The organism is Rugosimonospora africana, from assembly GCF_016862975.1.
GTDB classification, from domain to species: Bacteria; Actinomycetota; Actinomycetes; order Mycobacteriales; family Micromonosporaceae; genus Rugosimonospora; species Rugosimonospora africana.
This window is the reverse complement of the sequence record NZ_BONZ01000002.1, coordinates 1-56,836: the sequence shown is the minus strand read 5'-3', so window position 1 is coordinate 56,836 and position 56,836 is coordinate 1. Positions and strand designations below refer to the sequence as shown.

The 56,836-nt window shown below is 71.3% G+C and carries 50 protein-coding genes and 1 pseudogene; 24 read left to right on the top strand and 27 right to left on the bottom strand.

The window, feature by feature from the left end; genetic code table 11:
• The first annotated feature begins 192 nt into the window (after positions 1-192).
• Positions 193-1,368 (top strand): calcium/proton exchanger, encoded by a 1,176-nt coding sequence (gene cax, locus Raf01_RS00815; protein WP_239133271.1) that lies wholly within the window; start codon positions 193-195, stop codon positions 1,366-1,368.
• Here cax and Raf01_RS00810 read toward each other — a convergent pair.
• A complete protein-coding gene (locus tag Raf01_RS00810; RefSeq protein WP_203915719.1) occupies positions 1,365-2,477 on the bottom strand; it encodes a GNAT family N-acetyltransferase in 1,113 nt (370 codons plus the stop codon). The two genes, cax and Raf01_RS00810, sit on opposite strands and share 4 nt — an antisense overlap.
• Positions 2,478-2,716: 239 nt before the next feature.
• Positions 2,717-3,841 (bottom strand): GNAT family N-acetyltransferase, encoded by a 1,125-nt coding sequence (locus tag Raf01_RS00805; RefSeq protein ID WP_239133270.1) that lies wholly within the window; start codon positions 3,839-3,841, stop codon positions 2,717-2,719.
• Positions 3,842-4,055: 214 nt separating this feature from the next.
• On the opposite strand from Raf01_RS00805, the pseudogene secA reads away from it, so the two are divergent.
• Both secA and Raf01_RS51225 read left to right on the top strand, forming a co-directional pair.
• Positions 4,056-6,525 (top strand): annotated as a pseudogene (gene secA, locus Raf01_RS00800) (preprotein translocase subunit SecA); the annotation flags it as partial.
• The gene (locus Raf01_RS51225; protein ID WP_444544539.1) at positions 6,498-6,917 is read left to right on the top strand and encodes an SEC-C metal-binding domain-containing protein; all 420 of its coding nucleotides are present in this window, start codon (positions 6,498-6,500) and stop codon (positions 6,915-6,917) included. The pseudogene secA and the gene Raf01_RS51225, both read left to right, overlap by 28 nt.
• Before the next feature lie 80 nt (positions 6,918-6,997).
• Here Raf01_RS51225 and Raf01_RS00795 read toward each other — a convergent pair whose 3' ends face one another.
• Positions 6,998-7,918, bottom strand: a complete 921-nt coding sequence (locus tag Raf01_RS00795; protein WP_203915717.1) for an Rv3235 family protein — start codon at positions 7,916-7,918, stop codon at positions 6,998-7,000.
• A gap of 194 nt (positions 7,919-8,112) precedes the next feature.
• Positions 8,113-8,355 carry a helix-turn-helix domain-containing protein gene (locus Raf01_RS00790; RefSeq protein ID WP_203915716.1) on the bottom strand — a complete coding sequence of 81 codons (243 nt, stop codon included), beginning with the start codon at positions 8,353-8,355 and terminating at the stop codon, positions 8,113-8,115.
• Between the two features lie 157 nt (positions 8,356-8,512).
• Here Raf01_RS00790 and Raf01_RS00785 point away from each other — a divergent pair, with 157 nt between their 5' ends.
• On the top strand, positions 8,513-9,049 hold the full coding sequence (locus tag Raf01_RS00785; protein WP_203915715.1) for a DUF6912 family protein: 537 nt from the start codon (positions 8,513-8,515) through the stop codon (positions 9,047-9,049).
• Positions 9,050-9,055: 6 nt separating this feature from the next.
• On the opposite strand, the gene Raf01_RS00780 is transcribed toward Raf01_RS00785, so the two are convergent.
• Complete coding sequence (locus Raf01_RS00780; RefSeq protein WP_203915714.1) at positions 9,056-10,237, bottom strand: hypothetical protein; 1,182 nt, start codon at positions 10,235-10,237, stop codon at positions 9,056-9,058.
• 157 nt (positions 10,238-10,394) lie between these two features.
• On the opposite strand from Raf01_RS00780, the gene pruA reads away from it, so the two are divergent.
• Entirely contained in the window at positions 10,395-12,023 is a 1,629-nt protein-coding gene (gene pruA, locus Raf01_RS00775; RefSeq protein ID WP_203915713.1) for an L-glutamate gamma-semialdehyde dehydrogenase, read from the top strand.
• A 21-nt stretch (positions 12,024-12,044) separates the two neighbouring features.
• Positions 12,045-12,212 (top strand): hypothetical protein, encoded by a 168-nt coding sequence (locus Raf01_RS00770; RefSeq protein ID WP_203915712.1) that lies wholly within the window; start codon positions 12,045-12,047, stop codon positions 12,210-12,212.
• 69 nt (positions 12,213-12,281) lie between these two features.
• Here Raf01_RS00770 and Raf01_RS00765 read toward each other — a convergent pair whose 3' ends face one another.
• The 3 genes from Raf01_RS00765 to Raf01_RS00755 form a co-directional block, all read right to left on the bottom strand.
• Complete coding sequence (locus Raf01_RS00765) at positions 12,282-12,593, bottom strand: UBP-type zinc finger domain-containing protein (protein WP_203915711.1); 312 nt, start codon at positions 12,591-12,593, stop codon at positions 12,282-12,284.
• A 203-nt stretch (positions 12,594-12,796) separates the two neighbouring features.
• Positions 12,797-13,003, bottom strand: coding sequence for a DUF6104 family protein (locus Raf01_RS00760; protein ID WP_203915710.1), 207 nt, complete (start codon positions 13,001-13,003; stop codon positions 12,797-12,799).
• Between the two features lie 72 nt (positions 13,004-13,075).
• A complete protein-coding gene (locus tag Raf01_RS00755) occupies positions 13,076-16,861 on the bottom strand; it encodes a multifunctional oxoglutarate decarboxylase/oxoglutarate dehydrogenase thiamine pyrophosphate-binding subunit/dihydrolipoyllysine-residue succinyltransferase subunit (protein WP_203915709.1) in 3,786 nt (1,261 codons plus the stop codon).
• A 445-nt stretch (positions 16,862-17,306) separates the two neighbouring features.
• Between Raf01_RS00755 and Raf01_RS00750 the strand changes: the two genes are divergently transcribed.
• The 7 genes from Raf01_RS00750 to Raf01_RS00720 all read left to right on the top strand — a co-directional run bounded on the left by Raf01_RS00750 (position 17,307) and on the right by Raf01_RS00720 (position 25,264).
• Positions 17,307-18,053, top strand: coding sequence for a GNAT family N-acetyltransferase (locus tag Raf01_RS00750; protein ID WP_203915708.1), 747 nt, complete (start codon positions 17,307-17,309; stop codon positions 18,051-18,053).
• On the top strand, positions 18,050-19,009 hold the full coding sequence (locus Raf01_RS00745; protein ID WP_203915707.1) for a lysophospholipid acyltransferase family protein: 960 nt from the start codon (positions 18,050-18,052) through the stop codon (positions 19,007-19,009). Before Raf01_RS00750 ends, Raf01_RS00745 begins: the two co-directional genes overlap by 4 nt.
• A gap of 282 nt (positions 19,010-19,291) precedes the next feature.
• Positions 19,292-20,170: a DUF4097 family beta strand repeat-containing protein gene (locus tag Raf01_RS00740; protein WP_203915706.1), complete on the top strand. Its 879-nt coding sequence runs from the start codon at positions 19,292-19,294 to the stop codon at positions 20,168-20,170.
• Complete coding sequence (locus tag Raf01_RS00735) at positions 20,167-20,916, top strand: PadR family transcriptional regulator (RefSeq protein ID WP_203915705.1); 750 nt, start codon at positions 20,167-20,169, stop codon at positions 20,914-20,916. The genes Raf01_RS00740 and Raf01_RS00735 overlap by 4 nt, the downstream gene beginning before the upstream one ends.
• A gap of 227 nt (positions 20,917-21,143) precedes the next feature.
• Entirely contained in the window at positions 21,144-21,884 is a 741-nt protein-coding gene (locus tag Raf01_RS00730) for a response regulator transcription factor (RefSeq protein WP_203915704.1), read from the top strand.
• An 8-nt stretch (positions 21,885-21,892) separates the two neighbouring features.
• Complete coding sequence (locus tag Raf01_RS00725; RefSeq protein ID WP_203915703.1) at positions 21,893-23,470, top strand: sensor histidine kinase; 1,578 nt, start codon at positions 21,893-21,895, stop codon at positions 23,468-23,470.
• Between the two features lie 66 nt (positions 23,471-23,536).
• Positions 23,537-25,264: a S1C family serine protease gene (locus tag Raf01_RS00720; protein WP_203915702.1), complete on the top strand. Its 1,728-nt coding sequence runs from the start codon at positions 23,537-23,539 to the stop codon at positions 25,262-25,264.
• Between the two features lie 184 nt (positions 25,265-25,448).
• On the opposite strand, the gene glpK is transcribed toward Raf01_RS00720, so the two are convergent.
• From glpK to Raf01_RS00705, 3 genes are all read right to left on the bottom strand, one after another.
• Positions 25,449-26,933, bottom strand: a complete 1,485-nt coding sequence (glpK, locus tag Raf01_RS00715) for a glycerol kinase GlpK (RefSeq protein ID WP_203915701.1) — start codon at positions 26,931-26,933, stop codon at positions 25,449-25,451.
• Between the two features lie 112 nt (positions 26,934-27,045).
• On the bottom strand, positions 27,046-27,666 hold the full coding sequence (pcp, locus tag Raf01_RS00710; RefSeq protein ID WP_203915700.1) for a pyroglutamyl-peptidase I: 621 nt from the start codon (positions 27,664-27,666) through the stop codon (positions 27,046-27,048).
• A 99-nt stretch (positions 27,667-27,765) separates the two neighbouring features.
• Positions 27,766-28,269 carry a nitrate reductase molybdenum cofactor assembly chaperone gene (locus tag Raf01_RS00705; protein ID WP_203915699.1) on the bottom strand — a complete coding sequence of 168 codons (504 nt, stop codon included), beginning with the start codon at positions 28,267-28,269 and terminating at the stop codon, positions 27,766-27,768.
• A 118-nt stretch (positions 28,270-28,387) separates the two neighbouring features.
• Here Raf01_RS00705 and Raf01_RS00700 point away from each other — a divergent pair, with 118 nt between their 5' ends.
• From Raf01_RS00700 to Raf01_RS00685, 4 genes are all read left to right on the top strand, one after another.
• Entirely contained in the window at positions 28,388-29,290 is a 903-nt protein-coding gene (locus Raf01_RS00700) for an ABC transporter ATP-binding protein (protein WP_203915698.1), read from the top strand.
• Positions 29,287-30,507, top strand: a complete 1,221-nt coding sequence (locus tag Raf01_RS00695; RefSeq protein WP_239133269.1) for an ABC transporter permease — start codon at positions 29,287-29,289, stop codon at positions 30,505-30,507. Before Raf01_RS00700 ends, Raf01_RS00695 begins: the two co-directional genes overlap by 4 nt.
• 119 nt (positions 30,508-30,626) lie before the next feature.
• A complete protein-coding gene (locus Raf01_RS00690) occupies positions 30,627-31,460 on the top strand; it encodes a patatin-like phospholipase family protein (protein ID WP_203915697.1) in 834 nt (277 codons plus the stop codon).
• Positions 31,457-32,485: a 1-acyl-sn-glycerol-3-phosphate acyltransferase gene (locus tag Raf01_RS00685; RefSeq protein WP_203915696.1), complete on the top strand. Its 1,029-nt coding sequence runs from the start codon at positions 31,457-31,459 to the stop codon at positions 32,483-32,485. The genes Raf01_RS00690 and Raf01_RS00685 overlap by 4 nt, the downstream gene beginning before the upstream one ends.
• Positions 32,486-32,708: 223 nt before the next feature.
• Here the strand turns inward: Raf01_RS00685 and Raf01_RS00680 are convergent, their stop codons facing one another.
• On the bottom strand, positions 32,709-34,319 hold the full coding sequence (locus tag Raf01_RS00680; RefSeq protein ID WP_203915695.1) for a CocE/NonD family hydrolase: 1,611 nt from the start codon (positions 34,317-34,319) through the stop codon (positions 32,709-32,711).
• A 40-nt stretch (positions 34,320-34,359) separates the two neighbouring features.
• Positions 34,360-35,271, bottom strand: a complete 912-nt coding sequence (locus Raf01_RS00675) for an AraC family transcriptional regulator (RefSeq protein ID WP_203915694.1) — start codon at positions 35,269-35,271, stop codon at positions 34,360-34,362.
• 61 nt (positions 35,272-35,332) lie between these two features.
• Here Raf01_RS00675 and Raf01_RS00670 point away from each other — a divergent pair, with 61 nt between their 5' ends.
• The gene (locus Raf01_RS00670) at positions 35,333-35,743 is read left to right on the top strand and encodes a DUF2000 domain-containing protein (protein ID WP_203915693.1); all 411 of its coding nucleotides are present in this window, start codon (positions 35,333-35,335) and stop codon (positions 35,741-35,743) included.
• Between the two features lie 45 nt (positions 35,744-35,788).
• On the opposite strand, the gene Raf01_RS00665 is transcribed toward Raf01_RS00670, so the two are convergent.
• Genes Raf01_RS00665 through Raf01_RS00655 form a run of 3 tightly spaced genes read right to left on the bottom strand, consistent with a single transcriptional unit; the run spans position 35,789 to position 37,815 of the window.
• Positions 35,789-36,151, bottom strand: a complete 363-nt coding sequence (locus tag Raf01_RS00665; protein ID WP_203915692.1) for an MmcQ/YjbR family DNA-binding protein — start codon at positions 36,149-36,151, stop codon at positions 35,789-35,791.
• Between the two features lie 18 nt (positions 36,152-36,169).
• Positions 36,170-36,757, bottom strand: coding sequence for a formylglycine-generating enzyme family protein (locus Raf01_RS00660; protein WP_203915691.1), 588 nt, complete (start codon positions 36,755-36,757; stop codon positions 36,170-36,172).
• Positions 36,758-36,798: 41 nt separating this feature from the next.
• Positions 36,799-37,815, bottom strand: coding sequence for a LacI family DNA-binding transcriptional regulator (locus Raf01_RS00655; protein WP_239133268.1), 1,017 nt, complete (start codon positions 37,813-37,815; stop codon positions 36,799-36,801).
• A gap of 63 nt (positions 37,816-37,878) precedes the next feature.
• Between Raf01_RS00655 and Raf01_RS49330 the strand changes: the two genes are divergently transcribed.
• The 3 genes from Raf01_RS49330 (at position 37,879) to Raf01_RS00640 (ending at position 39,731) form a co-directional block, all read left to right on the top strand.
• The gene (locus Raf01_RS49330) at positions 37,879-38,304 is read left to right on the top strand and encodes a DUF6412 domain-containing protein (protein WP_239133267.1); all 426 of its coding nucleotides are present in this window, start codon (positions 37,879-37,881) and stop codon (positions 38,302-38,304) included.
• 126 nt (positions 38,305-38,430) lie between these two features.
• The gene (gene yidC, locus Raf01_RS00645; protein WP_203915690.1) at positions 38,431-39,123 is read left to right on the top strand and encodes a membrane protein insertase YidC; all 693 of its coding nucleotides are present in this window, start codon (positions 38,431-38,433) and stop codon (positions 39,121-39,123) included.
• 167 nt (positions 39,124-39,290) lie between these two features.
• A complete protein-coding gene (locus tag Raf01_RS00640; protein ID WP_203915689.1) occupies positions 39,291-39,731 on the top strand; it encodes a hypothetical protein in 441 nt (146 codons plus the stop codon).
• On the opposite strand, the gene Raf01_RS00635 is transcribed toward Raf01_RS00640, so the two are convergent.
• The 4 genes from Raf01_RS00635 to Raf01_RS00620 are packed head-to-tail and all read right to left on the bottom strand — an operon-like array spanning position 39,703 to position 43,323.
• Complete coding sequence (locus Raf01_RS00635; protein ID WP_203915688.1) at positions 39,703-40,344, bottom strand: response regulator; 642 nt, start codon at positions 40,342-40,344, stop codon at positions 39,703-39,705. The two genes, Raf01_RS00640 and Raf01_RS00635, sit on opposite strands and share 29 nt — an antisense overlap.
• On the bottom strand, positions 40,341-41,612 hold the full coding sequence (locus Raf01_RS00630; RefSeq protein ID WP_203915687.1) for a sensor histidine kinase: 1,272 nt from the start codon (positions 41,610-41,612) through the stop codon (positions 40,341-40,343). The genes Raf01_RS00635 and Raf01_RS00630 overlap by 4 nt, the downstream gene beginning before the upstream one ends.
• A gap of 44 nt (positions 41,613-41,656) precedes the next feature.
• Positions 41,657-42,400 (bottom strand): ABC transporter permease, encoded by a 744-nt coding sequence (locus Raf01_RS00625; protein WP_203915686.1) that lies wholly within the window; start codon positions 42,398-42,400, stop codon positions 41,657-41,659.
• 20 nt (positions 42,401-42,420) lie between these two features.
• Positions 42,421-43,323, bottom strand: a complete 903-nt coding sequence (locus Raf01_RS00620) for an ABC transporter ATP-binding protein (RefSeq protein ID WP_308442623.1) — start codon at positions 43,321-43,323, stop codon at positions 42,421-42,423.
• A 504-nt stretch (positions 43,324-43,827) separates the two neighbouring features.
• Here Raf01_RS00620 and Raf01_RS00615 point away from each other — a divergent pair.
• The gene (locus Raf01_RS00615; protein ID WP_203915684.1) at positions 43,828-44,946 is read left to right on the top strand and encodes a CE1 family esterase; all 1,119 of its coding nucleotides are present in this window, start codon (positions 43,828-43,830) and stop codon (positions 44,944-44,946) included.
• A gap of 26 nt (positions 44,947-44,972) precedes the next feature.
• Here Raf01_RS00615 and Raf01_RS00610 read toward each other — a convergent pair whose 3' ends face one another.
• From Raf01_RS00610 to Raf01_RS00580, 7 genes are read right to left on the bottom strand one after another with little or no spacing between them, the layout of a single operon-like run.
• Positions 44,973-45,914, bottom strand: coding sequence for an FHA domain-containing protein (locus Raf01_RS00610; protein WP_203915683.1), 942 nt, complete (start codon positions 45,912-45,914; stop codon positions 44,973-44,975).
• 3 nt (positions 45,915-45,917) lie between these two features.
• The gene (locus Raf01_RS00605) at positions 45,918-47,216 is read right to left on the bottom strand and encodes a VWA domain-containing protein (RefSeq protein WP_203915682.1); all 1,299 of its coding nucleotides are present in this window, start codon (positions 47,214-47,216) and stop codon (positions 45,918-45,920) included.
• A complete protein-coding gene (locus Raf01_RS00600; protein WP_203915681.1) occupies positions 47,213-48,274 on the bottom strand; it encodes a PP2C family protein-serine/threonine phosphatase in 1,062 nt (353 codons plus the stop codon). Before Raf01_RS00600 ends, Raf01_RS00605 begins: the two co-directional genes overlap by 4 nt.
• The gene (locus Raf01_RS00595) at positions 48,274-50,604 is read right to left on the bottom strand and encodes a serine/threonine-protein kinase (protein ID WP_203915680.1); all 2,331 of its coding nucleotides are present in this window, start codon (positions 50,602-50,604) and stop codon (positions 48,274-48,276) included. The genes Raf01_RS00600 and Raf01_RS00595 overlap by 1 nt, the downstream gene beginning before the upstream one ends.
• Positions 50,604-51,806 carry a hypothetical protein gene (locus tag Raf01_RS00590; RefSeq protein ID WP_203915679.1) on the bottom strand — a complete coding sequence of 401 codons (1,203 nt, stop codon included), beginning with the start codon at positions 51,804-51,806 and terminating at the stop codon, positions 50,604-50,606. Before Raf01_RS00590 ends, Raf01_RS00595 begins: the two co-directional genes overlap by 1 nt.
• Positions 51,807-51,811: 5 nt before the next feature.
• Positions 51,812-52,795 (bottom strand): glutamate ABC transporter substrate-binding protein, encoded by a 984-nt coding sequence (locus tag Raf01_RS00585; RefSeq protein WP_203915678.1) that lies wholly within the window; start codon positions 52,793-52,795, stop codon positions 51,812-51,814.
• On the bottom strand, positions 52,792-54,129 hold the full coding sequence (locus Raf01_RS00580; RefSeq protein ID WP_203915677.1) for a GlnX family signal transduction membrane protein: 1,338 nt from the start codon (positions 54,127-54,129) through the stop codon (positions 52,792-52,794). Before Raf01_RS00580 ends, Raf01_RS00585 begins: the two co-directional genes overlap by 4 nt.
• A 189-nt stretch (positions 54,130-54,318) precedes the next feature.
• On the opposite strand from Raf01_RS00580, the gene sthA reads away from it, so the two are divergent.
• Positions 54,319-55,722, top strand: a complete 1,404-nt coding sequence (gene sthA, locus Raf01_RS00575) for a Si-specific NAD(P)(+) transhydrogenase (protein WP_203915676.1) — start codon at positions 54,319-54,321, stop codon at positions 55,720-55,722.
• A gap of 407 nt (positions 55,723-56,129) precedes the next feature.
• Positions 56,130-56,798 (top strand): hypothetical protein, encoded by a 669-nt coding sequence (locus Raf01_RS00570; RefSeq protein ID WP_203915675.1) that lies wholly within the window; start codon positions 56,130-56,132, stop codon positions 56,796-56,798.
• Positions 56,799-56,836: the final 38 nt, after the last annotated feature.

The following is a 56,836-nucleotide window of genomic DNA, read 5'->3' as shown; positions in this document are numbered from 1 at the left end:
GTGGGTACCCCGTCCCGGGAGGCGAGCCGGAGCGACAGGCCCCGCGGCACGGCCCGGCGCCACCTGGGTCGGGCGCCGCCCGAGTCCGGTGCCGCCGCTCCGGTTGCCGGTGCGGCCCGGCGCCGCCGTCCTCACCCGGGTCGCCGGTGCGGCGGTCCGGTGCGGCTTGTCCGGCTCTGCGATGATCCCTGAGTGCCTGACGCGCAGACCGACGTTTCATCGACGGACCATCGGCCGGCGGACGGAAGGACCCTGATCCGCTCGGATCTGGTGATCCTCATGGGAGCCGCGGCCGGGATCGTGGCGGCCGGCGTCACCCGGTACGCGCACGCCAACCAGGTCCTCGCGTTCGCCTGCTCGGGCATCGCGGTCGCGCTGCTGGCCGCCCTCGTGGCGCGCAGCGTCGAGCAGCTCGGCGACCGGTTCGGGCCGGGCGCCACCGGCGTGTTGCAGGGCGCGCTGGGCAACCTGCCCGAGCTGTTCATCTCGTTCTTCGCGCTGCGGGCGGGCCTCCGGCTGGTCGTCCAGTCGGCGATCATCGGCTCGATGCTGGCCAATCTGCTCCTGGTGCTCGGCGCCGCGTTCGTGGTCGGCGGGCTCAAGAACGGCCCCCAGAAGTTCGAACGGGCCCGCGCCAGGCAGACCTCCGTCCTGCTGGTGCTGGCCACGGCCGCGCTGGTGCTGCCCAGCATGGCCCAGCTCACCCACAGCCCGGCGGCGTCGCACGTGCGGGTGCTGTCCGACACGGTGGCGGTGGTCCTGCTGATCGTGTTCGTGCTGTCGCTGCCCGCCTCGCTGGCTCGTCAGGACAGCGGCGCCGCGTCAGCCAAGGCCGCCGCGTCAGCCAAGGCCGCCGGGTCCGCGAGAGCGCAGGGCACCAAGGGCGCGACGAACTCGGCCGAGCCGCCCCGGTGGCCGGTCTGGCTCGCGGTGGGCATGCTCGCGGCGGCGGCCGTGGCGTCCGCGATGGTCTCCGACTGGTTCGTCAACGCGCTCCAGCCCGCGATCACCAGCCTGCATCTCTCCCAGGCGTTCGCCGGTCTGGTGGTGGTGGCGATCGCCGGCAACGCCATCGAGAACGTGGTCGGCATCCAGTTGGCCTTCCGCAACCAGACGGACTACGCGCTGTCCGTCATCGTGAACAGCCCGCTCCAGGTCGCGTTGCTGCTCGCACCCGCGCTCGTACTGCTGAGCCTGACCACCGCCACCACGCTGACCCTGGTGTTCGCGCCGATGCTGGTCGCCGCGGTGGTGGTGACCGTCGTGCTGGTCACTCTGATCGTCTTCGACGGCGAGTCGAACTGGCTGGAGGGCGCGATCCTGATGGGTCTCTACGTGATCATCGCGGCGGTGTTCTGGTGGGGCTAGCCCGCCTGTTGAGCGATGTCCTCGGGGAGCAGCGCGTACAGGATGGTGTCGACCCGGGTACCGGCCGGACCCGGCAGCCGGGAGTGCTCGTACCCCTCGCGGCGGAACCCGGCCCGTTGCAGTACCCGCTGAGACCGGGTGTTGCCCGGCGCGGCGCCGGCGATCAGGCGGGTGACGCCCACCGCCTCGAACGCCCACGCGGCGACCAGCCCGGCGGCCCGGGACGCGAAACCGCGCCCGCGCCACGGCGGCAGCAGACTGTATCCGATCATGGCCTGGCCGGTCACCGGCTCGGCGTAGCGCAGCGTGATCTCCCCGGCGAACGCGCCGCTGGCCGCGTCCCGGATCGTCAGGTCGGCAGCGGTGCCGGCCAGCCACTCGGCCGGCGCCTCGGCGCAGCGGCGCTCGATCTGGTCCATCCTCGGCAACTGGGACGAGACCGTGGTCGCCACCACGTCGGGCAGGCTGCGCAGGGCGAACACGTTCGGCGCGTCTTGAATCCACAGTGGACGGAGTGAGACCACGCCGTCGGTCAGCTCGCCGGACGGCAGGTCGGGCAGGGTCCGCAGGCTGGGCCCCTCCGGGTCGGTGCGCAGCCGGGCCCACACGATCAGGTCGTACCGGCTGCCGTCCCGGTTGATGCCACCGCCCCGGCGCAGCCCCTCCCGCCGGTAACCGGCGTTGATCGCGACCCGCTGGCTGGGCCAGTTCTCCGGATGGGTGAGCAGTTCCACGCGGGTCAGGCCGCGGGCCGCGCCCCACTTCGTCAGCGCGATGGCGGTGGCGGTCGCGACGCCCCGTGCCCGGGCCCAGGGCGCCACCCAGTACCCGACCTCGCCGGAGCCCTCCTCCCAGCGCAGGTGGTGCAGGCCGGCGGCACCCAGCACCTCATCGGTACGGGGGTCGGCGATCACGTAGTCGACCCGGTCGGGGGCGCCGACGCGTACCCGGTCGATCCACCGCTGGACGTCCCGCGGGGTGCACGGGTCGGGTACCGCCGGGACGTACCGGGTGACCAGCGGGTCCACGCCGGCGTGCAGGCGGTCCCGGTCGGCCGGTCGGGGCGCGCGCAGGACGACCCCGTCGTCTTCTCCGATCGGCCGACTCATGCCCGCTCCTTCCCGCCTCCGGCGACCCGTGCCCGATCCGCCCGCCCCGGCTGTCCGCCGCCGGGAAACCGGGGCGGCACCGGCTCATCCGACCGGGCCGGGCCGTGGGGGCACGCCGCTGTGTGATCGTACGGGTACTGCCCGCCTCGCCGGTGCGATCGGCGTCGGTACCGTCGGTCCGAGCCGCGGTCGCGGGCGGCTACCCTGGCCGGGCGGCGATGGTGGTCGGGCACGGTGGGTCAGGCCGGATCGGTGGACAGCAGCGCGCCGACCCACGCGTCGCGGCGCTCGCCGCGCTGGGCGCAGCCCGCCCGCTGCACCCCTTCCACGCTGAAGCCGGCCTTCTCCGCGACCCGGCGCGACGCCTCGTTGCCGACGTGCGCGCGCCAGACGATCCGGGTCAGGCCGAGCGCCTCGAAGCCCCAGGCGCACAGCGACTTCAGCGTCCGGGTCGCGTGCCCGCGCCCCCGGGCCCACGGGGCGACCAGGAAACCGACCTCGGCGGCGGCCTCGTCGCCGGCGGTCAGGCGCAGGTCGATCGTGCCGACGTACTCGTTGCGCGCGTCCACCATCTGGTACACCGCCCCCTCCCCGGCGGCCCAGGTCAGCGGCGCGTGTCGCAGCGTGTAGAACTCCGCGTCGGCGCGGACGTACGGCACCGGAACCGTCGTCCAGCGTGCCGACTCCTGGTCCCGGCACGCCGCCGTGATCAGGTCGATGTCCGCCGCGCGCAGCGGCACCAGGCCCGGCAGGCGTGGCTGGGGCCGGGAGAACACGGCGGCCCGCCGCGCGGCCAGCGATCCGGGCGCGTACGCGGCCGGGGTCTGCGGGGTGACCTCGCCCGGCATCAGGGTGCCCCACCAGACGTCCGCCCACCCGGGCCCCTCGACGATCCGAGTGCGGCCGTGTACCCGTACCCCGGCGCGCAGCGCGACCAGCCGGGACGTGTGGTTGCCGACCAGGGCGCGCCAGCCGATCCGGTGGACGCCGGCCCGCTCGAACGCGAAAGCCGCCACCGCCCGGAGCGCGGTCGCGGCCACCCCCCGGCCCCGCGCCCACGGTGCCGTCCAGTACCCGATCTCGCCGGTACCGTCGCGGATCTCGGTCAGCCCGCAGGATCCGAGCAGTTCGCCGGACTTCGCGTCGAAAACGCCCAGCGGGGCGCCGGTTCCCTCGGTCCACGCCTTTGGCGACAATTCGGTAACGAAGCTGGTGGCGTGGCGGAGCAGGTACGGACTGGGCATTCGAGTCCATCGCTGAATATCGGAATCCTGGCAGGCGCGGTACACCGGGCCGGCATCGGCCGGCTGCCAGGGCCGGATCAGCACGTTCCCGGCGAGGATCTCCATCAACGGGCTCGGCACGATCATGAGGTTACGGACAGAACGCGAACCGTGCTACGGTCCGAATTTCATGATCAACGCAAAATTGAGGGTCCGTTTAGTCACGATCGCGGCTCCGGGTCCCAGCGCGGCTGACAGTTCGGCCCTCTGTCCGCCTACGATGGTTCGGCAGACTGTCTAGGGAGCGGAATCCGTGGCGTTCTTCGAGAAGATCCTCCGCGCCGGCGAGGGGCGGATGGTGCGCCGCCTGGCGGCCATCGCCAACGCCGTGAACTCGATTGAGGACAACTACGTCGATCTCACCGACGAGGAGTTGCGTGAGCTGACGGACCAGTACAAGCAGCGGTACAAGGATGGCGAGTCCCTGGACGACCTGCTGCCTGAGGCGTTCGCGACGGCCCGGGAAGCGGCCAGCCGGGTGCTCGGCCAGCGGGCGTACGACGTCCAGATCATGGGCGCCGCCGCGCTGCACTTCGGCAACATCGCCGAGATGAAGACGGGTGAGGGCAAGACCCTGACCTCGGTCTTCCCGGTCTATCTCAACGCGTTGTCCGGCGAAGGCGTGCACGTCGTCACGACGAACGACTACCTCGCACAGCGCGACGCCGAGTGGATGGGCCAGGTGCACCGGTTCCTCGGGCTGACGGTGGGCGTGATCCTGCCCAACCAGCCGAGCGCCGAGCACCAGGCGGCCTACGCCCAGGACGTCACCTACGGCACGAACAACGAGTTCGGCTTCGACTACCTGCGCGACAACATGAGCCTGTCCGCCGAGGACCTGGTGCAGCGAGGGCACAACTTCGCGATGGTGGACGAGGTCGACTCGATCCTGATCGACGAGGCCAGGACTCCGTTGATCATTTCCGGCCCGGCCGAGCAGTCGGCCCGGTGGTACCAGGAGTTCGCCCAGGTGGTCGGCCGGATGAACCGGGGCACCGAGGGTGAGGGCGACTACGAGGTCGACGAGTCCAAGCGCACGATCGCGGTCACCGAGGCCGGCGTGGCGAAGGTCGAGGACCGGCTGGGCATCGACAACCTGTACGAGTCGGTGAACACCCCGCTGGTCGGCTTCCTGAACAACGCGATCAAGGCCAAGGAACTGTACAAGCGCGACAAGGACTACATCGTCAGCGACGAAGGCGAAGTGCTGATCGTCGACGAGTTCACCGGTCGCATCCTGCACGGCCGCCGGTACAACGAGGGCATGCACCAGGCCATCGAGGCCAAGGAGCGCGTGGAGATCAAGCAGGAGAACCAGACCCTCGCGACGATCACCCTGCAGAACTACTTCCGGCTGTACAGCAAGCTGGCCGGCATGACCGGTACCGCCCAGACCGAGGCGGCCGAGTTCAACAAGGTCTACGACGTCGGCGTGGTGCCGATCCCGACCCACCGGCCGATGATCCGCGCCGACCGCCCGGACGTGATCTACAAGACCGAGAAGGCGAAGTTCGGCGCGGTCGTCGAGGACATCGCCGAGCGGCACGCGCAGGGCCAGCCGGTGCTGGTCGGCACGGTGTCCGTGGAAAACTCCGAGGTGCTCTCCCAGATGCTGCGCCGGCGCGGCATCCCACACAACGTGCTGAACGCGAAGTTCCACGCCAAGGAGGCGGAGATCATCGCGCAGGCCGGCCGGAAGGGCGCGGTCACCGTGTCCACCAACATGGCCGGTCGAGGCACCGACATCCTGCTCGGCGGCAACGCGGAGTTCCTGGCCGCGTCCGAGCTGCGCCAGCGGGGCGTGGACCAGGAGGAAAACCCGGAGGAATTCGCCTCGGCGTGGACCGACGCGCTGGCCAAGTGGGAGAAGCTGTGCAGCGAGGAGGCCGAGGAGGTCGTCGACGCGGGCGGGCTCTACGTGCTGGGGACAGAGCGGCACGAGTCCCGGCGCATCGACAACCAGTTGCGTGGACGCTCCGGCCGGCAGGGTGACCCGGGCGAGTCGCGGTTCTACCTGTCCCTCCAGGACGACCTGATGCGCCGGTTCCGTGCCGGTGCGGTCGAGGCGGTCATGGAGCGCTTCAACATCCCCGAGGATGTGCCGATCGAGTCCAAGATGGTCTCGAAGCAGATCAAGAGCGCGCAGACCCAGATCGAGGCGCAGAACGCGGAGATCCGGAAGAACGTCCTGAAGTACGACGAGGTACTCAACCGGCAGCGCACGGTGATCTACACCGAGCGTAAGCGGGTGCTCGACGGCGAAGACCTCCACGATCAGGTCACCAACATGATCGACGATGTGGTGCGGGCGTACGTCGCCGGCGCCACCAGCGAGGGGTACGCGGAGGACTGGGACCTCGACCAGCTGTGGTCCAGCCTCAAGCAGCTCTACCCGGTCGGGGTAACCGTCGAGGACATCGAGGAGGAGACGAACGCCGAGCGCGACCAGCTCGACTCGGAGTTCCTCCAGGCTCGGATGATCGAGGACGCTCAGGAGTCGTACGTCCACCGCGAGGAGGAGCTGGGCTCTGAGGCGATGCGGGAGCTGGAGCGTCAGGTCCTGCTCGCGGTCATCGACCGCAAGTGGCGCGAGCACCTCTACGAGATGGACTACCTCCAGGAAGGTGTCGGCCTGCGGGCCTACGCGCAGCGCGACCCGCTGGTCGAGTACCAGCGCGAGGGCTTCGACATGTTCAACCAGATGCTCGACGGCATCAAGGAGGAGGCTGTCGGCTTCCTGTTCAACCTGGACGTCCAGGTTGAACAGCAGCAGGCGCCGGCGCCGGTCGACGACACGACCGGCGGGCAGCCGGGGCCGGCCGTCCCGCTGCCGGGCTCCGAGGGGCAGGTCGAGATCAGGGCCAAGGGGCTGGGCGGTCAGCGGAACACTCCGCGGGCTCTCCAGTACTCGGCGCCCGCGGTCGACGGCGAGGCCGGCCGGGGTACCGCGGCCTTCGAGGACGCGCCCGCGCTCGGTATCGGCGAGGGCGGCAACCAGCCGCCGGCGCGCCGGCCCGGCCCGTCCTCGACCACCGCGACCGGGGGACGCCAGGCGTCCGCCGGGCAGGCGGTCGGAACCAGCCCGTCGCGTAACGCGCCCTGCCCCTGCGGCTCGGGCAAGAAGTACAAGCGCTGCCACGGCGCCCCTGCCGTCTGACCAGGAACGACCGGCGACGGCCGGCGGACCCTTGGGTTCGCCGGCCGTCGCCGTCTTCGAGGGTCTTTTCGTCGTACCGCTCACACCACCTCGACGTGGGTGCACAGCCAGGTGTCCTCGCGGTATTCCAGGCGTAGCGCGAGCGCCCAGGTGCGCCCGGCCCGGCTCAGGACGGCGACCGCCTCCACGGCCCCGTCGCGGGGCTCGGCGACGCGCGTGCGGCGCAGCCTGATCCGATCGGCGCTCGGCCCCGGGAGGGTGGCCCGCCCCGTGACGTCCGGCTGGCCCGGGAGGCCGGCCCGGACCGGGGCGCCGGCGTGCCGGCCGGCACCCGGCACGTCTGTCCGCACCGCGAACCCGGCTCGCCTCACTCCTCCCTCTGCGCCGGCCTGTCCGGTCCCGCCCGTCGTGCCGGCCTGTCTGGTCCCGCTGGCGTTGCCGGCTTGCCTGGTCCCGCCCGCGATGCCGGGCTGTCTGGTCCCGCCCGTGGCGCCGGCCTGTCTGGTCGCACCTGCGGCTTCACCGGGCGGCTGGTGCCCGGCCCGCGCCACCGGGCGGGCCAGCTGGTCGGCGACCGACTCGAACGCGCTGGGCACGGTAAACCGGCGGAGGTGCCCGACGGGCCGGAAGCCCTCCAGGACCTCCAGGCACAGCCCGACGTAGCGGTATGCGGCGTGCCGGCCGGTGACGGCCCGGGGCGGTGCCCCATCGGCCGGTGAGGCGGGCAGCGCGGCTGGCGGAGTGGGCAGCTCAGCGGGCTCGGTGTGGTCAAGGGCGCCGCTTCCCGCCTTCTCACCCGGATCTGGGTCGAGGCCGCGATCGGGGCCCCGACCATGACGGCAGCCGTGGTGCCAGCCGTCGCCGGCCGGCACCACCTCGTCGTCGTACGGCGGCTCGAAGGACGGTGCGGGCCGCAGCCTGACCAGCGGTACCGCCCCGACGGCGGTGCGGCGCGTGGCCTCCTGCGGCGGCCGGGTGCGGATGGCAAGCGACGTGGTCACGGGGCCTCCCGGGGGTCAGTCTCTCTCGATTCCTTCGTTTGCCTACGTTTGCCTTCAGTGATTTGTAGCTCAGTATGTTCTACCCCGTCAACGTCCGGCTGCCTTCAATTGGCGGTACGGGCCGGATCGCACACGACGGACGGCCGCCGATCCCCCTCGGGGTCGACGGCCGTCGGGTGCGGCGGGAGGGGCTCTCAGCTCGGCGGGTCGATGTCGTCCTCGCGCCCGACCAGCGGATTTTCTTTCACCCAGTCGGCCGTCTCCGCGTACTTCTGCGCGATGTAGTCCTCGAGCTTCGCCCGCTCGATGCGCCACTGACCCCGTCCGCCGATCTTGATCGCGGGCAGCTCGCCGCTGCGCACCATGTGGTAGACCTGCGACATCGACACGGAAAGCTCGTCCGCGACTTCTTGCATCTGCATGAACCGGCTGGGCATTGCCTCAGTTTGCCATCGATTGCCTGCACTGGTGCGAAACCGGCCGTCGGGTACCAGCGACGCGGCCCCGGCACGGCCGACCGGATAGCCTTCCCTCCGGGCCGCCCACGGTGTACTACGGGTGGCGACAACTGCTGATCGCGCGGGGGTGCGCACCGTGAAGGACAACCTGATCAGGATCTACCTGCCTGCGACTCTCCCCGACCTCACCGAGTTGCGGGAGCGGGGTCAGCTGTCCCTCGACAGCCTGGGTGGCGAGGCACACGCGGTCACCCCGAGCCTGCGCGAGTGGTACACGGAAGGCGACGAGGAGGAGCTGGAGTACGTCGCGTTCACCCGGGCCGCCCAGGCGGCGCTCCGGCTGCTACGTCCGGCTCCGACGGCTCCCCGGCGCCGGGTGGTGATCTCCGCCGACCTGTCCCCGACGGGTGTCGGCGCGGCCGACCCGGAGCTGGGCTCCAGCGTGATCCGGTTGACCGGCCCGGTGCCACTGGCCGCGATCGCCGCGATTCACGTCGACGACGCGCGGGCGGAGCCGGAGGTGGAGGCGGCCGTCAAGGTCGTCGAGGAGGCGCTGGCCGGGGACGCGGACGCCCAGTTCACCGTGGACGCCACCGAGGATCACGAGCTGGCCTGGTACGACGTCTCCGAGATCGACCACATCGTGGTGCCGCCCTCCGAAGGCGCTGCCTGACCGGGCCTAAGCCTCGTCGGCCGGCGCCGAGGTGCCGCGCGGCGCGGCGGCCAACTCCGCCGCGTCGTCGATCGCGTCAGGCTCGGCCTTCCGCGCCGCCGGTGCGGTCTTCCGGCCGCCGTGGCCGGTCGCGTCGCGGTCGGTCTTCGTGCCGGACGCGCCGCTCGTGGACGCAGTATGTGAGTCCGCTGCCGGTGCCGACCTGGTGTCCGTGCCGCTCCCGGCCGTACCCTCCGGTCGGGTCGCCGTACCGCGCCGGTTGGCGCCCCGCCTGCCGGCCGGTTCCGCCGGTACGGCGGTTGCCGGCCGTACCGTGACGCCGAACGCGATCAATGCGACGAACGCGCCGGTGAACAGGACGATCAGCCCGTGATTGAGGCGGGACCCGCTGGAGTACGCGATGGCCGCCTGGTCGATCGCGCTGTCGCTGCCGGCGGCGCCGAACAGCTGGCCGCCGCCCAGCCGGGTGACCACCTCGGCGAGCAGCAGGATGATCCCGGGCGTCGCGCCACCGGCCAGGTGCGCCAAGAAGCGGGGCCAGAACTGGAGGCCGGTGCCGGACCTGCGCAGGTACAGGAACGCCACGATGCCGGCCAGGACGCCGGCCAGCAGCGATTCGGTCGGCGTGAGCCGGTTCAGCGCGTCGGCGCGGGACTGCACCGAATTTCCCGCTCCGAACAGGTCGAGCAGCGCGTCCTGCTTGTAGTTGAGCACGAAGCCGAGGAGGAACGCGACGATGGTGGCGGCCAGCCCGGCCGAGATCATTTCCCGCGGACGGACGCTGCCGATGATGCCGCCGACCGCGCCCGCAGCCAGTACCGCCCAGGCGAGCACCATGATCGACGACCGGTGACCGTATCCGAGCAGGATCATGCCGCTGGCCAGACCGCCGATGACCAGGCCGGAGACCAGGGCGATGACGGACGCCGCCCAGCCACCCGGAGTGGACAGCCGGGGGCGCACCCAGCCGAGCGCGGTCACTCCGGCCGTGGCCCCGGCGAGCATGGTGGCGGCAACCACCCCGGGTAGCGCGAGCGCGGCGTCGAACACCGCGATGAGTTCGTCCTGCCCGGCTCCGACGATGCTCGCGTGCGCCGCCCACAGGTACGCGGCGAGCCAGATCAGGCCGAGTGTGAGCAGCACGACCGTGCTGCGCTGGCCGGCGGGATGCTCGGCGTCTTCAGGCATCTCGGCTCCCCTTGGTCAATGTCGCCGACGACTCAGGGTACGCGCGTGGGTAACCACGCCCGTCACGTGGCGCTGGCTGCCAGCGTCGGGAGCCAGGCGTGCCAATATGGGTGTGGCCTCGCCGATGCCGCCGAGATCCCACTCCGAGGAGCCCCCCATGGATGCCGTGACCGCCGTACCCGAGCCGCGTAACGAGCCGAACCGGACGTACGCCCCCGGAAGCCCCGAACGGGAGAGTCTGCGCACCCGTCTGGACGAGTTGGCCGGATCGCGGCTGGACCTGACGATGACCATCGACGGGCAGCAGCGCATGGCGCGCGGCGAGGCCATCCAAGTGGTGCAGCCGCACGTGCATCGGCATGTGCTGGGAGTCACCCACAACGCAACCAACGCGGACGCGGTGGACGCGGTGACGGCCGCGAAAAAAGCCGCCCCGATGTGGCGTGAATTGTCCTTCGATGACCGGGCCGCCATCTTCCTCCGCGCAGCCGATCTGATCGCCGGCCCGTGGCGCGACACGCTCAACGGCGCGACCATGCTGGGCCAGTCCAAGACCTCGTTCCAGGCCGAAATCGACGCGGCCTGCGAGCTGATCGACTTCCTCCGGTTCAACGTCGCTTTCGCCCGCCGCCTGCTCGCCGAGCAGCCGCTGTCCTCGCCCGGCGTGTGGAACCGGTTCGACCACCGGCCGCTGGAGGGCTTCGTCTACGCAATCACGCCGTTCAACTTCACCGCGATCGCCGGCAACCTGCCCACGTCCGTCGCGCTGCTCGGCAACACCGTGGTGTGGAAGCCGTCGCCGACCCAGCAGTTCGCGGCGCACTTCACCATGCGGGTACTGGAGGAGGCCGGCCTTCCGCCGGGTGTGATCAACATGGTGACCGGCGACGGGCTCGCGGTCTCCGAGGTCGTGCTCGCCGATCCGGATCTGGCCGGCATCCACTTCACCGGCTCCACCGCGACGTTCCAGACGCTGTGGCGCACGGTGGGGGAGAACATCGGGCGGTACCGCACGTACCCGCGCCTGGTCGGTGAGACCGGCGGCAAGGACTTCGTGATCGCGCACGCCTCGGCGGATCCGGCCACGTTGGGCACCGCACTGGTCCGGGGCGCCTTCGAGTACCAGGGCCAGAAGTGCTCCGCCGCGTCCCGCGCGTACCTGCCCCGGTCGCTGTGGGAGTCCGGACTGCGCGACCGGCTCGTGGCGGCGACGGAATCCCTGACGTACGGCGACGTCACCGACTTCACCAACTTCGGCGGCGCGGTCATCGACGCCCGGGCGTTCGCGAAGCACACCGCCGCGCTGGAAATGGTGAAGAACTCGGCCGCGTGCGCGGTCATCGCCGGCGGTACCGCCGACGACTCGGTGGGCTGGTTCGTGCGCCCCACGGTCGTCGAGTGCTCGGACCCGGGGCACGAGGTCTTCCGTACCGAGTACTTCGGTCCGATCCTCGCCGTCCACGTCTACGACGACGGGAACTTCGAGGACGTGGTACGGCAGGCGGAGTCGGCGGCACCGTACGCGCTCACCGGCTCGATCTTCGCCACCGATCGGCGGGTCATCGACTGGGCCGGCGATGTCCTGCGCTACGCCGCCGGGAACTTCTACATCAACGACAAGCCGACCGGCGCCGTGGTGGGGCAGCAGCCGTTCGGCGGCGCACGCGCCTCGGGCACCAACGACAAGGCGGGTTCCTGGCAGAACCTGATCCGCTGGATGTCGCCGCGCACCATCAAGGAGACGTTCGTGGCGCCGACCGACCACACCTACCCGCACCAGGGATGATCAACCGCTAAGGTCTACCGCATGACGGACAACCAGCAGATCGATCCCAGCGGTACCACCGCACAGTTCCGTGCGTACGCACAGGGTGAAAGCCAGGCGCCGGCCAAGCGTTCGCCCGCCCCGATCGTGGCTGGCATCGTGGTCGCGGTGGTGGTCGTCGCTCTGGTGGTCTGGTTGCTGGTGCGCTGACCTCGAACCGCTGAGCCCGGCCAGCCAGCCGGGCTCAGCGAGGACGGCGGGAAGTGTCCGGCTCCCGGCTCAGCTCACCGGATCGCTGGTCAGGCCGCGCTGGCCGGCCGGACGCGTGGCGGTACCGACGACCGCCTCGTCCGGGTAGCACCAGACCCAATCCTCGCCCGGCTCGTACGACGTGACGATCGGGTGCCCGGTCTCCTGGTAGTGAGCGGTGGCGTGCCGGCTCGGCGACGAATCGCAGCAGCCGACGTGCCCGCAGATCAGGCACTCGCGCAGGTGCACCCACCGGCCTCCGGCGGCCAGGCACTCCGCGCACCCGTCGGGCGGCTGCGGGCTGACCTCGTTGACCTCGGCCAGGTGTAAACAGCTACTCATCCGATCAGCGTAGTCACCTGATCGGCTGACCGGCCACGCGGAGCCAGCCGCTGTGCCCGCCCCCCACCGGAAAACGGCGCCTCCGCCACAGATCGGCGCTCCCCGGAAAACGGCGCCTCCGCCAAAAGTCGGCTCCGGCTGCGCTCAGACGATTGCCGACGCTGTCTGTGCTCGCCTCCGCAAAAAGTCGGCTCCGGCTGCGCTCAGACGTCAACATCCTCGTCGCCCGGCATGCTGTCGTCCTCGTCGTCGAGCCTGGCCAGCCAGGTGGCGAACCGCTCGATCGGCGTCTCGAAGTCCGGGTTGAGATCGACGAAGTCGCGCAGTCGCTGAGCCAGCCACTCGATCGAGACGGACTCTTCGCCTCGCCGTTCGGCCAGCTCTTCGATGCCGCGATCGGTGAAGTACATGGGTTCACGATATGGGCTCCGGGCGCTCCCCGTGAGGCGGGGGCGCCCGGAGCCCGTGGTCCAGCGGGTCGATCAGCGCTGCGGCAGGGCCGCCTCGATCAGCGCCGTCTGCTCGGCCTCGTGCAGCTTCGCCGAGCCGACCGCGGGGGCGGCGGCCGACGGCCGGGAGATCCGCCGCAGCGCCACCCCGTCGAGGTGCTCCAGCAGGTTGAGCGCGATGAACGACCAGGCACCCTGGTTGGCCGGCTCCTCCTGGACCCAGGAGAAGTCCGTGGCGTTGGAGTACTTCGCGATCACTGCCTTGATCTCGTCCACCGGCAGCGGGTAGAGCTGCTCCACCCGGACGATCGCCGTGTCGGTGATCTTGCGCTCGGCACGGGCCTGTACCAGGTCGTAGTAGACCTTGCCGGAGCAGAACAGCACCCGGGTGATCTCGGCCGGGTCCACGGTGTCCGCGATGACCGGTTGGAAGCCGCCGTCGGTGAAGTCCGAGACCGCCGAGACCGCCAGCCTGTGCCGCAGCAGCGACTTCGGCGTGAACACGACCAGCGGCTTCTTCTTCGGCGACAGCGCCTGGCGGCGCAGCAGGTGGAAGTGCTGAGCCGGGGTCGACGGCAGGACGACCCGGATGTTGTCCTCGGCGCACAGCTGGAGGTACCGCTCGATGCGCCCGGACGTGTGGTCCGGCCCCTGCCCCTCGTGGCCGTGCGGCAGCAACAGCGTCACCGCCGAGCGCTGACCCCACTTGACCTCGCCGGAGGAGATGAACTCGTCGACCACCGACTGCGCGCCGTTGGCGAAGTCGCCGAACTGCGCCTCCCAGGCCACGAACGCGTCCAGGTTCTCCACCGAGTACCCGTACTCGAAGCCCATCGCGGCGTACTCCGACAGCAGCGAGTCGTGGACGAAGAACCGGGCGTCGTCGTGCTTCACCGCGAACAGCGGCAGGTAGTCCGCGCCCGTCTCGGCGTCGACCACACTCGCGTGCCGCGAGACGAACGTGCCTCGCCGCGAGTCCTGCCCGGCCAGCCGGACGGTGACGCCCTGGTTGAGCAGCGAACCGAGCGCGATGATCTCGCCGAAGCCCCAGTCGATGTCGCCCTTGACGGCCATCTTCGCGCGCCGCTCAAGCAGTTGCACCACGCGCTTGTGCGGAGTGAATCCCGCCGGCAGGTTCACGTGCGCCTCGCCGATCCGCTTCACCAAGTCGGCGCTGATCGCGGTCTCCACCTCGGGTTCGGGCTCGGGTACCCGGTTGCGTACCGGCCGGCTCGTGGACGTGGCGTCCCGGGTCGCCTTGAACACCGTCTCCAACTGCTGCTGGAAGTCGCGCAGCGACTCCTCGGCATCGTCGAGGGTGATGTCGCCCCGGCCGATCAGCTCCTCGGTGTACAGCTTCCGGACCGAGCGCTTGGTGTCGATGATGTGGTACATCAGCGGGTTGGTCATCGACGGGTCGTCGCCCTCGTTGTGCCCGCGCCGCCGGTAGCAGACCAGGTCGATCACCACGTCCTTGTTGAACGCCTGGCGGTACTCGAAGGCCAGCCGGGCGACCCGCACGACGGCCTCGGGGTCGTCGCCGTTGACGTGGAAGATCGGGGCCTGGATCATCCGGGCCACGTCCGTGGAGTACAGGCTGGACCGTGAGTACTCCGGGGCAGTGGTGAAGCCGACCTGGTTGTTCACGACCACGTGCACGGTGCCGCCGGTGCGGTACCCGCGCAGCTGGGACAGGTTCAGCGTCTCCGCCACCACGCCCTGGCCGGCGAACGCGGCGTCGCCGTGCACCGCGACCGCGAGCACGGTGTAGCCCTCCAGCTTGAGGTCGATCCGGTCCTGCTTGGCCCGGACGATGCCCTCCAGCACCGGGTCGACCGCCTCCAGGTGGGACGGGTTGGCCACCACCGAGACGGTGATCGCGTGCTCCTGGTCGGGAGTGGTGAACTTGCCGGTCTGGCCGAGGTGGTACTTCACGTCGCCGGAGCCCTGAGCGGTCTTCGGGTCGAGGTGGCCCTCGAACTCCGAGAAGATCTTCTCGTACGGCTTACCGACGATGTTCGCCAGTACGTTGAGCCGGCCGCGGTGGGCCATGCCGATCACGACTTCGTCGAGCCCGCCGACGGCGGAGCGGGACAGGATCTCGTCCAGTAGCGGGATCAGGCTCTCCCCGCCCTCCAGCGAGAACCGGCGCTGGCCGACGAACTTGGTCTGCAGGAACGTCTCGAACGCCTCGGCGGCGTTCAGCCGGTTGAGGATGTACTTCTGCTCCTCGACGTCGGGCTTGGTGTATTTGCGCTCCACCCGCTCCTGGATCCAGTGGCGCTCCTCGGGGTCCATGATGTGCATGTACTCGACGCCGACCCGACGGCAGTACGAGTCGCGGAGCACACCGAGCACGTCGCGCAGCTTCATCTTCTGCTTGCTGGCGAACCCGCCGACCGGGAAGCTGCGGTCGAGGTCCCAGAGCGTCAGCCCGTGCTCGAGCACGTCGAGGTCGGGGTGGCGGCGGATGTGGAACTCCAGCGGATCGGTGTCGGCCATCATGTGGCCGCGCACCCGGTACGCGTGGATCAGCTCGATGATCCGGGCGGCCTTGTCGATCTGCCCCTCGGACGTGTGCGCCACGTCACGGACCCAGCGCACCGGCTCGTACGGGATGCGCAGCGCGGTGAACAGCTCGTCGTAGAAGCCGTGCTCACCGAGCAGCAGCTCGTGCATGACCTTGAGGAACTCGCCGGACTGCGCGCCCTGGATGATCCGGTGGTCGTACGTGCTGGTCAGCGTGATGATCTTGCTGACCGCGGAGTCGGCGAGCGCCTCGTCGGACATGCCCGAGTACTCAGCCGGGTACTCCATCGCGCCGACCCCGATGATCGTGCCCTGGCCGGCGACGAGCCGCGGCATCGAGTGCACCGTGCCGATCCCGCCCGGGTTGGTCAGGGAGATCGTGGTGCCGGCGTAGTCCTCCATGGTCAGTTCGTTCTTCCGGGCCCGGCGCACGATGTCCTCGTACGTCTGCCAGAACTGGCGGAAGTCCATGTCCTCGGCGGCCTTGATGCTCGGCACGACCAGGGTGCGGCTGCCGTCCGGGCGGGCCAGGTCGATCGCGATGCCCAGGTTGACGTGCGCGGGCGTCACCAGTGCCGGCTTGCCGTCGATCTCGGTGAACGAGTTGTTCATCTCCGGGTGCACGGCCAGCGCCTTGACCAGGGCGTACCCGATGAGGTGGGTGAAGCTGACCTTGCCACCCCGGCCCCGGGCCAGGTGGTTGTTGATCACGATGCGGTTGTCCGACAGCAGCTTCGCCGGGACGGCGCGCACGCTCGTCGCGGTCGGCACGGACAGCGACTGGTCCATGTTCTGCACGATGCGGGCGGCGACGCCGCGCAGCACGGTCGTCTTCGCGGCGGGCTCGGCGGTCCCGGCCGGCGCGGTGACGGGCTTCGCCGGTGCGGCGGGCCTGGCCGGGGTCGCCTTCGTGGCCGTGGGCTTGGCGGGGGTGACCGCGGGGGCCGCGGACTTGGCCGGGGCCGGCTTGGTCGCGGCGGGCTTGGCCGGGGCGGCCACCTTGGCGGCGGGCGCGGCCTGAGTCGGTGCGGTCTTCGCCGGCACGGTCTTCGCCGGCACGGCGCTACCGTTGGCGCCCGGGCCCGGCGGCGGAGCGGGTGGCTGTGTCGGTGGTGTGGTCGCGGCCGTCGACTGCTCGAGGGTGGGCTTGTAGTCGGCGAAGAAGTCGTGCCATGCCGGGTCTACGCTCGCCGGATCGGCGAGGTACCGCTGGTACATGTCCTCGACGATCCACTCATTCGGACCAAAATCCGCTAGCGGGTTGTCCTGCGATGCCTGTTGAGTCGACACTGCCGCTCTCTCGTTTCTTCACGAGTTTTGTCTAGTTAGACCTGAGTGTGTTCTCAGGCTACGCGGTCAAGCATGGGTCGCCTCCACCGGCTTCGTCCCGTGTGACACCTCACAGAAATCGATCAGTATGTGCCTGATCGGACGTTCGTGGCCGCACGCGCGACGAACGGACAGCCACGCCTGGCTGAATTGACGGCAACAATCGAGAAATGTCCCGACGGCGGGTCAGCCCGGTGCCGGTGCCGCCGGCGAGCACGGTCCACCCGATCAGCGCCGGCCGATCTGCCGGCTGGCTCGGTAGCGCCCCTGGGCCCGGGGCGAATCTGGCACCCTGAACGGCGGGAAGTGCGGCTGGTGGGCCGGACACAGCCGTTCACCAGGATTCCACGTCGGTGAGCGGTAGACGTTCATCGTTTCGGCAGGCCACGGCCTTACACAGAGCGGTATGACTGTACTTGCCGTCAGTACACCCGCCACCGGAGCGGCGCGGTACACACTGCGCATCGCGGACGGCGCCGCCGAGATCCGGGCCGCACAACGGCTGCGGTACGAGGTGTTCGCCGAGGAGTTGGGTGCGCGCCTGCACACCGGCACGCCCGGACTGGACGTGGACGAGTTCGACCGGTATTGCGACCACCTGATCGTGGTGGAAGACCTGACCGCGGCGGTGGTCGGCACGTACCGGATGCTGCCCCCCGGGCGGACCGGGCGGCGGTACTCCGACGGAGAGTTCGAGTTGTCCGCGCAGGCCGTGCTCGCCGACGACCTGGTCGAGACCGGGCGCTCCTGCGTCCGTCGAGACCACCGGGACGGCGCGGTGATCAATCTGATGTGGGCCGGCATCGCCCGGTACATGCACCTGACCGGGCACCGCTGGCTGGCCGGGTGCGCCTCGGTCGGTCTGGAGGACGGCGGGGCGATCGCGTCCGGGGTGTGGGACCTGGCCCAACGCCGGCACCTGGCGCCCGAGCAGTACCGGGTCACGCCGCGCCAGCCCTGGGCAGCCGGGCCGGCGCCGACCGGCCGGGTCGCGGTACCGCCGCTCCTGCGCGGGTACCTGCGGCTGGGCGCCTGGGTGTGCGGAGCCCCGGCGTACGACCCGGACTTCGACTGCGCCGACTTCTACGTGTTGCTGGGCCTCGACCGGGTGGATCCGCGCTACCTGCGGCACTTCCTCGGGGACCTGCCGTGAACGAGCCGAACGAACTCTGGCAACCCACCTCGGCGTGCGGCCCCGACTGCCTGGCCGACGATGAGCCGTTCCAGGTGGCGAGCCGGATCCGGGGCGGGCAGCGACTGGTCGCCGCCGCGGGTGTCATGCTCGTGGCCGTCGCGCTGCTGCCTTTGCTGCCGCTGTTTCCCGAGCGGCGCCGGGCGAGGTTCATCCGCTGGTGCGCACGCAACGTGCTTCACGCGTTCGGAATCCGGGTGACCCTGCACGGTCACCTGCCGGCCCGGCGGGCGGTGGCCATGGGTGCGTGCGGCACTCTGGTCGTCGCGAACCACGTCTCCTGGCTGGACATCGTGGTGCTGCTGGCCACCGAACGGACCCGGCTGGTCGCGAAGACCGAGGTGGGCGACTGGCCGGTGATCGGCCGGATCGCCCGGTACGCCGGCACCATCTTCGTGGATCGGTCCCGCCCCCGGACGCTGCCGGTGGTGGTCGCCGAAGTCCGGACCGCGCTCGCGGCCGGCGACGTGGTCGTGGTGTTCCCGGAGGGGACGACGTCCTGCGGTCGCTCGATAGGCCGGTTCCGGCCGGCGTTCTTCCAGGCGGCGGTCGAGGCCGGTGCGGCGGTCGTCCCGGTGACGCTGCGCTTCCGGCTCGCCGGGGCCGGGCGGACCTCGGCGGCGGCGTTCATCGGTGACGAGACGCTGCTCGTCTCGCTGCGCCGGATCCTGCGCCTGCCCGGGCTGATCATCGAGCTCTCCTGCGGCGCGATGATCCATCCGGCGTCCGGCGCCACCCGCCGCAGCCTGGCGAGGGTGGCGGCCAGGGCGGTCGGAGCGTCCGGCCCGATCGCGGACCGGGAAGCGCGGCGCGCGCCGGCTCCGGTCGTAGATCCGGCCGCCTCGCTGGTACCGCTGTGGAATGAACCGGTGGACGGCGGCTCCCGTAGTCCCGTCGGGCTGCCCAGGGCAGCGTGATCGGCCGGAAGCTGTTGCCGCATCTTTACGCGAGAGAACTGAAACGCAAGCGTTTTTCGCACTAGCTTCACTCATATAGCCGCATCCTCCATGTCGGCGGCAAAGCGAGGGTCGGTCCGGAGCCCATGGCTGGGGCATCGGGCCGGCCCTCGTCGCCGTACCCGGACGGGCCGGACGCCGCGGGTGCCATGGCTGGGCAGTCGAGATACATCGCGATATGCTCTCAAGATGTAACGCGACACGCCGGCGGTAGGCTGAGCGTTCTCATCAGAGGGGTGTGCGGTGGCTACTTGGACGATCACCGAGCCGCGGCGGCTCGACATCACCGACGACGTCGTCCGGCTCGACGTCTCTCTGGTCGCCGGCCGGCTCAGCGTCGTGGGCACCGACGGGCCGGCCCGGGTCGAGATCAGCACGCCCGGCGGGCTGCGGCTGACCGTCTCCGCCGACGGCGGGCTGCTGTCCGTCCGGCATCACGTCCCGCGTACCTGGCCCGGGGTCCTTCAGCCGCTCTGGTGGTGGATCAACGCCCGTAAGTTCGCGGCCGACGTGTCGATCGCCGTGCCGTACCAGACCGCGGCCGCGCTCAAACTCGGCTCGGGCTCGGTGATCGTGTCGACCCTGCACGCCGACCTGAACGTGGACTGCGCCAGCGGCCGCACCACGCTGCTCGGCGTCGATGGGCGGATCAAGGCGACCGTGGTGTCCGGCCCGATCGAGGCGCTGGGGTGCGCGGGGGAGATCGCGTTGGACACCGTGTCCGGAGAGATCACGCTGGCGGACACGGCGGCCAGGCGCCTGTCCGCGAAGACGATCTCCGGCGCGCTGACCGCGGACCTGGACAACCCGCCACACGACAGCCAGATCACCCTTGAGACGATGTCCGGGGAGATCACCATCCGGGTCCGTGAAGACAGCGATCTCGGTGTCGAACTGGCCGCGGTGCACGGCCGGGTCACGAGCGCGTTCCCGGATCTGCAGGTCAAGGGCGAGTGGGGCACATCGGTGAAGGGAACGATCGGCGCGGGTACCGGGCGGCTGCGAGCCAACGCCATCGGCGGCAACATCTCTCTGCTGTGCCGGCCGGTGGACGAGGACTTCGGCCAGGCCGGTCCAGAGTCGGAGGACACCGGCCCAGGCCCGGTGGAGGCGTCGAAATGACGGCCGTCTTCAGCCACGGCCGGCTCCGGCTGTACCTGCTGAAGCTGCTCGCCGAGGGGCCGAAGCACGGGTACGAGCTGATCCGGCTGTTGGAGAACCGGTTTCTCGGGCTGTACGCGCCGTCGGCCGGCACGATCTACCCCCGCCTCGCGCGTCTGGAGGCCGAGGGGCTGGTGACCCACACCCAGGCCGGTGGCCGCAAGGTCTACGAGATCACCGATGACGGCCGTACGGAGCTGACTCAGCGGGCCGGCGAGCTGGCCGAGTTGGAGACCGAGATCCATGCCTCTGTGGCCGACCTGACCACCCTCGCCACAGAGATCGAGCAGCACGTCAGCGGCTCGGTACGGGACCTCAAGCGGGAACTCCGGGACGCGACCCGGCAGATCCGCACCGGTCGGCACTGGACGGACGGCCGACCGTGGCAGCGTGGCGCCCGTGGCGGGACGGACCCCGGCACTTCCCCGGCCGACGCGACGCGGACGGCGCCGGTCGACTCCACCGGTACGGCGGAAGGCGCGCGCGCCGACCAGACGACGCGGGGCGATCACACGGGCGCCGAGTCGCCCGACACCGCCGGGACGAACGGGTCGGCGGCGGGCGATCTGGAGCGCGCGGTCGAACAGCTGACGTCGGAGGTACGCCGGATGACTCGGCAGGGCGCGGCCGGCGACGCCCAACTGCGCGCCGCGGCGGCGGTCGTCAGCAGCGCCCTGACCGAACTGCGGCGCCTGCTGCGGGGATGAGAGGTTCGCCGGCGTTGGCGGGGCGCGACCGTGCTCGCCTCCGCCACAGATCGGCTCCGGCTGCGCTCGGTCGTGGCCGCGCGGGACCGTGCTCGCCTCCGCCACAGATCGGCTCCGGCTGCGCTCGGTCGGGGCCGTTTGCGCGATTGGCGGCGGATCCCTGATTCTCAGGCAATTCCCAGGCAGACTTCAGTGATGGCACAGCATTGGGGACCACGATGAAGCGCATGGGGGTACGTGACGGCGTTGCACAATCCGGGGGTGCGACGCTGTCCGGTGCGGCGCAGGCTGAGGCGAGACTGCTCGTGGTAGAGGATGATCCAAACATCCTCGAGCTGCTCTCCGCCAGCCTGCGCTTCGCCGGATTCAGCGTTTCCACGGCGACCAACGGGTCCGCCGCGGTGAGTGCCGCGCGTGAAGAGCGCCCCGACCTGATCGTCCTCGATGTGATGCTGCCCGATCTCGACGGCTTCGAGGTGATCCGGAAGCTTCGGGACAGTGGCACCCGCAGCCCGGTGGTCTTCCTGACCGCGCGGGACACCACCGACGACAAGATCCGTGGGCTCACCCTGGGCGGCGACGACTACGTCACCAAGCCGTTCAGCCTGGAGGAGTTGACCGCGCGGATCCGGGCGGTACTGCGGCGAACCAGCGGCGCCGCGGCGTCGGCCCGGCTCACCTTCGCCGACCTGGAACTGGACGAGGAAGCACACGAGGTGTGGCGCAACGGCGAGCGGATCTCGCTGTCGCCGACCGAGTTCAAGCTGCTGCGGTACCTGATGGCCAATGCCGGCCGGGTGTTGTCGAAGGGCCAGATCCTCGACCACGTCTGGAGCTACGACTTCCGCGGCGACGACAGTATCGTCGAGTCCTACATCTCATACCTGCGGCGCAAGGTCGACTTCACTGAACCGCGCTTGATTCACACCCTGCGTGGTGTCGGCTACGTGCTGCGCCTACCCTCCTAGCGAATCCCATGATCCACCCATTCAGTCGCACACCGTTGCGGCTTAAGCTCGTTGCCGCCGTGATGGCCCTGGTCACCGCGACCCTGCTGGTGATCGGCGTGTCCAGCGCCCTCGCGCTGCGCCAGTACCTGGTCGGGCGGCTCGACAGCGACGTGCGGACCGTCGCCCGCGACTCCAACGCGCTGTCCATCGAGAACTACGAGCACCCGGCCACCCAGTCGAAGGTGGCGCTGCCGTCGATGTTCTTCGCCGAGCTGGTCGGCCCGACCGGGCTGTTCCAGCCGATCTACGACACGTCGCACTACAAGCCCGAGGACCTGCCGGTCGTGCCGCAGGATGCGAGTACGGCGGCCGAACGGCTCGACACGGTCTACACCGTGCCCTCGGCGGATGGTGGGGGCCGCTGGCGGATCCTGGTCACGCAGCTCGTCTCGCAGCCCGGCGACTACCTGATGATCGCGGCCGACATGTCCGACGTGGACAGCGCGCTGTCCCGGCTGATCGTCGCCGAGTTGCTGGTCGGCGCGGGAATGCTCATCCTGCTGGCGGTCGCGGGTACGGCGATGGTGCAGGCCAGCCTCAGGCCACTGCGGTCCATCGAGCACACCGCCGCCGCGATTGCCGGTGGCGATCTGACCCAGCGGATACCCGAGTTCGAACCCGGGCACGAGGAACCGCGTACCGAGGTCGGTCACCTCGCCCGTTCGCTGAACACCATGCTCGGCCAGGTCGAGGCCGCGTTCACCGCACAGACGGCATCGGAGGCGGCGGCGCGGTCGGCCGAGTCCGCCGCACGCGACGCGGCCGAGGCGGCCCGGCTCTCGGAGAGCCGGGCGCGGCGCTCGGAGGAGCGGATGCGGCAGTTCGTCGCGGACGCCTCACACGAGCTGCGTACCCCGCTGACCACGATCCGCGGGTTCGCCGAGCTGTACCGGCAGGGTGCGGCCCGAGCGCCGGAAGAGGCCGAGCGGCTGATCCGCCGGATCGAGGGCGAGGCGGCCCGGATGGGGCTGCTGGTCGAGGACCTCCTGCTACTGGCCCGGCTCGACATGGAACGGCCACTGGTACCCGGTGACCTGGAGCTTCGGGTGATCGCGAACGACGCGGTCATCGCGGCCCAGGCCGTCTCTCCGGACCGGCAGATCACGCTGGAGATCGCGGACGATACCGGCCCGCTGACGGTCAGCGGCGACGAGTCCCGGCTTCGCCAGGTCATGGGGAACCTGATGACCAACGCCCTGGTGCACACCCCGCCCGGTACCCCGGTGTGGCTGCGCCTGCGTCGCGAGGCGGAACAGGCGGTGGTGGAGATTGCCGATGCCGGCCCGGGCCTGGCTCCGGAGCAGATCGAGCACGTCTTCGAGCGTTTCTATCGGGCCGATACCGCCCGTACCCGTCGGGACGGCGGTTCCGCCGCGGCGACCAGCGGTACCGGCCTGGGCCTGGCGATCGTCGCGGCGCTGGTCGCCGCGCACCGCGGCAGCGTCGAGGTGGAGAGCCAGCCGGGCCAGGGCGCGACCTTCCGGGTACGGCTCCCATTGGTGCAGTCCAGGGACATCGAGCACGTCGGGGCCGAGAACGAGTAATGATTCACAGCCAACTTCCAGCCCGAACCCAGGACTGACGCAGTCGGGCAGTGCAGTCTTGGACCCATGAGCGAGAGCGACACGAACCCGCAGCGCTTCCCGGAACCGGACGATAGGTATCAACGGCCGACGAGCGAGCTGCCGACCGACGCACCGGGCGGGCAGTCGCGGCCGGGCGGGGAGGTCCCCGCAGACGAGCGTGCCGCCGCCCCGGCGGAAGCCTCGCCGATGCATCAGGCCGGACAGCCGGCCGCGACCGAACCCGCGTCGGGCCAGCCCGCTACCGGCAACGCCCCGAGCGAGCCCGCGGCGGACCGGACCGTGCCGTTGCCGCCCGCGCCAAGCCAGCCCGTCCCGGGCCAGCCACCGGCCGGGCAGCCGATGCAGCCCGCGCCGCAGCCCTCGTACTGGCAGCAGGGACAGGCCCCCGCCGTGGCCGGGCAGGCCGGCTGGTACGGCGCGCCCAGCTCCCCGGCACCCAGCTCCCCGGCACCCAGCTCTGGGGCGCCCGGCTACGGGGCTGCCGGTTACGGTGCGCCCGGCTACGGCGCGGCCCAGCAGCCGCTGATCGCGCAGGCGCCCCAGCAGCCGGCGTCCCAGCAGCAGGCTCCCCAACAGGCGGACCAGCAGCCGACTGCCGAGCAGCCGTCCGACCAGCAGCCCTCAGACCAGCAGGGCCAGCCCGCGCCGCGCCAGTCGACCGGCCGGCTCGGCAAGGCAGTCGCTGTCGGCCTGCTCGCGTTGCTGCTCGCCGGCGGTGGTGGTGTCGTCGGTGGCCTGGTCGTCCACGCCGCCGATTCGTCGAACGCGAGCGGCTCGCTTGCCGCGGCGCCGACCGTCGACCGCTCGACGCTGTCCGGCATCGTGAACAACGTCAAGAACAGCGTGGTGTCGATCCAGACCTCGGACGCCGAGGGCTCCGGCGTGATCTTCTCGGCCGACGGGTACATCGTCACCAACAACCACGTGGTCGCCGACGCGACGGCCAAGACCGTCCAGGTCAGCTTCGCCTCCGGCAAGACGTCCCAGGCGACGATCGTGGGTACCGACCCCAAGACCGACCTGGCGGTGGTGAAGGCGCAGGGTGTGTCGAATCTGGCAGCCGCGAAGTTCGCCAACAGCGACAGCGTCCAGGTCGGCGACACCGTACTGGCCATCGGCAGCCCGCTGGGCCTGAGCGGCACGGTCACCGAGGGGATCGTCAGCGCGCTGCACCGGACCATCGAGGAGCAGCCCGAACAGCAGCAGCCGCAGAACCCGTTCGGTCAGCAGAATCCGTTCGGTCAGCAGCAGCAACAGCAGCAACAGCCCCAGGCGCAGACGAACATCGCCGGAGCGATCCAGACCGATGCCTCGATCAACCCGGGCAACTCGGGTGGTGCGCTGGTGAACACCCGCGGCGAGGTCGTCGGCATCAACACCAGCATCCTCACCGCCGACGGCGGCGACGGTAACGGCGTGGGCTTCGCGATCCCGTCCAACCGGGTCAACGAGGTCTCCCAGGACCTGATGAAGGGCCAGAAGGTCAGCCACCCGTACATCGGCATCAACGTCGGTACCGCGGACGGCAACGCGGGAGCGTCGGTGACCGGCGTGGTCAACAACAGCCCGGCGCAAAAGGCCGGTCTCAAGCAGGGCGACATCATCGTCAAGGCCGACAACGCCGACATCCACAGCAGCGACGAACTGCTCGACGTCGTGCAGTCCAGCAAGGTGGGCGACAAACTCCAACTCACGGTGAGCCGCAACGGCTCCACCCAGGTGGTCCCGGTGACCGTGGGCGAGTCGTCCTGACCCGAAAGCTTTGCCTCCTCCCAGAAAGGCGAGCGGCGTGACCTCCGGGGGTCACGCCGCTCGTCTTTGTCTTCCGCTCGTTGGTATCCCGCTCGGTCCGGCGCCAGAGAGCGGCTCCGGCTGCGCTCAGTCTGGGCTGCGAGGGACTGTGCTCGCCTCCGCCAGAGAGCGGCTCCGGCTGCGCTCAGTCGAGCCAGCCGAGTGAACGGTCCACCGCCTTGCGCCACAGGCCGTGGCCGCGGTCCCGGTCGGCGGCCGGCATCCGGGACTGCCACTGGGCGTCGACCCGCCAGTTGGCCCGCAGGGTGTCCAGGTCCGGCCAGATTCCGACGGCGAGCCCGGCGGCGTACGCCGCGCCGAGCGCGGTGGTCTCCGCGATCGTCGGCCGGACGACCGGTACGTCGAGCACGTCGGCCTGGAACTGCATCAGCAGGTCGCTGGCCGTCATGCCGCCGTCCACCCGCAGCTCGGCGATGTTCACGTCGGACTCCGCCACCATCGCGTCGGCGACGTCCTTGACCTGCCACCCGGTCGCCTCCAGCGCGGCCCGGGCCAGGTGCCCCTTGGTGACGTAGCCGGTCAGGCCGGCGATGACGCCCCGGGCGTCGGTGCGCCAGTACGGGGCGAAGAGGCCGGAGAAGGCGGGCACGAAGTAGCAGCCGCCGTTGTCGTCGACGGTCGCGGCCAGGTCGTTGATCTCGGGAGCCGACGAGATGATGCCGAGGTTGTCGCGCAGCCACTGCACCAGCGCCCCGGTCACCGCGATGGAGCCCTCCAACGCGTACACCGGGCGGTCGTCGCCGATCTGGTACCCGACCGTGGTCAGCAGGCCGCGCTCGCTGCGTACCGGCGTGGTACCCGTGTTGAGCAGCAGGAACGAACCGGTGCCGTAGGTGCACTTGGCCTGCCCGGGATCGAAGCAGGTCTGGCCGAACAGTGCCGCGGACTGGTCGCCGAGGGCGCTGGCCACCGGCACTCCGCCAAAGTCGCCCCGCGCCTCGCCGTACACGTACGACGACGGAAGGATCTCGGGCAGCATCGCCCTGGGTACCCCGAACGCGTCGATCAGGCGCTCGTCCCAGTCCAGGGTGGACAGGTTCATGAGCATGGTGCGGCTGGCGTTCGTCACGTCGGTCGCGTGCCGGCCGGTCAGGCGCCAGATGAGCCAGGTGTCGACGGTACCGAAGATCACTTCGCCGGCCTCCGCGCGAGCCCGCAGCTCCGGACGCTCGTCGAGCAGCCACCGGATCTTCGGTCCGGCGAAGTAGGTGGCAAGCGGCAGCCCGGAGGCTTCACGGAACCGGTCCGGCCCGGCGTCGCCGGCCAGTTCCCGGATGATGCGGTCGGTGCGGGTGTCCTGCCAGACGATCGCGTTGTGGACCGGTTCGCCGGTCGCCACGTCCCACAGCAGGGTGGTCTCGCGCTGGTTGGTGATGCCGATCGCCGCCAGGTCGGCACGGGACAGTCCGGCGGCGTCCAGTGCGGCACGCGTGACCGCCTGGACGTTGTGCCAGATCTCGGCCGCGTCGTGCTCGACCCAGCCGGGGCGGGGATAGATCTGCCGGTGTTCGCGCTGGTCGAGCGCGACGACCTGACCGGTGTCGTCGAAGACGATGCAGCGCGTCGAGGTGGTGCCCTGATCGATCGCCGCGATGTAGCGAGAGGTCACGCGGACAGTCTGCCAGCCGTGCCGGACGCGGCGGATCCGCCGGCACCCGCCCCGGCCGGCGGGACGCCCACGATTCGCCCCCGCGGGCGGTGTGCCGGGCCCGGTACGCGCCTCAGCCCGCGACCCGGGCGACCCGGGTGACGACGGTGCGCAGCCCGAGCGCGACCGTGGAGGACGGCAGGCACGGCCGGCCCGTGTCGAGTACCTGCTCGGGGGCGAACGGTACGTGCACGAACCCGCCGATGAGTCGGCCCGGCCGGCGGGTCGCGGCCCGGTGCAGGAGCTGGTACATGACGTGGTTGCACACGAAGCGGCCGGCCGATTCGGATACCGCGGCCGGTACGCCGGTCGCCCGTACCGCGGCCACGCACTCCTTCACCGGGATCGTGGCGAAGTACCCCACCGGACCGTCCGGCACGATCGGCTGATCGACCGGCTGTGCCCCGGCGTTGTCCGGGATGGTGGCGTCGTCGAGGTTCACCGCGATCCGCTCGACGGCCAACCCGGGGTTGCCTCCGGCCTGCCCGACCGCGATCACGGCGTCCGGGTCGAGCAGCTCGACCGCGTCCCACAGCACCTCGGACGCCGCCCCGAACACGCAGGGCAGCAGCTGGGTGTGCAGGTCGACGCCGGGCAGTGGCGAGGCGGCGGCCAGCCGGACCGCCGCCCACGAGGGGTTCAGGTCGGCGCCGTTGAAGGGTTCGAAGCCGGTGAGCAGTACGCGAGGGGACACCGAGGCATCCTCGCATTTGCCCCGGCCGGGTTCGTGATCGCGTCGGCGGCGCGCGCCGGGCGGCGGTCGAGGATGGCCTGAGAGCCTGCCGGCAGACTCTCAGCCCGCCGGGTGCAGTTGAGGCAGGGTCGCACCGACCGCATCCACCGCCAGCAGGTACGGCGAGTGGATTTCGGCCAGGGCGGCGGTGATCTCGTCCAGCGCCGGCCGGTACCCGCACAGCAGCTCCTGGCCGCAGAAGTCCTCGGCGGCCACCCGCGCGGCGGCGAATTCCAGCACGGCGGGCAGGAAGTCGGCCCGTTCGTTGTCGGCGAGCTTGAAGCCGGCCCGCCCGTACGCCAGCGTGAATGTCGGGTCGTCCGGCCGGCTCAGGAACAGCAGGCACCCGCCGGGCGCGAACGTCGCCATATACTCCTCGATCGCGGTGGCTGGACCGGCGCCGCGCAGGTGATCGGCGAGCGTCGCGAGCGGCGAACCGACGTCGCCCGGCAGCATCGACGCGATGTCGGAGATGTGACCGAGCTGACGATCGAGCGTCACGGTGGGAAACCGCAGGAGCTGCGCCGCGAGCTGTTGGGCGATCCCGATGACGGACGGCCGCACGATGCCTCCCCGGTGAGGCTGTTGAGTCCGGACAATTCACCATGAAGGTATCAGAGCGCGACGAATCGCGTTCTCCCGTCGGGCGTCGTGGTGGACCCGCGTCGCTAAGGTGCAGGCCATGGCGCAGACCATCAGGGTCGACGGGGTACGGAAATGGTATGGCGACACGCACGCCGTCGACGGCGTGTCGTTCGACGTCGAGGAGGGCGAGTTCTTCGGCATCCTCGGACCGAACGGCGCGGGGAAGACGACGCTCCTCGAGATCATGGAGGGGTTGCGCAAGCCTGACGACGGCGAGGTGAGCCTGCTGGGCATGCGCCCGTGGCCGCGCAATCCCCGGCTGCTTCCCCGGATCGGCGTGCAGTTGCAGGCGTCCTCCTTCTTCGAGCGGCTCACGGCCCGCGAACAGATCCGCACATTCGCCTCGCTGTACGGCACCCCGCCCGCGGCCGCCGACCACTGGCTGGAGGTGGTCGGGCTGACGGACAAGGCGGATACCCGCACCGAGAAGCTGTCCGGCGGCCAGGCGCAGCGGCTGTCCATCGCGTGCGCACTGGTCCACGGGCCGGACGTGGTCTTCCTCGACGAGCCGACCGCGGCACTGGACCCGCAGGCGCGGCGCAACCTGTGGGACCTGCTGCGCGAGATCAACAATCAGGGGCGCACGGTCGTGCTGACCACCCACCACATGGACGAGGCGGAGCTGCTCTGCGATCGAGTGGCCATCATGGACCACGGCAACATCCTCAAGTCCGGGCCGCCGGCTGCCCTGGTGCGCGGGCTGGACGCGCCCACCCGGATCGGCATCGAGACCGGCACCGTGCCGGTCGACGGCGCCCGGCAGCTCTTCCCGGACGCGGAGGTCAGCGACGACGGCGTCTCGCTGACCGTGTCGACCCGCAACCCGGCCGCCGTGCTCTCCGCGCTCGCCGACCGCAACGCCCTGCGCGGCCTGGCGGTCCGCGGCGCCTCGCTGGAGGACGTGTTCCTCGACCTGACCGGACGGGAGTACCGGGCATGACTTCAGAGCGCCCGCTTGACGGCGACACCCTCGACGCGTCCACCGCGCCGGACAGCGCCCCCGCGTCCGCCGTCGCGACCGCGCCGCCCGCGGTCGTCGACCGGCCCGCGCCCGGTGGCATGGGCGGCCAGGGCCAGGCCGGCAGGGCCAGGCGGACGACCAGCTTCCTCAGCCTGGCCCGGGCGATGTTCCTGGGCTTCCGCCGGGACCGGGCCGGACTGTTCTTCACGTTGCTGTTCCCGCTGGTGTTCCTCATCATCTTCGGCGGCCTGTTCAACAACACCGGCACGTACAAGCAGTCCGTGCTGGAGGTCGGCTCGGTTCCGCTCATCGACCAACTGCCGGCGGACGCCCGGGCCGAACTAGGACAGGTCTTCAAGATCACGAAAGTGACCGACCGGGCGGCCGCGCTGGACAAGGTGCGCAACGGCGACGACGAGGCGGTCATCGAGCAGGTCGGCGACCGGATCGTGATGCACTACTCGGCCGCGGACGCGACCGGGGCGGCGACGGTCCAGGGCGTGATGACCTCGCTGATCCAGAACGCGAACGTGGACGCGACCGGGCAACCGCCCAAGTTCTCGCTGGACAGCGACTCTGTCGAGGACAAGTCGCTGTCGTACATCCAGTACATCACCCCGGGCCTGCTCGGCTATGCGATCGCGATCGGCGCGACGTTCGGTGCCACGTCGACCCTGGTCACCTGGCGGCAGAAGAAGATCCTGCGCCGGCTGACCCTGTCTCCGGTCGGGGTGCCCACGGTGATCGGCGCGCGGATCGTGGTGTCGATGGGCATCGCGCTCATCCAGACGGCCATCTTCCTCGCGGTCGGCGCCGGCTTCTTCGGCCTCAAGCTGTCCCACTACTGGTGGATGTCGATTCCGCTGATTTTCGCCGGAACGCTGTCGTTCATGTCGATCGGCCTGCTCGCCGGCGCGAAGGCGAAGTCCATGGAGGCGGCCAGCGCGATCGCCAACCTGATCACCATTCCGATGGCGTTCCTGTCCGGGTCGTTCTTTCCGCTCGACGGCGCGCCCGGATGGCTTCAGGGGCTGGCGAAGGTGTTCCCGCTGCGGCACCTCAACACCGGCATGCTCGACGTGATGGTGCGCGGAAAGTCGCCGGTCAGCGTGCTGCCGGAGATCGGCATCCTGCTCGCGTTCGCGGTGGTGCTCTCGACGATCGCGGCGCTGATGTTCCGCTGGGACGACATCTGACCGGCATCCCCCGCTCAGGCTGATTGGCGTGGGCCTGTGCTCGCCTCCGCCACAGACCGGCTCCGGCTGCGCCCAGGCGGTACCGAGCTGTCCTGCCGCCGTCGTGGCACGATGATCGTGTGTCTGTTGGTCCGGTCGCGTTCGTTCTCGGCGGCGGTGGAGTCCTCGGCGCGGTCGAGGTCGGCATGCTCCGTGCGCTGCTACGGCACGGCGTACGGCCGGACCTGATCGTGGGCACCTCGATCGGCGCGGTCAACGGCGTACTGGTGGCCGCCGACCCGACCGAGGCGGTCACCGAACGGCTGGGCCGGCTGTGGGCATCGCCACAGGCCCGGGAGGTGTACGGCGGCTCCACTTCCCGGCAACTGGTACGGGTGGCCCGGCGCGGTACTCACCTGCACTCTCCCAAGCCGCTGCGCGACATGCTGTACCGGGAACTCGGCGGGGCGACCAGCTTCGCCGACCTGCGCGTCCGGTTCGAGTGCTGCGCGGCCAGCATCGAGCGCGCCGCCGAGCACTGGTTCAGCCAGGGCGACCTGGTGCCGGCGGTGCTCGCCTCGTCGGCGGTGCCGGGGCTCCTGCCGCCGATCGCCATCGAGGGCGAGCACTTCATCGACGGCGGGATCGTCAACTCGATCCCGGTCGGCCGCGCCGTGGAGTTGGGCGCCCGGACCGTCTACGTGCTCCAGGTCGGCCGGATCGACCGGCCGCTGAAGGCTCCCCGGTACCTGTGGGATGTGGCGAAGGTCGCCTTCGAGGTGTCGCGCCGGCACCGGTACGCCCGCGAGATGTCCGCCATCCCGGAGCACGTCGACGTGTACGTGATGCCCACCGGTGGCGGCTCCGAGCGCGACGACTCGCCGCTGGCCTACCGCGACGTGGCCGCTGCCGCTCGACGGATCAGCCGGGCCTACGAGGCTTCCGTGGAGTACCTGGACGCGATGTCGGTATGAGACCACCTCCGCGCTGGCTTCGCCGGGTGCTGCTGGCACCGGTGGTTGTCGGGCTGGCGCTGGCACTGGTGGGTACGGCACCGGCGTGGGTACTGCTGACGCTCGCCGGCTCGCCGCTGGTGCCCGGGCGGCTGCGGCCACTGCGGCTGCTCTGGCTCACCACGGTGTACCTGCTCGTCGAGGCGGTCGCGCTGGCGGTGATGTTCGTCCTGTGGGTGGGCTCTGGATTCGGTGCCGCGGTGCGCCGGCCGGCGTTCCAGCGGGCCCACTACCGGCTCTGCGGCCGTGCCATGCGGGTGCTGTACCAGCAGGCCAAGTGGGTGCTGCGGCTGCACGTGGAGATCGAGGGTACGGCGCCGGACTCGGTACCCGCCGGCCGACCGCTGCTGGTGCTCAGCCGGCACGCTGGGCCGGGGGACTCGTTCCTGCTCGCCCACGCGCTCATCAACTGGTACGACCGCGATCCCCGCATCGTGCTCAAAGAGGCGCTGGAGTGGGATCCCACCATCGACGTGCTGTTGCACCGGCTGCCCAGCCGGTTCATCGCGCCGGGCCGGCAACGCGGCGAGCAGGCGGAAGCGGAGATCGCCTCGCTGGCCGCCGGGCTGGGCCAGCACGATGCGCTGCTCATCTTCCCAGAAGGTGGCAACTTCACCTTGCGCCGCTGGGAACGGGCGATCGCCCGGCTGAACCGGCTGGGGCTGCCGCAGATGGCGCGCCGCGCACAACGGATGCACAACGTGCTGCCGCCCCATCCCGGCGGCGTGCTCGCCGCGCTCGATGCCGCGCCGGACGCGGACGTCATCATGGTCGGGCACACCGGGGTGGACCACCTGATGACCATCACCGATGTCTGGCAGGCGTTGCCGATGGACAAGACCATCATCATGCAGTGGTGGCTGGTGCCGCGGGCGGACGTGCCGGTGGAGGCGGAGGCCCGCATCGAGTGGCTGTACCAGTGGTGGGCGCGCATCGACCTGTGGATCGAAACGAACCGGCCGGTGCCGGCCAGCATCACCGATTGAGCGGCCCGTTTCGGGGATTTCTCGGCGAATCCGCCCCGGCCTTGACTCGGTGGATCAAGATTGGACTCGGGTGCCGCGTGACCGGCCGCCGCAAAAGGCCGCGTCTGATCGGGTCAGGGTCGGATTCGGGTAACGGGGGGCGGCGGCCGGTCACGCGGTCATCGACCGGTCTCGGCGCGTCTGGCGCGGCGCCAGACGCGCCGAGCCGGACTGGTCGAACGACTCAGATCGGCAACCGCAGCTGGGACGGGTGCCGCTCGTCATGCCAGATGTCCTGGGTCACCGGACGCAGCTCGGTCGCCGAGCCCAGAGGCTCGCTGGTACCGGTGTTGCGCGCGTACCGGGGATGGGCTCCGCCGGCCAGCTGCACCCGGATCCGGTGACCGCGCCGGAACACGTACCCCATCGGCCACAGCTCGACCTCGACGGCGCGCACCCCGTCGGCGTCCGGTGGGAACATACCCGGGCAGACCCGGACCAGCCCGTCGGTGATGTTCTCCGAGCGCCCACCCGGATCGACGTCACAGACCCGGACAGCCACGTCGAAGTACTCGCCGTCGGCCCCGATGTGGACGGTCGCCGAGACCGGGCCGATCGTCTCGACGTCGGCCGCCAGCGGTTCGCTGGTATAGACGACAGTGTCCGACCGGGCCTCCACCGCCCGGTTGTCAACCCGGCCGGCCTGCCGGGTCAGCAGCGCCCCGCCGGGCGACGGCGTCGGGTCGGCCGGGTCGTACCGGAACCGGTCCGGCGCGCCGGCAGCGGGCGGGGTAGGGGCCAGCCCGCCGCCGGGTTGCAGGAGCCAAGCCTCGCCGCGGTCGTGCGGCGGCCAGGCGGGCAGCTCCCGCCACTCGTTCACGCCACCCACGTGTACCCGGATCCCGCCGCGGGCACCGCCGTTCATCGCCGCGCGGAACCAGGCGATCGCCTCGCTCATCGACGCGTCCAGCAGCGCCATATCGGCGTGTGTCCAGGTGCCGATGACCAGCCGGGGTGCCGCCCCGGTGGCGCGCAGGGTGGCGTAGTCGCGCAGCTGCCAGGGCAGGAAGATGTCGTACCACCCGCCGACCATGCACACCGGTGCCTGTACCCGGGACACGTCGGCGTTACCGCGTGGCGTCCAGTACGGGTCGCCCGGCTCGCAGTGAGCCAGCCAGTCCTGGAAGAACGCGACCTCCGCGCCGGTCGCCAGAGTGTCCACTTCGGACAGTGGAAGGTGTGTCCAGGCGCGGCGCAGGCGCGGCTGGGCGCGGTACTGCTTGTAGGCGAAGGACAGCAGGGAACCGCCCTGGTTGCTGGTCAGCGTGGCCCAGTTGAGGATGGTGTCCAGCGAGTACGCGCCGCCGGCGTAGGTGGGGTCGCGGAACGCGGACGCGGTGACCGCGGTCAGCATGCCCTTGAGCGCCGGGCCGGCCTCGGCAGCGATCGCCCACTGGGTGAAACCCAGGTAGCTCGGCCCGTAGGTGAACAGGTTTCCGTCGAACCACGGCTGCCGCTCGATCCAGGCGACCGCGTCGAGCCCGTCCTCCCGCTCGTACCGCAGCGGCTCCCACTCGCCGCCGGAGTCGAACGTCCCGCGGCAGCTCTGTATGACCACGTGGAAGCCGCGCTCGGCCAGCATCCGGCCGGAGACCAGCCCGATCACGCCACCCCGCCCGTACGGCGTCCGGATGAGGATCGTTGGTGCGCCGCGCAGCCGGGGCTCCCAGTGATCGGTCCGCAGGACGACGCCGTCGCGCGTGGTGACCGGCAGGTCCCGGTGGACGCGGACCGCCCGGGTGACCGCGGGGGGCAGGTGGAACAGCCGTTCCATGGCCCGGCTGGACAGACTCATCTTTGAAACTTACCCAGTCCCTCACGGCGCTTGGGCGGACTCAGCCCGGGCCGACCAATGCTCGCTGGAACGCGCCCGGCGTGATGCCGAAGTACCGCAGGAACCAGCGGTTCAGATGGCTCTGATCGGCGAACCCGGCCAGCGCCGCCGCCCGTGCCGCGGGCACTCCGTCGCCGAGCATTCGCCGGGCGGCCCGCACACGTAGCTGTCGCTGGTAGTCGCTGGGAGACAGGCCATAGCGGGCCTGGAACGACCGGTACACGGTGAATCTGCTGCGGCCGGTCGCCTCGGCCAGTCGTCCGGCGCTCACCTCGGCGAGCCCAGCCTCGTCCAGCACGGCGCGGGCCCGCTCGGCGACCCGTACCACATCGGCACCGGTCACCCGGGCGAGCGGCGCGGCTCCGGAAGGGCTCGCCCGACGGCGCGAGTGCCGGGTGATCGCCCACACCACGCGGGTCAGCAACTCGTCGTGGCGCAGCGAGGCGAGGCCGTTTCCGCCGCGGTCAAGCGGCGATCCTTGGCGGTTTGGGCCGGCAGCGCCGAGGGTCGGAGTCTCGTCCAGCAGCGCGTTGCTCAGGTCGAGCAGGCGGCGGGCCACCTCCGGGGCGGTGACGACCGGCTCGGCGAACAGCGGCAGCCCAACCGGCCGCTCGGCCGCGTCGCGCAACACCCCAGCCATCAGTTCGGGACCGATGTGCACCATCCGGTACGTGAAACCGAGCCGGTTGGCGGCGTGCCCGTCGTGCGGGTCGTCGGGATTGAACGCCATGACCATTCCGCCCGCGCTCGTGAACGTGCCACCGCGGCAGGTGAAGGTCTGCGCGCCGGCCTCGGTCACGCCCAGCGAGTAGGTGTCGTGGGCGTGCCGGTGGTACGCGTGGCGCTCGAAGTGCGCCCGCATCACCTCCAGCGGCACGTCCGGCGATCGCCGGTACCGGGCCCAGTCACCCATCCGCCCATCGTGCCGCACCAGCGTTCAAGACGACGCGGCCGGGCGCGGGCAGGCTGGGCCCGTGCGCTTTGACACCAAGATCGGAATCGTGGTACGCGACGACCTGGCGAGCTGGCAGCGGTTGAATGTCACCGCGTACCTGGCCGGTGCCATCGCCGCCGACGTACCGGAGCTCATCGGTGAGCCGTACGTCGACGGCTCGGGCAACCGGTACCTGCCCACGCTCGGCCAGCCGGTGCTGGTCTTCGGGGCCGGCAAGGACGGCCTGGCCCAGGCCCGGGAGCGGGCGCTGACCCGTTTCCTGCGTACCGCGATCTACACCGAGGACATGTTCGCCACCGACAACGACGCGGACAACCGCGCGGTAGTCCGCGCCGTCCAGGCGGCCGACCTGCGTCTGGTCGGGTTGGCCGCCTATGGGCGGCGCAACGACGTCGACAAGGCGCTGAAGGGGCTGGCGCTGCACCCGTGACGCCGGCTCGCCGGGACCTCGCAGGCCGGCCGGGCCGGCGGGGGCTCAGCCGGCGTCGAGCCGCTTCACCAGGGTGGCCGGGGCGACCATCCGGTACGCGTCCTCGGCCAACTCGGCGATCTCGGCCCAGTCGACCCGGCCGTCGAGCCGTACCCCGATCCAGCCGCGCCCGCCCACGTACGGCGGCCGGAAGAACCGGTCCGGATCGGCGGCGATCAGCTCCCGCTGCACGCCCGGGGGTGCGGCACACCACAGGTGCGCGAACCGGTTGTCGTGGTGGCCGTGCTCCCACAGGGTCACGAAGGACTTTCGGTCGCGGACGAACCAGGTCGGCGCGCTGTGACTGGGACGCTCGGTCACGTCGGGAAAGCCGAGACAGATCGCCCGCAGCGGCGACACCAGGTCCATCCCGTGACCGTACAGGCGTCAGCCGGTGCGGACCACGCACCGGAAGCCGATGTTCCCGGCATGCCCGTGGACCGGTTGTGGCTGACCGGTCCGGGTGCCGCCCTTGACCACCTTCAGCGGTACCGGGCCGCCGATCGGGTGCCAGTCCGCGGTCCACTCCCGTACGCCGCCGAACACGTCGTACAGCCCGTACCCGTTGGGTGAGCCGGTGGCGACCGGCCGGGTGCCGCCCGGCTGGGCACCGCCGGTGTCGCAGGCCAGGGCGTCGTGCGCGGCACACGCCCACTCCGCCTCGGTGGGCAACGCCTTGCCTGCCCACGCCGCGTACGCCACCGCGTCCACCCAGGACACGTCGGTCACCGGGTGGTCGTCCCACCCCTCCGGGTACCGCCACTGGATCTGGCCCGCCTCCCGGCAGGCGACCGGGCAGTACCCGGTTTCCCGCGTGAACGCCGCGAACTCCTGGTTCGTCACCGGGCAGGCGTCGACCCAGAACCCGTCGACCGGGCCCAGCTCACAGCTGCCGCTGGGGATCCAGACCATGTCGGCCGAGGGCGGAGGCCCGCCCGGTCCCCGGTGCGGCGTTATCGAAACGCACTGACTCACCCACAAAAGGTATAAGTCTCCACGGCGCGCCGAGGGTGAAATTACCGGATACCCCGTGCCACCAGCTGTGTCGGCAGCACCGTGGTGGCCGGCCGCGAGGTGTCGCCGGCGATCCGGCGGAACAGCAGCCGGGTGGCCTCCCGGGCCAGTTCCCGGGGATCGTAGGCGATCACGGTCAGCGGGCGCGGCATCAGGTGGGACAGCTCGAAGTCGTCGAACCCGGTCAGCTCCGCGTCGCTGCCTAGCTGCCACAGCTGCCGCAGGGCGCCGACGGTGATCCGGTTGTTGGTACCGAAGAACGCGGTCGGCGGGTCGGCCAGGCGCAGCAGGTCGGCCACGGCGTCCGCCGCCGCCTCGGGCGTCTTGACCCCGTCCCGTACCAGTGCCTCGTCGTACCCGACCCCGGCGGCGTCCAGGGCGTCGCGTACCCCGGCCAGGCGCTCGCGCATCGTGTAGACGGCCGTCGAGTCCAGCAGTACGCCGACCCGCCGGTGGCCGGCGGCCAGCAGCCGCGCCATCCCGTCGCGCGCGCCGCCCCGGTTGTCCAGCAGTACCGTGTCGGCCAGCAGCTGCCCGGGCGGCCGGTCCAGGAACACCACCGGCATGCCCATCTCGACCTCCCGGCGCAGGAACGAGTGGTCGGTACCGGCCGGCACCACCAGCAGCCCGTCCACCCGGCGTTGGCACAGGTCGAGCAGCAACTGCCGCTCCCGCTCCGGATCCTCCTCCGAGGACGCCGTCATCAGCAGCGTGTCGTGCGCCGACGCGATCTGCGCGGCGGCGCTGGTGATCGCCGCGTAGAACGGGTTGTCGATCTCCTCGATGAGCAGCCCGATGGTCGCGTTGACCCGGCCGGAGCGCAGGTTGCGGGCGATGTCGTTGCGCCGGAACCCCAGCTCGGCGATCGCCGCGAGCACCCGGTCGATCAGCTGCTGCGCCACTGCCGGCTCGCCGTTGACCACCCGGGAGACGGTCTTGAGGCTCACCCCCGCGTGCCGGGCGACGTCGACCATGGTCGGCCGGCGGGCCGTGCCCGGCACCGCCTTCGGGACAGACATCTGTCTATGGTTGCAGACCGCTTCTACTCTGAGACGGTTCGCCCGGGAGGGGGTGTTGACGCGATGGCCTGGCTCGGTGCGGCCGGCTCGCCGCTGGTGAGCCTCGGGCTGCTCGGCCTCGCGCTGTCGTGGCTCGGCCTGCCCGGCCTCGGGGCGCCGGCACTCTGGGCCGCCGGACTCGCCACGCCGCATCTCGGGGCGCCGCATCTCGGAGCGCCGCATTTCCGGGCGCCGCACCTCGAACTGCTCGGCGACGTTGGGCCGGCCGGACTGCTGGCCGGCACCGCCGCCGCCATCGGTGTCCTGCTGGTCGCCGTCCTGGCCGCCCGGCTGCTGGCTCGCCGTGCCATTCCCGGCGGCGTCGCCTGGCGGCGGGCGCGCATCCTGCGTCAAGAGGCCCACCGCACCGGCATCCCCCGCTACGCGGACCCGGACGCCCCCGGGCGCTCCCGACCCAGAGCGCCCTGCGCGGCCCACGCGGCCGCCTGACCCCGACTTCCCCGGCGTACCGACGCCCGGTGCTCACGCGCCGTGGCGCGGGTACCCGTGCCTCCGGTGGGCGGTGGGCGGCCGCATCTGGTGTCTGACGTCAGATTCGGCCCGAGGGGTTCTCACATGTCCATTCCGTTTGTCGACGACGCGACCGCCGTCGTCTACTCGCTCATCGTTCACGTCGCCGGTGCGCTCGCACCGGCCGGCGGCGTGGCCACCGCGATCGTGCTGTGCACCGTCGCCCTGCGCGCCCTGCTCCTGCCGCTGACCTTGGCCGCGGTGCGCGGCGAGCGAAGCCGCGCCGTACTCGCTCCGAAGGTGCGGGAGCTTCAGCAGCGCCATGGCCAGGATCGGGCCCGGCTGGGTACCGAGCTGACCGAGCTGTACCGCGCCGAGGGTGTCTCGCCGCTGGCCGGGTGCCTTCCGGCCTTGGTACAGGCGCCGTTTTTTATGATCACGTATCGGATGTTCAGCGCGGCACGGATCGCCGGGCACGCGAACGTGCTGCTCACGCACCAGCTGTTCGGGGTGGCACTGTCCACTCGGCTGATCGGGGGCGGCCATCCGCTGGTGTTCGTACCGTTTGTGGTCGTCCTGGTCGGCCTGGGCATCCTGGCGGATCGCCGGGCCAGGCGCGTCGCGGCCGCGAACGCCACCGCCGTACCCAACGGGATCATGCGGGTGCTGCCGTACCTGAGCGTGGCCAGTCTCCTGGTGGTGCCGCTTGCGGCCGCGCTCTACCTGGTCACCACGATGAGCTGGACGGCGGTCGAGAACGCGGTGCTGCGCCGGGGGCTGCCGGCCGGGGGCGCCTGACCCGGCGGGCCGGCGCCGGGCGGAGGCTTGGCGGCCTGCCCGGCGCCGGCCAGCTCTCGGCCCCGGCGGCTCTCTTCCCGGGGACCGCCCCGGCGCCGGTGGCCCTCCTCCCGGGTTCCGGCCCCGGCGCCGGCCGGCCCCCGAGCGGAGCCGGCTACGCTGGTGCCATGCGCCGGTTTCTGTCGCCGCGCTGGATCGCGCGGCACGTCGCGATGGTCGTGCTCGTCGGCACGTTCCTCGCGCTCGGCTGGTGGCAGATCGGGCGCGCCGCGGGCGGCAACGCGCTGAGCTACGGGTACGCCTTCGAGTGGCCGGTCTTCGCCCTGTTCGTGATCTTCGTCTGGTACCGGGAGATCCGCGGTGAACTGGGCGACCCGACCGCCCGGGCGCCGGCCAAGATCAGGGAGCCGGTACTGCGCGCCACGCTGCCGGTACCGTCCCGGCCCGTCGTCGCGGCAGACCCCGCCGAGGCGGCCGATCCGGAGCTGAACGAGTACAACGAGTACCTGGCCTGGCTGAACGCCCACCCGGACGCGAAGCCGGCCGACTACCGGCGGGCCCGGGCCGCCGGCGCCACGATCAGGACCTCGGGCCCGAGCCCGGAGTGAGCAGCCCCCGCTCGAAGGCGACCGCCACGGCCGCTGCCCGGTCCTTGACCCCGAGTTTGCCGTAGACGTGCAGCAGGTGGGTCTTCACCGTGGCCTCGCTGATGAACAGGTGAGCGGCCGCCTCGCGGTTGGTCGAGCCGCGAGCGATCAGCCCGAGCACCTCCAGCTCCCGCTGGCTCAACGGCTCCTTGGCGGGTGACCGGACCTGGCCCAGCAGCCGGGTGGCCACCGACGGAGAGAGCACCGCCTCGCCGCGCGCCGCCGCCCGTACCGCCCGGAACAGTTCCTCCCGGGGCGTGTCCTTGAGCAGGTACCCGGTGGCACCCGCCTCGATCGCCGGCAGCACGTCGCTGTCCGTGTCGTAGGTGGTGAGTACCAGGACCCGGGCCGGTACGCCACGCTCGCGCAGCATGCCGATCGCGCGTACCCCGTCGGTACCCGGCATCCGCAGGTCCATGAGTACCACGTCGGGCCGCAGTGTCTCGGCGAGCGTCACCGCCTCGGCCCCGTCGGCCGCCTCGCCCAGCACCTCGAACTCGTCGTCGCCGGTCAGCATGCCGCGCAGCCCGTCCCGCACCACCGGATGGTCGTCCACGATGAGCAGCCGGATCACGCGACGCTCCCCGCGGGAATCGCCGGCACGCTGGCCGAGATGGCGGTGCCTCCGCCGGGCTCCGACTCGACCTCCAGCAGCCCGGCGATGCGCTGCAGGCGCTGGCGCATGGCCTTGAGCCCGAAGCCGCCGTCCCCGCTGGCGACCGTCTCCGCCGGCTCGAACCCGACGCCGTCGTCCCGCACGTCCAGCGTCACCTGGTCCTCCATGTACGACAGGGTCAGCCCGACCCGGCTCGCGCCGGCGTGTTTCGCCACGTTGGTCAACGCCTCCTGAGCAGTGCGCACCAGAGTTCCCTCGATCTCCGGGTGCATCGGTCGAACGGTACCGGTGGTGGTGATCTCGGCGGCCAGCCCGTGCAGGTCGGACCAGCGCTGTACGACGCCGGCCAGCGCCTCCGGCAGGGTCGCGCCCTCCAGTTGTTCGGGCTGGAGGTTGCGGACCGATCGGCGGGCTTCGGACAGGCTCTCCCGGGCCAGGCCGGCCGCCGTGTCCAGGTGCCGGCGCCGGTCTGCCGGCTGGTCCTCGACCTGGTCGGCCGCCTCCAGCTGGGTGATGATGCCGGCCAGCCCCTGCGCGATCGTGTCGTGGATCTCCCCGGCCATCCGGGCCCGCTCGTCCAGGACTCCGGCCTCCCGGGCCTGGGTGAGCAACTGGGCGTGCAGCCCGGCGTTCTCCGCCATGGCTGTCTCCAGCTTGGTGTTCGTCTCGTTCAGTTGGCCGATCATCCGCTTGCGCCGTTCCGCCTGTTCGGTGGTCACCCAGGCCAGCAGCGACAGGGCTCCGGCGATTGCGATGTTGAACACGGCCACGACCAGGTAGGACGCCACGCCCGGGAGGGAGCCCAGGGTGGGGAAGCCGCCGATCTGGGACAGCGAGGACAGCGCCCCGGTGGTCACCACGCCGAACACCACCATCCGGCCGCGGAGGGCGTAGACCGCGTTCAGGTAGCCGGCGAACGCGAAGAACCCGAAGACCGGACTGCACGCGATCAGCGCCGCGATCAGGCCGAGCAGGACGACGAAGTAGATCCCCATCAGCACCCGTCGCTCCGACCAGGCCGGGTGAAGATTGACCCAGAAGAATATCCACGCCGCCGCCACCAGAGTCAGCACCACCGTCAGGGCGATCGGCGGCCCAGGCAGGAACGCGTCGGTGAGGATCGCGAGGACCAGGGACACTCCGAGCGCGACGTACGGAACCCACTTCACGCCCGAGTCCAGGCGTCGCTCCCAGCCGTCCAGATCCTCGATCGAGAGCCGCCTCATGCCCCTGCCCCTCCACTCGTACGCGACGCCCGTGGCCGGGCCGGTCACGACTCCCAGCGGAACAGCCTGGCTGCGGCCAGCCCGAACACCACCAGGTAGGCGGCCAGTACCCCGAGCGTGCTCGCGTGCGGCCAGGATCCCACGGTCGCGTCGTGCAGGGCATGTTCGCCGGCGCCGAGCGGGGTGTAGTCGCCGATGCGCTGCAGCAGGTGCGGCATCGACTCGCGGGGCGCCCAGAGACCGGCGAAGAACATCAGCGGGAAGAACAGGATGACTCCCATCGCGTTGCCGGCCTTGGCGTTGGGCGCGATGGCCGCGACGAACAGCCCGATGGCCAGCAGTGCGGCGGCGGCCATCACCAGGGCGATCAGGAAGCCGCCGATCTGCCGGGGCAGTGGCACGGAGAAGGCGACCCGGCCGATCCCCATGACCAGGATCACCGAGACGAGCCCGACCACCAGGCTGACGACGAGGTGGGCGACCAGCAGCATCGCCGGGGGCACCGGGGTGGTGCTCAACCGGCGCAGCACGCCCCTCTCCCGGTAGCTGGCCAGGATGGATGGCAGCGACGCCAGCGCGATCATCGCGATGACCAGCGTGACCGCGATGGTCACGTACAGGTCGATGACCCGCAGGCCACCCAGGTCCGCATCCGGCGACCGGAACGACTTCACGCTGCCGAGGATGACCACCAGGATCGACGGAAACGCCAGGGCGAAGAAGACGCCCACCGGCTCCCGCAGGAACATTCGCGTCTCGTTCAGGATGAGCTTGGCACTCGAGTTCATTTCTCCGCTCCAGTCCGTTGTCAGCTGTCGATGTTCCGGCCGGTCAGCGCGACGAACGCGTCGTCCAGGCTGGCCTGCTCCACGCGAAGGTCGTTGGCGACGATCTGGTGTCGGGCAAGCACCGAGGTGACTGCCTGGAGCAGATCGTTGCCCCCCGTTACGACGACCTGGTTTCCGTGCCGGGTCACCCCGGTGACCTCGGGCAGGTGGGTCAGCAGCCGGTCGTCCAGCGGTGCCGCCGGACGGAACCGAACGCGCTGTTCCGTCGTCACCCGGGCGACCAGGCCGCCGGGTGTGTCGATCGCGACGACCCGGCCGGAGTCGATGACCGCGATCCGGTCACACAGCCGTTCGGCTTCCTCCATGAAGTGGGTCACCAGGACGACCGTGACGCCCCGGTCGCGGACCTGCTCGATCAGGTCCCAGGTGTCGCGTCGGGCCTGCGGGTCCAGGCCGGTGGTCAGCTCGTCGAGGATCGCGACCTGTGGGTTGCCGACCAGAGCCAGCGCGATGGACAGTCGCTGCTTCTGGCCGCCGGACAGCTTGTTGAAGGGGGTGTCGCGCTTGCCGGTCAGGCCAAGCTCGTCGACCAGTTCGCGCCAGTCGACCGGGTCGCGGTAGAAGGAGCTGAACAGCTCCATCGCCTCGCCGAGCTTGATCTTTTCGTACAGCTGCGCCTCCTGGAGCTGTACGCCGATCCGCTGGCGCAGTTCCTTGCGGTCGCGCTGCGGATCCAGGCCGAGTACCCGCAGCGTGCCGCCGTCGGGCTTGCGTACCCCTTCGATGCACTCGACCGTTGTCGTCTTTCCCGCACCGTTCGGGCCCAGGATGCCGAAAATCTCGCCGCGTTCGACGGTGAACGAGATGTCGTCGACCGCCACCGTCTCGCGGTACCGCTTGTGCAGGTGATCAACCACGATCACCGACTGGTCTGGGTCGTAGCGCGGCGTCAGACGCGCCGAGCCAGACCGGTCGGTCGACTGGTCCGAGTCGTGGCGCGGCGTCAGACGCGCCGAGCCAAACTGGTCGGACGTCTGGTCCGGGTCGTGGCGCGGCGTCAGACGCGCCGAGCCAGATTGGTCGAAAGACTGGTTCGTCGTTTCCATGCCATTGAGCCTCGCCGAGCGCGGCGTCCGGCGAATCGATCAGCTAGCGACGTTGCGGCGCGACTTCGGTGGATCGGAACAGTCAACCGCCGGGATCCGCCGGATCAACCGATCGGTGGATGCCTCGCCCCGGCGCCGTCGCGGCCGGCGTCTGCCGGTGGCTCTGCCGGTGTTCGCTGGCGCCTTGCCGGTGTTTGCGGGTGCCCTGCCGGGCAAAACTCAGGATGTGGCCGATCGGTGTGACCAACCGTTATCCGGACGGGACATCCGGGTTGCGACGCCCTGCCTATCATGCCCTCAACACGGGGAGGGACGGCACGGATGGGAGCTGAAGGCCCGGAGGGACGGCGGCCGCTCGCGGCGGTGCTGGCCCTCCTGACCGCGCTGGTATCGCTGGCCGGCGGCCTCGCGGCGTGCACGTCGGACAAGCCCGCTCCGGTCAGCCGGCCGAGTCCGATCGCGTTCGCGGCCAAACCGGCCAAGCCGGTGCGGACCGCGTCACCCGGGTGCGGCCATGTGGTGGCGCCGGGACCGACCAGGATCGACGCGACCGTCGACGGCAGGCTGCGGACCGTCCGGGTCTACCTGCCGATCGGGTACACCGGGAGCCAGCCGTTGCCGCTGCTGCTCAACCTGCACGGCAGCGGATCGACCGCGGCGAAGCAGGAGAAGGGCACCGGCCTGGACACGACGGCCGACGCGCACGACTTCGTCGTGGCATACCCGCAGGCCGCGAAGCACAGCGGCACGGGCTTCTCGTGGAACGTTCCGGGTACACCCGCGTTCACCAGGTACGGTCCGGACGACGTGGCATACCTGGGCGCCGTGGTGGCGCTGGTACGCCAGCGGTACTGCGTGGACGGCAGCCGGGTTTACGCTTCCGGGTTCTCCGGCGGCGCCCGGATGGTCAGTCAACTGGCGTGCACGCCACCGGTACCGCTCGCGGGCGTCGTGGTGGCCTCCGGCATCCGGGCACCGTCGCCGTGCCACCCGAGCGGTGGTGGGGTGCCGGTACTCGCCTTCCACGGCACCGCCGACACAGCCAACCCGTACGGTGGGCACGGGCAGCCGTACTGGACGTACAGCGTGCCGGTGGCCGCGTCCCGCTGGGCCCGGTACGACGGCTGCCGCTCCGGGGCGATCGTCAGCCGGCCGTTCCCGGGGGTGACGGTCACCTCGTACCGGGGCTGCCGGGGCGCCGGCGTGGTCGAGCTGTACAGCCTGTCCGGCAAGGGACATCGCTGGCCGCTTCCGGCCGGGCCGTTCCAGCCCAACGAGATCCTGTGGCGCTTCCTGTCCGGGCAGAGCCAGCCGGTGCGGCCCACCGCGTCGGCGCAACCGTCGCCGGCGACGCCTCCCTCCCCGGCCACCCCGCTGTCGCCGGCACGTCCGGCCACCCCGACGGGTCCACCGTCACCGGTCACCCACCCCGCGACCTGACCCGCGTCGCCACGGGCCGGCGCGGGTCAGGCGCGACGGACCGTGATGGTGCTGAACGCGCCGAGGTGGATGCGGTCGCCGTCGGACAGCGGTACCGGCACGTTTTCCTTGATGGCCTCCGCGCCGTCGTTGAGGTACGTGCCGTTGGACGATCCGAGGTCGACCAGCGCCCAGCTACCGTCGGGCTGCACCACCAGCATCGCGTGCGCGTGCGACACAGCGGGGTCGGTGGGCGGACCGGTCAGGTCGATGTCCGGCTCGATGCCTCGGGAGCGGCTCAGCCGTCCGATGAGCATCTGCGGGCCGCGCAGCCAGAAGCGGCGTTCCGGGCAGAACGTGGGGAACGCGATCGGCTCCACGCCCGGGTCGGCGATCGCCTGCATCCGCGCGTGGTACTCGGCATCCGCGGCCACGGCCGCCCGCCAGGTCGGAGTCACGGTCGGCTGACGGGTCGGGAGCGGCCCATCCGGCGAAGGCGTCGCCGTCCCGTCCGGTGTGGCCGCCGCCGGGCCGGCGCCGGACGCACCGGTGCCGGCGTCGCCGCCTCCGGCCGGGTTGCCGCCTCCACCCGCGTCGCCGCTTCCGGCCGGGTCGCCGGTCGACGTGCCGGCAGGCGCGCCCTGCGGGGATGCGCCCGCCGTGCCGCCCGCTGCCGCGCCACCCGGTGCGTTGCCGCCCAGTGCGTTGCCGCCCAGTGCGTTGCCGCCCGCTGCCGGCACGCCCGCCGCCGCCGACAACTGTGCCGCGACGAAGTCGTACCCGCAGACCTCACAGAACCGGTCGGAGCGCGGCGTCGAGCAGTTCGGACACGGTTCGCCAGCGCCGGCCGCACCGGACGGTGCGGCGGCGGGTGCGGGGGACGAGCCGTTGCCGGACGGGGCCGGTGTGGAGCGGGCACCGATCGGGGTGCCGCACTCGTCGCAGTAGTCGGTGTCCGCGGACTCGTGCCCCTTCGGACAGGTGGGCATCTGTCAGCCCTCCTCGCTCTTCTTGACCCGGATGGTCTTGACCGACCGTACGTTGGCCAGCTCGGCGTCGACACCGGCCACCTTGGGCTTGAGCCGGATCGTTCCGCTCGGCGCGTCGATCACCTCGACGACCCTGCCGAGGAGCTTGGCGGTGTCGGAGTGACCCGACTCCTCGGCGAGCTGGACCGCCCGACCCAGCTTCGAGGTCGCCGTCTCGACGTCTCCGGCGTCCCGCGCGGCCAGTCCCTCCTGGATCGCGCTGGCCAGTTCGGCCTGCCCGGTGTAGTGCGCCACCCGCTGGTTGATTTTCGTGGACAGCGCGGTGTCGTCGGTCCACGTCGCCAGTACCAGCGACTGGGCCAGCACGCTGTCGCCGGTGACCAGACTCACCCGGGCGGCGAGCACCTCCTCGCCGACCGTGCCGGGCTGCACCTGTACCGACAGGTGGTAGTCGCGGCTCTCCGCACCCCACGCGCCGGTCGGGTAGTCGCCAATCCGCGCGCTGACCTGGGTACGCCGTGGGGTCAGGTCTTCGACCTGTGGGAACGCCTGCTTGACGAACCGCACGGTCGCGCCGGCCGGGGTCCACACCCGCAGCGTCGCCTCGGCGACCGCCTTGCCCATCGCGGCCTCGGTCATCGCCCGGAACGCGGCCGGCAGCTCGCGCGGATCCTCCAGCCCGTCGGCCGTGCCCAGCAGTGTCGAGGCCACCGTGCGCAGTTCGCTGGCCACCCAGTCGGCGCCGACTCCCCGGCTGTCGCAGATGAACCGGCGCTCGCAGTTGCGCAGCGTGGCGGCCAGCTGTTCGGCGGTCTCGTGCTGGTTACGCCCGTCGGTGAGCATGATGGCGTGCTTGACCTCGGCCGGGTGACCGGCGAACACGGTGTTGGCCAGGCTGAGCCACTGACCGATCGCGGTGCCGCCGGCCGCCAGCAGGTTCTGTACCGCGGCCTTGGCGGCCGCCTTGTTGGCCGGGGTGGCCGGGGCCAGGGTGGCCACCAACGGGAAGACCATCTGCGCGTCGTGCCGGCCGGCGATGATGGCGAACGAGACTCCGTCGCGCAGCGAGTCGATGGCGGTCGCGCACGCCTTCTTCGCCTCGGACAGCTTGGTCGGGGGGTTGGCCATCGACCCGGAACAGTCGATCATGATGACCTCGGCGGCGGACGGGGTGCCGCCGACGTCGCGCAGCCCGGCCCCGCTGGCGGTCACGGTGATCACCGCGTCCACCACATCGCCGCCGGCCGGCAGGTACTGGTTCTGGTAGACCTCCGCCGTGAAGGCGGCGGCTGGCTCACTCATCCGGTCGCTCCTTGCGAAGACTCGGGGGCAGGGTAGGGCAGTACGGCAACGGTCACGTTGTCCTGGCCGCCGGCGTCCAGGGCCAGCTGGACCAGGCTGCGCGCGGTGTCGATCGGGGTACCCGCCGGGGTGGCGGCGGCCAGTTCGGCCGGCGCAGGACGGTACCGGAAGAGCCCGTCGCTGCACACCAGCAGCCGCCCCGGGCCGTCCGGCCGGATGGTGACCAGGTGCGGCGCGGTGTCCCGGGCGTCGGCGCCGAGCCAGCGCACCAGCGCGCCGGCCTGCGCGCCCTGCGGCGCCTCCGCCAGCGGTACCCCGGCCGCGGCCAGTTGGCCGGCCAGCGAATCGTCGGCGGTCAGCACGGCCGGATCGCCGTCGCGGTCGGGCAGCCAGTAGGCGCGGCTGTCCCCGACCCAGCCGACGCTCACCTCGTCCGCGGTCACCACTCCGGCCACGAATGTGCAGCTGGGTGGGTTGTTTCCCGGTTCCGCACCGGCGGCCAGCGCGGCGGCCGCCTGCGCGGCCCGGGCAGCCACGGTCAGCGCCGGCTCCGGCTCGTCCCCATCGGCCAGCGCGCGCAGCAACGCCTCGGCGGCCGCGTCGACGGCCGCGTACGAGGCGGCGTCCGGTCGGGTCGACGACGACACCCCGTCGCACACCACGGCCGCCTCGGCGCCGGGCAGAAGCCCGATCGCGACCGCGTCCTCGTTGTGCCGGTGCCGGTGGCCGAGGTCGCTGACCGCCGCGATCACGCCGAGGTCCAGTTCGCTGTGGTTCCGGCCGGCCGGGCGGCGCTGGCCGCAGTCGTCGCAGTAGCCCTCCGGCCCGAACGCGGTGCCGCCGCAGCCGCCGCACGCGTCCGGTGCGCCGGTCGAGGTGAGCCACCGTTGCCCGGCGGGAGCCGGGGCCGGGGGCTGGGCGGAGGAGGCCGGCACCAGTCCCTCGAACAGGCCGGCCCCGCACGTCTCGCAGAACCGGTCCGTCTCGCCGACGCTGGCGCCGCAGGTCGGGCACTCCGTGCCGTGCACGGTGTCCAGGCCGCCGCCGTCCGCCGCCATCAGACCACCGTCCGGGGGCGCACCGAGTTGGCCAGGTCGACCAGGGCGTGCCGGGCGGTTCGGTCCGGTTCCAGCGATGCCATCGCCCGGTACGAGCGCTCCAGCCCGAGCCGGATGTCCCGCTCGGACAGCAGCTGGCCGAGTACCCGGCGGGCGGTGGCCGTCCGCTGGGCCGGTACCGGGCGCACCGGTACCGGCACCGGACCGCCCGTCCCGTTGCTGCCGGTGATCACCCAGGACAGCGCGGTGCGGAACACCTCCACCGCCAGCGACTCCCGGCGTTGCTTGTCCAGGCGCAGCCGTTCCAGCCGGGTCGAGGCGTCCAGCAGGTCGGCCTCCGCCAGCGTGGCGGGCTCCTGGTCGAGGTGCGCGCGCACCGCCGCGATCTGCGCCGCGACGTGGTGGCTGGAACTGTCCGGTACCTCGTCGTAGATGGCCCGGGCGCCGACCCGGTCGCCGGCCGCCAGCCGCACGCGGGCCAGCCCGAACGCCGCGCTGACGAACCCGTGGTCGACCCGCCAGACCCGTTCGTACAGGCGGGCGGCCCCGGCCGGGTCGCCGGTCAGCTCACCGGCCGCCGCGACGGCCAACTGGGCGGCCGGCTCACCGGGCAGCGCGTCGTAGACCTTGTCGAACGCGTCCCGCGCGGCCGGCCAGGTCGCCGGGTCGCACAGCGACAGCAGGCCGGCGTACCAGTCCAGCCGCCAGTCGTTGCCGACCTGCTCGACGCTCGGCAGGCTCGCCCAGGCGCCGGCCAGGTCGCCGACCTCCAGCCGGGCCCGGACCAGCCGCAGGGTCATCTCCAGGCTGGTGATCTGCGCGGCTTCCAGGGCGGCGAGGGTACTGGCCGGATCGGTACCCGAGACGGTGGCCAGGAACCCGGCCGCCGGGTCGGCCGGATCGACCAGCGGCAACGGCAGCGCGGCGGCCACTTCCGGCCCGGACAGCGGCGCCACGGCCGCGTCGGCGGGTACCCCGAAGGCACGCCGTTCCGGCGTGAACTGGCCGGAGGCGGCCGGTCTCGGGATGCCGTCCCGCGCCGACAGGATCTCCCGCAGCACGCCGGTCAGCTGTTCGGCCATCTCGCCGGCCGACGCGAACCGGCGGTCCGGGTCGGTGTTCGTGGCCCGGCGCAACAGCCGGTAATACGACTCCTGGGCGGCCAGCAGCGGTACGTCGGCGGGGGCCGGCAGCGAGCGGGCGTACCGGGTGCTGAAGCCGGTGAAGTCGAAGCTGAGCACGGCCAGCGACCGGCCGACCGTGTAGAGGTCGGAGCCGATCGAGGGGCCGATGCCGGCCAACTCGTCCTCGGGCGCCTGGTAGCCCGGCGTGCCGTACAGCGCCGACATGTCGTCGCCCATCCGGCGTACCGCGCCGAGGTCGATGAGCTTCAGCTGCTCCTCGGCGTGGATCACGTTGTCCGGCTTGAAGTCGCAGAACAGCAGCCCGCGGTCGTGCAGGTAGCCCAGCGCCGGGAGCACCTCGATGCCGTACGCGAGAACCTGCTCCAGCGGCAGCGGTATCCGGCTGCCGTCCGGGCCCCGGTTGTTCAGCGCGAGGTCGCGCAGCGACCGGCCGCCGACGTACTCCATGACGATGTACCCGACGTTTTCGCCGGTGTCCGGGTCGGGATGCTGCGCGAAGTCGTGAATCTTCACGATGTTCGGGTGGTCGACCTCGACCAGGAACCGCCGCTCGGTGACGGCCGCCGCCATGGCGTCCGGGTCACCGGTGTTGATCAGGCCCTTGAGTACCACCCAGCGGTCGCTGCCCGCCTCGCTGATGTTCCGGTCCCGGGCCAGGTAGATCCAGCCCAGGCCACCGTGGGCCAGTGCGCCAAGGATCTCGTACCGGTCGTCGATGAGGTCGCCGGGGCGCAGCTTCGGCCGGAACGAGTACCGGGCCCCGTCCCGCGGGCAGAAGCCCTCGACCCGTCCGGGCTGCCCGTTGCGGCTGCGCCCGACCGGCTCCCCGCACTTCGGGCAGTACCGCTGGGACTCCGGTACCGCCGGGTCGGACTGCACGGCGGTGGCCGGGTCGCGCAACGGTACCGGCGGCACCACGACCAGGTTCGCGCCGAGCCGGCCGCGTCCGGCGGTCCGGCTGCGGCTGGAGCGCCCGGTGCCGGTGGAGACACCGGCCAGCCCGGCGCCGGTGGGCGCGCCGCCGCCGATCGTGGCCGCCGAGGTCGGCACGCTGCGCGCCGAGGTACCCGAAGCGCCGGTCGCGGACGCCGGCGCCGCGCTGGCCGGCGCCTTGTGGCCACACTCGTCGCAGTATCCGTCGGGCGCGTAGTGCCCGGAACAGCCGGGCCGGAGGCAGGCTGACATCAACTTGTCCCTCTCGTCGAGGCGATCAGCTCGGCCAGCGCCTGTTGGTAGGCGTACACGGCTTGGGTGGATCGCCGCAGGTCGCAAGGCGCGGTGAACAGGAGCTCGTGGGCCTGTTGGTACCGGACCGACAGGTCGCCGTCCTCGGCGAAGCCGACCCGTGCCGCCTTGGCCCGGTACGCGTCGAGCCGCCCGCGCAGCTCACCGCGGCGGTCGAGCAGCCCGTCGGCCGCCTCGCGCAGCTCATCGGCGTGGGCCAGTGCGCGGGCTACCGAGGCTTCCAGCGTGTTCAGCTCCTTCTCCAGCCGCACCCACTGTCTGGTGTGGACATCTCCGGAACCGGGAAGGGTGGTGCGCAGGAGCGCCGCCGCGTCGGGCGGTGGCGGCAGGGCGGGATCGGCGATCTTCTCGGCCACGATGGCGTACGCGTCCCGTACCCGGGACTCGGCGGCCGCCACCTCGTCGAGGCGGGTACGCAGCGCCGCCAGCCGGGTCTGGTACCCGTCGCGCAGCGCGGCCAGTTCGGCCACCCTCTGCCGTACCGCGTCCAACTCGGCGGTCAGCTCGCGCAGCCGGGTCTGTACCGCCGGACGTGGCTGCCCACCGGGCGCGGCCGCGAGCGGATCGCGCAGCCCATCCGAGCGTGCCTGGTCCAACCGCTCGCCCAGCGGTCGGGCCAGCTCCCCGACGCCCAGCTCCTCGGCCTGCGCGGCGACCTTGCCGAACGCCTCGGTGAGCGGGGCGAAGTTTCCGGCGATCGCCGACCAGGCGGTGTCCACTTCGGACAGATGCGCGGTCACCGCGGCGCACCGCTGTTCCAGGCCGGTCGCCAGGTCGCCGACCCGGAGCACGGTGGCGACCGCCTTGCTGCCGGCCTCGATCGGGAGCCCGGCGACGTCGACGGCGAGCACCGGCTCGGACACCAGTAGCCGCAGGGCGTCCCAGTCGTCATCGCCCAGGCGCTTCTGGTTGCGGATGGCCCGGGCCCGGTCGAGCAGGTCGGACAGCGCGTTGAACTGCGCCCACAGCACATCCACCTCGGGTGCGATGGTCTGTGCCCGCTCCGCCGTGCGCCCGGCCAACCCGCCGCCCCGCAGGAACGCCAGTCCCGGGTGGCTGTCGATGACGAACATGGCCGCGGCGATCCGGTCGTGCGCCGCGCCCAGCCCGGTCAGTGCCCGGTCTGCCGACTGTCGATCCATCGGCACTAGTCCGAGTACTTGGCGGCCGGCGGAGTGGGCGCCGGCCCGCCGAGCCACTTGTCGTAGAGCCGCGTCCAGGTGCCGTCCGCACGGGCCTGGTCGAGCACCCCGTTGACGAACCGGACGAAGTCGGTGGACGTCTTCTTGATGGCCAGCCCGTGCGGCTCGGCGGTGAAGCGGGGACCGACGACCTCGATGGTGGGGTCCTGAGCGGCGAGGCCGGCCAGGATGTTGTCGTCGGTGGACACCGCCTGCACCTGTCCCTGCTGGAGCATCACGAGGCAGTCGGTCCAGTCGTTGACCGCCACCGGGACCGGGTGCGACGGCCGCGTGGCGATGGTCACGATCGAGGTGGTACCGGCCGCCGCGCAGACCTTCTTCCCGGCCAGGTCGTCGATCGTGGTGTACCCCGACCCCTTGCGCACCAGGATCTTCTGCCCGGCGTCGAAGTAGTCGGTGGAGAACGCGACCTGCCGCAGCCGCTCACAGTTGATCGTCATCGAGTCGGCGACGATGTCCACGGTGCCGTTCTGGACGAACGGGATGCGCTGGGCGGACGTGATCGCGACCAGCTTGACCACCTTGGAGCTGTCGTCGCCGAAGATGGCTTTCGCGATCAGCTTGGCGATGTCGATGTCGAAGCCGACCACCTGGCCGGAGACGGCGTCCCGGTAGCCGAACAGGTAGGTGTTCTGGTCCACGCCCACGGTCAGGTGACCGTTCTTGAGGATGGTCTCCATCGAGCTGCCCGCCGGCATCTGCCGGGGCGGCGGCATGGCGGCCGGTGGGCGCAGGCTGGCCAGCGGATCGCAGCCGCTGTCGCTGTCCGCGGCCGCGCTGGGGATCGTCGCCGGATCCTGGACGCCGGCCGGAACCGGTGCCTTGAACGCCGGCGACGCGTTGCTGGTCGGACTCGTCGCCGAGGTGCAGCCGGCGACGAGTGCGAGCAGCGTGGCTGTGGCGGCGACGGCGAGGAGCTTCGTTCTCATCGGTACTCCGCGAGGCGTTGCTGGAATCCGGCGACCAATCCGACGAGCAGGAGCAGGGTCAGCGCGCCCAGTCCGACGGGCGCGGCGGTCAGCGCGCCGGACGCCGATCGGGCGTGGCGGTTGAGTTGCGCGCTGGTGGCCGCGATGCCGGTGGCGAGGTTCTTGTCGAGGTTGTTGAACGTGCTCGCCGCGCTCGCCGGATCGTTTCCGATGGTGAGCAGGACGGCACCGTTGTAGTCGCCGTTCGTGTCCGCGCTGTGCACTCTCTGGTGGGTGGACTTCCAGGACTTGGCGGCGTCGGTGGCGGCGGCGACCGCCGCGCGTACCGCCGGATCGGTGGCCGCGCCGGAGGCCCGGTGCAGCAGCCCGCCGTTGCCGTCCTTGCCGACGAGGTTGTCGAGCATGGTGTTGTAGTCGGTGTCGAAGCTGCCCCCGTTGCCCCGGGCAACCAGCGTCAGCGCTTCGTCGGCGCGGGCCTGGAGCGCGTCGATGCGGGCCTGGGCGAGCAGTTGGACCTGGCTCGATCCGTCGCGCTCGGCGCTGGACAGCTCACCGCGTACGCCGAGCCAGGACGCGCCCAGCCAGATCAGCGCGGCCAGCCCCATCGCGGTCGCGCCGAGCAACCCGAGATTGAACAGCCGGTTGGTGCGCCGGGTGAGGTAGACCTGGGCGTACCCGAGGCCGACCAGGGTCAGTACGGCCAGCGAGGCGGCGAGCCATGGAAACCCGGAGGCGTCCCCGGCGTCGGAGTCGAATCGGGCGGTCTCCGCGTCGTACAGCCGCTTGGCCGCGACGAGCAGGTCGTTGCGCATGAGCGCGGACGCCTCCCGCAGGTACGCCGCGCCGATCGGGAGATTCTGCCGGTTGTAGGTGCGCGCGGTCTCCACCAGGCCGGTGTAGACCGGCAGCTGGGCGGCGATCTCCCGCACCGCGCGCTGGCTCGGGTCGCCCGCGGTGGCGTCGCTCAGCGCGGCGCTCGCCGCCGCGATGTCGCTCTCGTACCGCTCGCGCAGCGCGGCCGGCTCCTGCCCGTTGGACAGGAACGCGTTGGCGGCGACCGCGTCCGCGTCGGACAGCGAACGGTACAGCTCCTGCGCGGAGAGGGTGAGCGGGCCACTGCGGTTGATGATCGAGTCGACTTCGGAGGAGCGCTGCGTGACGCCGATGACCGCGGCCAGCCCGGCGGCGATGGCGAGCGCCGATGCCGCGAGCATCAGCACGGTCAGCCGTCCGGGTGTGCTGCCGGTGCGTGTCGTCAACCGGCTCGCGAGCGGCGCGACCCGGCCGAGCGGAGTACGGGCGGGTGCGGCGCGGGTCGGGCTCAGCAGTGCCATCGCGACTTCACAAGAACACTCCCGGCGGTGATCGGATGCGATCACGGTAGCCGCCCGGGTCAAGGCACCAACGCCCGGTGCGAACCGCCTCCGGCGTCACCGGGGGTACCCCCGCGGTTAGCGGGACCGTCATCGTCACCGGACGAAGACGCTCTTCGCATTTTGCGGTCCCACCCGCAGACTGTGGGCATGTACGACTTCGACGTGCTGGTGCTCGGCTCCGGGCCGGGTGGACAGAAGGCGGCCATCGCCGCAGCCAAGCTCGACCGCCGGGTCGCCATCGTCGAGCGGCGCAACATGATCGGTGGGGTGTGCATCAACACCGGCACCATCCCGTCGAAGACCCTGCGCGAGGCGGTGCTCTACCTGACCGGGCTCAACCAGCGCGAGATGTACGGGCAGAGCTACCGGCTCAAGGACGACATCACGGTCGCCGACCTGGCCGCCCGTACCCAGCATGTGATCGGGCGCGAGATCGACGTGATCCGCAGCCAACTCGCCCGCAACCGGGTGCACGTCATCACCGGCACCGGGCGCTTCGAGGATCCGCACACCATCGCGGTGGCCGACGACAACGGGCGGGAACTCAAGGTCACGGCGGAGAAGATCGTCATCGCCACCGGTACCCGGCCTGCCCGGCCGGAGAGCGTCGACTTCGACGACTGCACCATCATCGACTCGGACGGCATCGTCCACCTGGAACACGTGCCGCGCTCGATGCTGGTGGTCGGTGCGGGCGTCATCGGCATCGAATACGCGTCGATGTTCGCCGCGCTCGGGACCAAGGTGACCGTGGTCGAGCGGCGGGAGCGGATGCTCGACTTCTGCGACCTGGAAATCGTCGAGGCGCTGAAGTACCACCTGCGCGACCTCGCGGTGACGTTCCGGTTCGGCGAGACGGTGGCCTCGGTGCAGCGGCACGCGCGGGGGGCGCTCGCGGTCCTGGAGAGCGGCAAGCGGATCGCGGCGGACACGGTGATGTACTCGGCCGGGCGTCAGGGCATGGCGGAACAGCTGGAGCTGGACCGGGCCGGGCTGAGCGCCGACGGGCGCGGCCGGATCGCGGTCGACGAGCACTTCGCCACGGCTGTGGACCACATCTACGCCGTCGGCGACGTCATCGGCTTCCCGGCGCTCGCATCGACCTCGATGGAGCAGGGTCGGTTGGCGGCCCACCACGCCTGCGGGGAACCGGTCCGGGCGCTGGGGCGACTCCAGCCGATCGGCATCTACTCGATCCCGGAGATCAGTTTCGTCGGGCGTACCGAGGATGAGCTGACCGAGGCGCGCGTCCCGTTCGAGGTGGGTGTCTCTCGGTACCGTGAGCTGGCCCGCGGGCAGATCATCGGCGACTCGTACGGGATGCTCAAGCTGCTGGTCTCGCCGGAGGACCGCACTCTGCTGGGGGTGCACGTGTTCGGTACCGGAGCCACTGAACTTGTCCACATAGGACAGACGGTGATGGGCTGTGACGGCGCGGTGGACTACCTGGTCGACGCGGTGTTCAACTACCCGACGCTGGCGGAGTCGTACAAGGTCGCGGCGCTGGACGCGATGAACAAGATGCGCAACATCGACCGCCTCGGCGACTAGATCGGCCGGCAACTCTGTAGCTCAGAGTAACTTCGCAAACGGGTCGGATCCTCGCGTACGGTAGCGCCGAGTGAGGTCGTCCGCCCGTTCACGGTTACGACACCCCAGGTCAAGCTCGCTACCATCTTCCGTTTTGAGAGGTGTGGGGGCGACGCTGCCCGTGACTGCCGGTAACGATGTGAGGCAGGGCACGATTACCACGAGTGGTGTTGCCGGTTCCGAGAGTCTCCGGGCACGGTGCCTTGGGCGCCTTCCCCCGGCGCCCGTCGCCGAAACCCCCTCGGCGGCGCATCGAGAAACTGATCGGAACCGACCCGTTGTTCACCTACATCCGGCTTCCCCGAGTCGCCCGCGCGGTAGTGGCCCGACGTCTGGCCGTGTCCGCCGTGTGCGGAGCAGCGGTCGCGGTGGCCGCCATCGCCCCGATGCACCAGGCCGCCGCAGACCTGTCGGGAGGCGCCGCGACGAGCCCGAACGCCCCGGCCGCCGAGCGCGGCAACGCCGTCTCCCGCGGCACCGCCCGCACAGCGCCGTCCTCGGCCGAGATGCCGGTACACGATCTCGACCTGCCGGCCACGCCGCCCGCCGCGGCGGCCAAGGCACCGGCCGCCACCCAGGCGCCGGCCCCCGCGCCGACCAAGGCACCCGCGAAGGCCCGGGCGCGCCACACCCCGCCGCCGCTGCCGCACATCGCCGGCCTGGACCACTACCAGGTGGAGAACGCGCAGACCATCGTGAATGTCGGCCGTGAGATGGGCATCGACGAGCGCGGCCAGATCATCGCGGTGGCCACGGCGTTGCAGGAGTCGCGGCTCTACAACCTCTACGTCGCCGTCGACCACGACTCGCTCGGCCTGTTCCAGCAGCGCCCGAGCACCGGTTGGGGTACCCCGGCGGAGATCACCACCCCGTCGTACGCGGCGCGGGCGTTCTACACCCGGCTGCTGGACACCACGGCCGATTGGGGTTGCCTGACCTGCGCCGCCCAGCGGGTGCAGGGCAGCGCGTTCCCGTACGCGTACGCCGCGCAGGAGTGGTTGGCCACCCAGATCGTGGGAGCCTTCTACAGCGACTGAGCCTGCCCCCGGCCGGCCTTCTGGTGCCAGCCTTCCGG

Bases quoted from the DNA above. Each gene is read 5' to 3' on its own strand.
- Raf01_RS00810 (WP_203915719.1), bottom strand. From the start codon at position 2,477: ATGAGTCGGCCGATCGGAGAAGACGACGGGGTCGTCCTGCGCGCGCCC.
- Raf01_RS00790 (WP_203915716.1), bottom strand. From the start codon at position 8,355: ATGCCCAGCCGGTTCATGCAGATGCAAGAAGTCGCGGACGAGCTTTCC.
- Raf01_RS00780 (WP_203915714.1), bottom strand. From the start codon at position 10,237: ATGCCTGAAGACGCCGAGCATCCCGCCGGCCAGCGCAGCACGGTCGTG.
- pruA (WP_203915713.1), top strand. From the start codon at position 10,395: ATGGATGCCGTGACCGCCGTACCCGAGCCGCGTAACGAGCCGAACCGG.
- Raf01_RS00770 (WP_203915712.1), top strand. From the start codon at position 12,045: ATGACGGACAACCAGCAGATCGATCCCAGCGGTACCACCGCACAGTTC.
- Raf01_RS00765 (WP_203915711.1), bottom strand. From the start codon at position 12,593: ATGAGTAGCTGTTTACACCTGGCCGAGGTCAACGAGGTCAGCCCGCAG.
- Raf01_RS00760 (WP_203915710.1), bottom strand. From the start codon at position 13,003: ATGTACTTCACCGATCGCGGCATCGAAGAGCTGGCCGAACGGCGAGGC.
- Raf01_RS00750 (WP_203915708.1), top strand. From the start codon at position 17,307: ATGACTGTACTTGCCGTCAGTACACCCGCCACCGGAGCGGCGCGGTAC.
- Raf01_RS00735 (WP_203915705.1), top strand. From the start codon at position 20,167: ATGACGGCCGTCTTCAGCCACGGCCGGCTCCGGCTGTACCTGCTGAAG.
- Raf01_RS00730 (WP_203915704.1), top strand. From the start codon at position 21,144: ATGGGGGTACGTGACGGCGTTGCACAATCCGGGGGTGCGACGCTGTCC.
- Raf01_RS00725 (WP_203915703.1), top strand. From the start codon at position 21,893: ATGATCCACCCATTCAGTCGCACACCGTTGCGGCTTAAGCTCGTTGCC.
- Raf01_RS00720 (WP_203915702.1), top strand. From the start codon at position 23,537: ATGAGCGAGAGCGACACGAACCCGCAGCGCTTCCCGGAACCGGACGAT.
- Raf01_RS00700 (WP_203915698.1), top strand. From the start codon at position 28,388: ATGGCGCAGACCATCAGGGTCGACGGGGTACGGAAATGGTATGGCGAC.
- Raf01_RS00695 (WP_239133269.1), top strand. From the start codon at position 29,287: ATGACTTCAGAGCGCCCGCTTGACGGCGACACCCTCGACGCGTCCACC.
- Raf01_RS00685 (WP_203915696.1), top strand. From the start codon at position 31,457: ATGAGACCACCTCCGCGCTGGCTTCGCCGGGTGCTGCTGGCACCGGTG.
- Raf01_RS00680 (WP_203915695.1), bottom strand. From the start codon at position 34,319: ATGAGTCTGTCCAGCCGGGCCATGGAACGGCTGTTCCACCTGCCCCCC.
- Raf01_RS00675 (WP_203915694.1), bottom strand. From the start codon at position 35,271: ATGGGTGACTGGGCCCGGTACCGGCGATCGCCGGACGTGCCGCTGGAG.
- Raf01_RS00665 (WP_203915692.1), bottom strand. From the start codon at position 36,151: ATGGACCTGGTGTCGCCGCTGCGGGCGATCTGTCTCGGCTTTCCCGAC.
- Raf01_RS00655 (WP_239133268.1), bottom strand. From the start codon at position 37,815: ATGTCTGTCCCGAAGGCGGTGCCGGGCACGGCCCGCCGGCCGACCATG.
- Raf01_RS49330 (WP_239133267.1), top strand. From the start codon at position 37,879: ATGGCCTGGCTCGGTGCGGCCGGCTCGCCGCTGGTGAGCCTCGGGCTG.
- yidC (WP_203915690.1), top strand. From the start codon at position 38,431: ATGTCCATTCCGTTTGTCGACGACGCGACCGCCGTCGTCTACTCGCTC.
- Raf01_RS00640 (WP_203915689.1), top strand. From the start codon at position 39,291: ATGCGCCGGTTTCTGTCGCCGCGCTGGATCGCGCGGCACGTCGCGATG.
- Raf01_RS00630 (WP_203915687.1), bottom strand. From the start codon at position 41,612: ATGAGGCGGCTCTCGATCGAGGATCTGGACGGCTGGGAGCGACGCCTG.
- Raf01_RS00625 (WP_203915686.1), bottom strand. From the start codon at position 42,400: ATGAACTCGAGTGCCAAGCTCATCCTGAACGAGACGCGAATGTTCCTG.
- Raf01_RS00615 (WP_203915684.1), top strand. From the start codon at position 43,828: ATGGGAGCTGAAGGCCCGGAGGGACGGCGGCCGCTCGCGGCGGTGCTG.
- Raf01_RS00610 (WP_203915683.1), bottom strand. From the start codon at position 45,914: ATGCCCACCTGTCCGAAGGGGCACGAGTCCGCGGACACCGACTACTGC.
- Raf01_RS00605 (WP_203915682.1), bottom strand. From the start codon at position 47,216: ATGAGTGAGCCAGCCGCCGCCTTCACGGCGGAGGTCTACCAGAACCAG.
- Raf01_RS00600 (WP_203915681.1), bottom strand. From the start codon at position 48,274: ATGGCGGCGGACGGCGGCGGCCTGGACACCGTGCACGGCACGGAGTGC.
- Raf01_RS00595 (WP_203915680.1), bottom strand. From the start codon at position 50,604: ATGTCAGCCTGCCTCCGGCCCGGCTGTTCCGGGCACTACGCGCCCGAC.
- Raf01_RS00590 (WP_203915679.1), bottom strand. From the start codon at position 51,806: ATGGATCGACAGTCGGCAGACCGGGCACTGACCGGGCTGGGCGCGGCG.
- Raf01_RS00585 (WP_203915678.1), bottom strand. From the start codon at position 52,795: ATGAGAACGAAGCTCCTCGCCGTCGCCGCCACAGCCACGCTGCTCGCA.
- Raf01_RS00580 (WP_203915677.1), bottom strand. From the start codon at position 54,129: ATGGCACTGCTGAGCCCGACCCGCGCCGCACCCGCCCGTACTCCGCTC.
- sthA (WP_203915676.1), top strand. From the start codon at position 54,319: ATGTACGACTTCGACGTGCTGGTGCTCGGCTCCGGGCCGGGTGGACAG.